General features: G+C 33.8%; 47 protein-coding genes, 1 pseudogene and 2 other annotated features (2 of these 50 only partly in view). Of the genes and pseudogenes, 29 read left to right on the top strand and 19 right to left on the bottom strand.

Translation table 11 applies throughout. From position 1 onward, the window contains the following. Positions 1–518: the 5' portion of a GNAT family N-acetyltransferase gene (locus tag QLH32_RS19320; protein ID WP_171255597.1), read on the bottom strand. Its footprint begins 70 nt before the window's first position; 518 of the gene's 588 nt are visible here — the first part of the coding sequence; it begins with the start codon at positions 516–518; its stop codon lies off the left edge, out of view. Positions 519–930: 412 nt separating this feature from the next. Between QLH32_RS19320 and QLH32_RS19315 the strand changes: the two genes are divergently transcribed. Then, positions 931–2,096 (top strand): IS3 family transposase gene (locus QLH32_RS19315; RefSeq protein ID WP_155756441.1). Its coding sequence is split into 2 segments (ribosomal slippage): positions 931–1,189 and positions 1,189–2,096, totalling 1,167 coding nucleotides; the frame shifts between segments, so codons are not numbered across the junction. On the opposite strand, the gene QLH32_RS19310 is transcribed toward QLH32_RS19315, so the two are convergent. Both QLH32_RS19310 and QLH32_RS19305 read right to left on the bottom strand, forming a co-directional pair. Next, positions 2,047–2,625 carry a PIN domain-containing protein gene (locus QLH32_RS19310; RefSeq protein ID WP_283269501.1) on the bottom strand — a complete coding sequence of 193 codons (579 nt, stop codon included), beginning with the start codon at positions 2,623–2,625 and terminating at the stop codon, positions 2,047–2,049. The two genes, QLH32_RS19315 and QLH32_RS19310, sit on opposite strands and share 50 nt — an antisense overlap. 25 nt (positions 2,626–2,650) lie before the next feature. Then, positions 2,651–3,295: a recombinase family protein gene (locus tag QLH32_RS19305; protein ID WP_136695485.1), complete on the bottom strand. Its 645-nt coding sequence runs from the start codon at positions 3,293–3,295 to the stop codon at positions 2,651–2,653. 190 nt (positions 3,296–3,485) lie between these two features. Between QLH32_RS19305 and QLH32_RS19300 the strand changes: the two genes are divergently transcribed. Further along, a complete protein-coding gene (locus QLH32_RS19300; RefSeq protein WP_283269499.1) occupies positions 3,486–6,590 on the top strand; it encodes an SIR2 family protein in 3,105 nt (1,034 codons plus the stop codon). A gap of 250 nt (positions 6,591–6,840) precedes the next feature. Here the strand turns inward: QLH32_RS19300 and QLH32_RS19295 are convergent, their stop codons facing one another. Beyond that, positions 6,841–7,800 carry a carbon-nitrogen hydrolase family protein gene (locus tag QLH32_RS19295; protein ID WP_283269498.1) on the bottom strand — a complete coding sequence of 320 codons (960 nt, stop codon included), beginning with the start codon at positions 7,798–7,800 and terminating at the stop codon, positions 6,841–6,843. 133 nt (positions 7,801–7,933) lie between these two features. Between QLH32_RS19295 and QLH32_RS19290 the strand changes: the two genes are divergently transcribed. The 3 genes from QLH32_RS19290 to QLH32_RS19280 all read left to right on the top strand — a co-directional run bounded on the left by QLH32_RS19290 (position 7,934) and on the right by QLH32_RS19280 (position 10,621). Beyond that, positions 7,934–8,434 (top strand): AraC family transcriptional regulator ligand-binding domain-containing protein, encoded by a 501-nt coding sequence (locus tag QLH32_RS19290; protein WP_283269497.1) that lies wholly within the window; start codon positions 7,934–7,936, stop codon positions 8,432–8,434. A 33-nt stretch (positions 8,435–8,467) separates the two neighbouring features. Continuing rightward, positions 8,468–9,400 carry an IS5 family transposase gene (locus QLH32_RS19285; protein ID WP_283268533.1) on the top strand — a complete coding sequence of 311 codons (933 nt, stop codon included), beginning with the start codon at positions 8,468–8,470 and terminating at the stop codon, positions 9,398–9,400. A 114-nt stretch (positions 9,401–9,514) separates the two neighbouring features. Then, a complete protein-coding gene (locus tag QLH32_RS19280; RefSeq protein WP_283269495.1) occupies positions 9,515–10,621 on the top strand; it encodes a hypothetical protein in 1,107 nt (368 codons plus the stop codon). Between the two features lie 47 nt (positions 10,622–10,668). Here the strand turns inward: QLH32_RS19280 and QLH32_RS19275 are convergent, their stop codons facing one another. From QLH32_RS19275 to QLH32_RS19255, 5 genes are all read right to left on the bottom strand, one after another. Next, positions 10,669–11,220 carry a hypothetical protein gene (locus QLH32_RS19275; protein WP_283269494.1) on the bottom strand — a complete coding sequence of 184 codons (552 nt, stop codon included), beginning with the start codon at positions 11,218–11,220 and terminating at the stop codon, positions 10,669–10,671. A gap of 354 nt (positions 11,221–11,574) precedes the next feature. Then, positions 11,575–12,735, bottom strand: coding sequence for an AcrVA2 family anti-CRISPR protein (locus QLH32_RS19270; protein ID WP_283269493.1), 1,161 nt, complete (start codon positions 12,733–12,735; stop codon positions 11,575–11,577). A gap of 225 nt (positions 12,736–12,960) precedes the next feature. After that, complete coding sequence (locus QLH32_RS19265; protein ID WP_283269491.1) at positions 12,961–13,890, bottom strand: DUF6685 family protein; 930 nt, start codon at positions 13,888–13,890, stop codon at positions 12,961–12,963. Between the two features lie 3 nt (positions 13,891–13,893). Continuing rightward, on the bottom strand, positions 13,894–16,002 hold the full coding sequence (locus tag QLH32_RS19260) for an ATP-binding protein (RefSeq protein WP_283269490.1): 2,109 nt from the start codon (positions 16,000–16,002) through the stop codon (positions 13,894–13,896). A 125-nt stretch (positions 16,003–16,127) separates the two neighbouring features. Further along, complete coding sequence (locus QLH32_RS19255) at positions 16,128–16,868, bottom strand: M48 family metallopeptidase (protein WP_225761862.1); 741 nt, start codon at positions 16,866–16,868, stop codon at positions 16,128–16,130. A gap of 348 nt (positions 16,869–17,216) precedes the next feature. Between QLH32_RS19255 and QLH32_RS19250 the strand changes: the two genes are divergently transcribed. Next, the gene (locus tag QLH32_RS19250) at positions 17,217–17,606 is read left to right on the top strand and encodes a hypothetical protein (RefSeq protein ID WP_283269489.1); all 390 of its coding nucleotides are present in this window, start codon (positions 17,217–17,219) and stop codon (positions 17,604–17,606) included. Here QLH32_RS19250 and QLH32_RS19245 read toward each other — a convergent pair. Next, positions 17,603–18,822 (bottom strand): IS3 family transposase gene (locus tag QLH32_RS19245; protein ID WP_100833221.1). Its coding sequence is split into 2 segments (ribosomal slippage): positions 17,603–18,546 and positions 18,546–18,822, totalling 1,221 coding nucleotides; the frame shifts between segments, so codons are not numbered across the junction. The genes QLH32_RS19250 and QLH32_RS19245 overlap by 4 nt on opposite strands. Beyond that, positions 18,431–18,547: a sequence feature (AL1L pseudoknot), on the bottom strand. (Overlaps the previous gene by 117 nt.) 127 nt (positions 18,823–18,949) lie before the next feature. Here QLH32_RS19245 and QLH32_RS19240 point away from each other — a divergent pair. Both QLH32_RS19240 and QLH32_RS19235 read left to right on the top strand, forming a co-directional pair. Then, a complete protein-coding gene (locus QLH32_RS19240; RefSeq protein WP_283269487.1) occupies positions 18,950–19,408 on the top strand; it encodes a hypothetical protein in 459 nt (152 codons plus the stop codon). Between the two features lie 4 nt (positions 19,409–19,412). Continuing rightward, positions 19,413–19,805 carry a hypothetical protein gene (locus tag QLH32_RS19235; protein WP_283269486.1) on the top strand — a complete coding sequence of 131 codons (393 nt, stop codon included), beginning with the start codon at positions 19,413–19,415 and terminating at the stop codon, positions 19,803–19,805. 638 nt (positions 19,806–20,443) lie between these two features. Here QLH32_RS19235 and QLH32_RS19230 read toward each other — a convergent pair. From QLH32_RS19230 to QLH32_RS19215, 4 genes are all read right to left on the bottom strand, one after another. After that, positions 20,444–20,848, bottom strand: coding sequence for a hypothetical protein (locus QLH32_RS19230; RefSeq protein ID WP_283269485.1), 405 nt, complete (start codon positions 20,846–20,848; stop codon positions 20,444–20,446). Positions 20,849–21,341: 493 nt separating this feature from the next. Beyond that, positions 21,342–21,674 (bottom strand): H-NS histone family protein, encoded by a 333-nt coding sequence (locus tag QLH32_RS19225; RefSeq protein ID WP_061403660.1) that lies wholly within the window; start codon positions 21,672–21,674, stop codon positions 21,342–21,344. A gap of 42 nt (positions 21,675–21,716) precedes the next feature. Next, positions 21,717–23,429 carry a hypothetical protein gene (locus QLH32_RS19220; RefSeq protein ID WP_240016412.1) on the bottom strand — a complete coding sequence of 571 codons (1,713 nt, stop codon included), beginning with the start codon at positions 23,427–23,429 and terminating at the stop codon, positions 21,717–21,719. A 102-nt stretch (positions 23,430–23,531) separates the two neighbouring features. Further along, a complete protein-coding gene (locus QLH32_RS19215; protein ID WP_240016394.1) occupies positions 23,532–24,170 on the bottom strand; it encodes a hypothetical protein in 639 nt (212 codons plus the stop codon). A gap of 566 nt (positions 24,171–24,736) precedes the next feature. Here QLH32_RS19215 and QLH32_RS19210 point away from each other — a divergent pair. The 16 genes from QLH32_RS19210 to QLH32_RS19135 all read left to right on the top strand — a co-directional run bounded on the left by QLH32_RS19210 (position 24,737) and on the right by QLH32_RS19135 (position 47,848). Next, a protein-coding gene (locus QLH32_RS19210; protein ID WP_109439987.1) for an IS5 family transposase occupies positions 24,737–25,559 on the top strand; the annotation gives its coding sequence in 2 pieces (ribosomal slippage) (positions 24,737–25,117 and positions 25,119–25,559; 822 coding nt in all). Between the two features lie 584 nt (positions 25,560–26,143). Then, a complete protein-coding gene (locus QLH32_RS19205) occupies positions 26,144–27,535 on the top strand; it encodes a hypothetical protein (protein WP_283269483.1) in 1,392 nt (463 codons plus the stop codon). A gap of 18 nt (positions 27,536–27,553) precedes the next feature. Beyond that, entirely contained in the window at positions 27,554–33,481 is a 5,928-nt protein-coding gene (locus tag QLH32_RS19200; protein ID WP_283269482.1) for a strawberry notch C-terminal domain-containing protein, read from the top strand. 10 nt (positions 33,482–33,491) lie between these two features. Beyond that, a complete protein-coding gene (locus tag QLH32_RS19195) occupies positions 33,492–35,144 on the top strand; it encodes a hypothetical protein (RefSeq protein ID WP_283269481.1) in 1,653 nt (550 codons plus the stop codon). A gap of 26 nt (positions 35,145–35,170) precedes the next feature. After that, entirely contained in the window at positions 35,171–35,575 is a 405-nt protein-coding gene (locus tag QLH32_RS19190) for a hypothetical protein (RefSeq protein WP_209798085.1), read from the top strand. 74 nt (positions 35,576–35,649) lie between these two features. After that, a complete protein-coding gene (locus QLH32_RS19185; protein ID WP_240016424.1) occupies positions 35,650–36,237 on the top strand; it encodes a hypothetical protein in 588 nt (195 codons plus the stop codon). 15 nt (positions 36,238–36,252) lie between these two features. Further along, positions 36,253–37,287: a hypothetical protein gene (locus QLH32_RS19180; protein WP_209798083.1), complete on the top strand. Its 1,035-nt coding sequence runs from the start codon at positions 36,253–36,255 to the stop codon at positions 37,285–37,287. 11 nt (positions 37,288–37,298) lie between these two features. Continuing rightward, positions 37,299–38,039 (top strand): hypothetical protein, encoded by a 741-nt coding sequence (locus QLH32_RS19175; RefSeq protein ID WP_061403669.1) that lies wholly within the window; start codon positions 37,299–37,301, stop codon positions 38,037–38,039. 3 nt (positions 38,040–38,042) lie between these two features. Then, complete coding sequence (locus QLH32_RS19170; protein WP_283269479.1) at positions 38,043–39,167, top strand: hypothetical protein; 1,125 nt, start codon at positions 38,043–38,045, stop codon at positions 39,165–39,167. Between the two features lie 9 nt (positions 39,168–39,176). Continuing rightward, a complete protein-coding gene (locus tag QLH32_RS19165; protein WP_209798081.1) occupies positions 39,177–40,313 on the top strand; it encodes a hypothetical protein in 1,137 nt (378 codons plus the stop codon). A 106-nt stretch (positions 40,314–40,419) separates the two neighbouring features. Next, a complete protein-coding gene (locus QLH32_RS19160) occupies positions 40,420–44,157 on the top strand; it encodes an LPD1 domain-containing protein (RefSeq protein ID WP_283269478.1) in 3,738 nt (1,245 codons plus the stop codon). Position 44,158: 1 nt separating this feature from the next. Further along, a complete protein-coding gene (locus QLH32_RS19155) occupies positions 44,159–44,566 on the top strand; it encodes a hypothetical protein (protein ID WP_227552798.1) in 408 nt (135 codons plus the stop codon). 55 nt (positions 44,567–44,621) lie between these two features. Beyond that, complete coding sequence (locus QLH32_RS19150; RefSeq protein WP_283269477.1) at positions 44,622–45,293, top strand: hypothetical protein; 672 nt, start codon at positions 44,622–44,624, stop codon at positions 45,291–45,293. Beyond that, positions 45,287–45,817, top strand: a complete 531-nt coding sequence (locus tag QLH32_RS19145; RefSeq protein WP_061403674.1) for a hypothetical protein — start codon at positions 45,287–45,289, stop codon at positions 45,815–45,817. The genes QLH32_RS19150 and QLH32_RS19145 overlap by 7 nt, the downstream gene beginning before the upstream one ends. Continuing rightward, positions 45,810–46,313 carry a hypothetical protein gene (locus tag QLH32_RS19140; RefSeq protein ID WP_061403675.1) on the top strand — a complete coding sequence of 168 codons (504 nt, stop codon included), beginning with the start codon at positions 45,810–45,812 and terminating at the stop codon, positions 46,311–46,313. The genes QLH32_RS19145 and QLH32_RS19140 overlap by 8 nt, the downstream gene beginning before the upstream one ends. Continuing rightward, positions 46,310–47,848, top strand: a complete 1,539-nt coding sequence (locus tag QLH32_RS19135; RefSeq protein ID WP_283269476.1) for a hypothetical protein — start codon at positions 46,310–46,312, stop codon at positions 47,846–47,848. The genes QLH32_RS19140 and QLH32_RS19135 overlap by 4 nt, the downstream gene beginning before the upstream one ends. Here the strand turns inward: QLH32_RS19135 and QLH32_RS19130 are convergent. Together QLH32_RS19130 and QLH32_RS19125 are read right to left on the bottom strand one after the other, a co-directional pair. Beyond that, entirely contained in the window at positions 47,845–48,321 is a 477-nt protein-coding gene (locus QLH32_RS19130) for a hypothetical protein (protein WP_283269475.1), read from the bottom strand. The two genes, QLH32_RS19135 and QLH32_RS19130, sit on opposite strands and share 4 nt — an antisense overlap. A 37-nt stretch (positions 48,322–48,358) precedes the next feature. After that, complete coding sequence (locus QLH32_RS19125) at positions 48,359–48,880, bottom strand: hypothetical protein (protein ID WP_225761870.1); 522 nt, start codon at positions 48,878–48,880, stop codon at positions 48,359–48,361. Positions 48,881–49,289: 409 nt separating this feature from the next. Between QLH32_RS19125 and QLH32_RS19120 the strand changes: the two genes are divergently transcribed. Next, positions 49,290–51,998: a DotA/TraY family protein gene (locus QLH32_RS19120; RefSeq protein WP_283269473.1), complete on the top strand. Its 2,709-nt coding sequence runs from the start codon at positions 49,290–49,292 to the stop codon at positions 51,996–51,998. Between the two features lie 51 nt (positions 51,999–52,049). Here the strand turns inward: QLH32_RS19120 and QLH32_RS19115 are convergent, their stop codons facing one another. Then, entirely contained in the window at positions 52,050–52,442 is a 393-nt protein-coding gene (locus QLH32_RS19115) for a hypothetical protein (RefSeq protein ID WP_044424407.1), read from the bottom strand. Between the two features lie 231 nt (positions 52,443–52,673). Here QLH32_RS19115 and QLH32_RS19110 point away from each other — a divergent pair, with 231 nt between their 5' ends. Genes QLH32_RS19110 through QLH32_RS19095 form a run of 4 tightly spaced genes read left to right on the top strand, consistent with a single transcriptional unit; the run spans position 52,674 to position 55,998 of the window. Continuing rightward, entirely contained in the window at positions 52,674–54,542 is a 1,869-nt protein-coding gene (locus QLH32_RS19110; RefSeq protein ID WP_283269467.1) for a M23 family metallopeptidase, read from the top strand. A 20-nt stretch (positions 54,543–54,562) separates the two neighbouring features. Beyond that, a complete protein-coding gene (locus QLH32_RS19105; RefSeq protein ID WP_044424405.1) occupies positions 54,563–54,913 on the top strand; it encodes a hypothetical protein in 351 nt (116 codons plus the stop codon). A gap of 15 nt (positions 54,914–54,928) precedes the next feature. Next, on the top strand, positions 54,929–55,327 hold the full coding sequence (locus QLH32_RS19100; RefSeq protein WP_129262118.1) for a hypothetical protein: 399 nt from the start codon (positions 54,929–54,931) through the stop codon (positions 55,325–55,327). A gap of 17 nt (positions 55,328–55,344) precedes the next feature. Continuing rightward, a complete protein-coding gene (locus QLH32_RS19095; RefSeq protein WP_283269465.1) occupies positions 55,345–55,998 on the top strand; it encodes a hypothetical protein in 654 nt (217 codons plus the stop codon). Here QLH32_RS19095 and QLH32_RS19090 read toward each other — a convergent pair. Together QLH32_RS19090 and QLH32_RS19085 are read right to left on the bottom strand one after the other, a co-directional pair. Continuing rightward, positions 55,995–57,228: pseudogene (locus QLH32_RS19090) on the bottom strand (IS3 family transposase). The gene QLH32_RS19095 and the pseudogene QLH32_RS19090 sit on opposite strands and share 4 nt — an antisense overlap. After that, positions 56,837–56,953: a sequence feature (AL1L pseudoknot), on the bottom strand. Its footprint overlaps the pseudogene before it by 117 nt. A gap of 172 nt (positions 57,229–57,400) precedes the next feature. After that, positions 57,401–57,671, bottom strand: partial view of a ParB/RepB/Spo0J family partition protein gene (locus tag QLH32_RS19085; RefSeq protein WP_250734303.1) — the end only. Its footprint extends 620 nt past the window's final position; the window shows 271 of its 891 coding nt (coding positions 621–891); its start codon lies beyond the right edge, outside the window; it ends in the stop codon at positions 57,401–57,403.

Below are 57,671 nucleotides of genomic sequence, written 5' to 3'. Positions count from 1 at the left end.
TTCAGCATTTTCATCATAATTTCAGACTTAATATAACAATGCGCCTCTATGACTGTTTTTTGATTTTTGAAATTATTTAAAATAAAGTTCAGCAATTCTTTTGCATAACCTTTATTTTGGTATTCTTTTTCTGTAGCCATAATCCATATTTCAAACCCTTGAGTAAGTGATCGTGACAAAATGAGCACTGAAATAGGTAGTCCGTTTTTTTCATATATGAATGCCCAAGAATCAGGTCTGTTACTATCTAAGCGATAATTTTCTTCAATAATTGTTCTAATGTTTTCCTGTAATCCCATTTTTGCATTTTCAACATTATACAAATCTGGATGAAAGTAACCATTTCTTGAACCCTCCAATATATTCTTAAAAATAAATTCAATATCTTCTACTTTAGCATCTCGAATCAAATCCGTCTTATTATGATTTATTTTATTCATTCTTACTGAGAAACCTATTGATATAACCAAAAGAATTGTAAAAAAAATCAAAGCACCAATTATTGCTGATAATTGCATATTCTCTTTTAATATTAGTTCTATAAAGGAATACATAATAAGCCCAAGTCCCATTCAATCATATATGATAAAAATTAATTCTTACGGATTTTATTTAATATATTTTCGTTATGTACTTTTATCATTAGTGTTTACATCCTTAAAAAAACGTTGGTGTATTAGAATCATCATCTTTATTTTGCTCTCGATCTTTCTCTTTTTTAAGAATAAATGTACTTCTATTTTTAACACCCTGTGTAAATGCTGAAATTGCTAAGTTCTGTTCAGGCTTTAATAAAGGCTCTATGATGTTTTCAAATACATTTTTTAACAGTTTAAAGTCCTGAGTATTCGGCTTAGGATCTACTGATGTGTGCTTAAAAAACAGGAGGGTTTAACTTGGTAAACTATACATACTCATTAGGAGTTTACCATGAGCAAGAAACAGAAGACTTACACCGCAGAATTTAAAGCTGAAGCCATAAAAGCCATTGAAGAGAACCAAGGTAATGTATCGGAATCCGCTAGACAACTTGGCATTTCAATGCAAACCCTTTCGAACTGGAATAACAAAGCAAAGGCTGGAACTTTAGCAGGCACAAAACAGTATTCGCCCGATCTAAACGCCTTACTCGAAGAAAATAAGAAGCTTAAACAACAGCTCAAAACAGCTGAAATGGAACGTGAATTTTTAAAAAAGGCAGCAGCGTACTTTGCCAAAGAAAGTCAGTGAGGTACGCCTATATGAAATCGCAAAGCCACTTATTTCCGATTATTTTAATGGCTCGATTACTTCGTGTATCCGTTTCTCGCTTTTATGATTGGCTAAAGCGAGGCATGAGTAAAAGATCAATTCAGCGAAATCAGCAGACAATTTTGGTCAAAATAGCCCATGAAGAAACCAAACAAAGCTATGGCTATGTTCGATTAACCAAGCATTTACAAGCGCAAGGTATCAAAATAAGTACGTATGCTGTGCGCCAAATAAAAAAATCAAATCAGTTGTATTGTAAGCGCCATAAGCGTTTCAAAAGAACCACGAACAGTGATCACAACCGTTCTATTTATGACAATTTACTCAAGCAACAGTTTTCAATGACGAAGCCTAATCTTGCGTGGTCGAGTGACATTACCTACATTTGGACGGCTGAGGGCTGGTTGTACTTGGCAGCTGTCAAAGATCTTTACACGAAACAGGTTGTTGGCTATAGCTTAAATGAGCGCATGACAGCCAAGCTTGTTTGTGATGCATTGAATATGGCTATTCGCAATCAGAAACCTGCTAAAGATCTCATTGTACATTCAGACAGAGGCAGCCAATATTGCAGTAATGAATATCGAAACTTACTTGAGAAATTTGATTTTCAGGGTTCAATGAGCAAAAAAGGCGACTGCTTTGATAATGCACCGATAGAGAGTTTCTGGGGCATACTCAAAAATGAACTAGTCCATCATCGCAACTACAAAACAAGGGAAGAAGCCAAAGCGGATATTACAAAATATATAGAGTTATTTTATAATCAGCGAAGAATTCAAAAAGGCTTGGATTTTAAGACACCAAATCAAATGGCAGAAGACTTTTATCGGTTAGCTGTCTAGAATCTCCCAAGTGAAAGTCTCCTGTTAATTCAGCACACATCATTTCCCAAATAATCTCATCGCCAATAGTATGTTTGTCAGGAGATGTAGGTGGATTACCCAATAATTTTCTATTATTTGCATCAAAAATGTTCTTTTGTGTTATTGGATAAATAGTTGTAACCCTAACAAGATCCTCAAATGCGGTGTTTACGGGATCTAGACTGATATCAGTAGCTAAAGAATATAACTGCTTAGAAATTTTTTTTGCTAATCCTTCTGCTTCTTTCTTTACTTCACTCCATTTCGAAAAGTCTGGTAATGACTGTACTATAGCAGTTGTATAAATCTTAATTGTCGTCTCTTTTTCAATACTATTTGCTAAATTGTTTAATCTAGCAGACCTATTGCGACTAAATTCATTTATAGTCTGTTCTGTTAAGATAATATCAGATGAAAATTTTTTAATTTCTTCAAATACATTGAGCCTATCCATAGATGCTTGATAAAAATCTAAAAATATATTTGTATCAATATAAATTTTTGCCATAAAAAACACCTATGAAAAAGTCAAATTATTCCAAGATGGTAGTATCTAACTGTAGACTAGCATTTACAACTCTATTTTTTGGCTTAATAACTCTATAAACAGTAGCAACACCGCAGCCAACTGCTTTGGCTATTTCTTCTTTGGTTAAGCCTTTATTATTGAGCTCTTTGATTCGTGCATGTTTAGCTATATCTACCTTTTTACCTGTAGGCTTATATCCACTTCTTTCTAAACCTTGCTTAATTCGCTCTCTACGCTTGTCATTATCTAATCGAGCCATTGTAGCTAACAAATCAATCAGCATATTATTTACAAGATTGAGAATTGAGCTAGTGGTATTATCGGCTGAATTGACAAGCATATGTGTAGTTGGCAAATCAGCAACTACTAGTTTTAAGCCTTTCTCTTTGATACGATTTTTCAAGATTTCAAAGTCATTTTGTGAAAGTCGAGATAAGCGATCTACACTTTCGACTAATAAAGTGTCATCATTCGATGAGTCATCAAGGAGTCGATTTAGAACAGGTCTATCAAGCTTTGTGCCCGATTCATTTTCTACATACTTTTTAACGTCACCTTCTATGGATAGAGCAAATTTTTTTAAATCATCTAATGCCCTTTCTGCATCTTGATCTTTCGTACTTGCTCGAACATAAATTCTAATTGTCATTTATCATTTGATCATCAAAAGGTAATATTAATGATAATTCTATCATTAAATTTAGATAAGTAGTTCTATGATAAACAAATTGTTATTTTATCTGATTCTCTTTAAGGTATAGTTAAACGATAATTTTTAAAGTTGAGTACTTAGAATAATTTCTAAAAGTGCGCTTACAATAGATTTTTATGAGGCAATGATGGATTACACCGAGAAACAAATCTTACAAGGAAAAGCAGTATTATTTTTGGGTGCAGGTGCCTCTTATAATTGTACTGACCGCGAAAAAAAAAGAATAGGCTTTACTGGTAATGAGTTATTACAAAAAATAAATGAAGAGTTTCTTGGCAATACCCCTAATCATCTTACATTAGATTTTGCTTCTACTATGGCTATACAGAAAGCTGGTAGGGAGAATTTTGATCTTTTTATCAAAGAATTAGTTTGTGACTTTGATCCAACAAATGAACATCAACTTTTATCTGAGTTTAAATGGAAGGCTATTTTTACAACTAATTATGATGAAGCAATCGAAAAAGCTTATAGAGAAAATAAGTCAGCATTGCAAAAAATAGAAAAAATTATTAGTGACAATGATTCACTGCAAAAAGTAGTAGTGAATCCTGATAAGTTACCAATTGTAAAAATACATGGATGTATTTCTAGACCTAATGACGCAAGAACTCCTTTAGTTATATCTTGTAGTGATTATCGAAGACACCAAGAAAATAGGTCTAGTCTTTATCAGTATTTAAAAGAATGTTTAACTAGCGATTTAGTCATTTTTTATGGTTATGGTTTAGGTGACAATAATATTGTAGGTATTTTAGATGATTTAGAAAAAGAAGGTGTTAATCGTACTCGTCACATATGGTTAGATCCATTTATGGATGAAATGTATAAAGATTATTGGGAATCTAAAAATCTCTTATGTAAAGTTAATAATTTATATGATTTTTTAAGTGAAATAAAAAGCAAACAAGATTCGAATATATTGTCATTAAATAATGTTTTAAAGAATGATTCCGTTATTTCTAAACTGATTCCATCTAATGATAGACCATCTAATGAATTAGAAACATATCTGTTAAAACAACTTCTATATGTTGAAATGACTGATGAAATAAAAGGAGAATCTGATAATTATAATAATGAGATTTTCTATAGAGGAAATGCTCATGGATTTAGCTGGATTGCTAAAAATTTAGACTTTCAAAGAGCTATTGAAAGAACCTTAGAAGTTGAATTATTTGAAAATTTTGAAATATCGAATCAATTATTTAATTTTTTAATAATTAATGGTTATGCAGGTAGTGGTAAAAGTGTTCTACTAAAGAGACTAGCATGGAATGGGGTTTCTAAGTTTAATGGCAACTGTTTCTATCTTAGTGAGGGGGCTACCTTAAATACAAAATTAATATTTGAACTAATTAAATTAATTAAAGAGCCAATAATATTATTTGTTGATAATATTTTAGAGCATCAGACAGAAATATTGGAGATTAAGAATTTTTCAATTAAAGATTGCTCTAAGATTCTAATTGTTGGAGCTGCTAGAACTAATGAATGGAATAACAGTGAAAATATTTTAGATAAGCTAAATCCAAACTTTTTCAGCTTAAGAGATTTAAATGATTTTGAAGTTAAAAATTTAGTAAACAAATTAAAAGAATTTAAAGCAGAAGGAAGTTTAAAAGAATTAAGTGATATAGATAAGTATAAATTCATTAAAGAAAAAAGTAATAATCAACTTTTGGTGACATTGTTGGAAGCTACTCATTATGGTCAAGAATTTTCAGAGATTATTAAAGATGAATATGAAGGAATTTATGATAGAGCAGCAAAGGATCTTTATTTAAGTATTTGCTGTTTTCATCGACACGGTCTTGAGCTAAGAGCGGGAATGATCAAGAGGCTTAGTGGTATCAATTTTGAACAATTTAAAGAAAAGTTTCTGCAACCTTTAGAACTATTAGTTACGAGCTATTATAGTTATAGGGTAAATGATATTGTATATACAACTAGACATTCCTATATAGCACAACATGTTTTCAAGCAAGCCTTTCTTTCAGAAATGGATAAAGCTCAACAATTAATAAAAATAATAAGATACTTAAATATTGGCTTTGATACAGATTCAAAAGCTTTAGATTTTATTCTAAAAGGAAGAATACTAGCTGAAGAGTTTAATGATAAAGACTTAGCTCATTCTATCTTCAATATCGCTCAAGATATTGGTGTTAACAACGCATTTATATTACACCAAAGAGCTATTTTTGAGATCAATCACCAAAATCCAAACTATGAACTAGCTTTAGATTATTTGAAACGTATCAATGGTAGTGATGGCTATTATGATATGCGTACAGTAGAGCATACGAAAGCAAATGCCTATAGAAAGATTGCACTTAATTCATCATCTAAACAAGATAAAATAAAGTATAGAAATTTAAGTTTGAAATTGTTAAATGACAATATTAGAATATCCAACAGAACATCGATGCCTTATCATACGAAAGGATTAGTTTTACTTGATGAAATTAAAGACTGTGATAATGAAAATGATCTCGTAGATATTATTAAAGATTTTGAAAATAATTTATCTGCTGGATTTAAGAAATTTCCTTATGATGAAAGTCTTACTGTCCTTGAACATGATTTTTCAGATGAAATAGACAACTCACCTAGAGCAATTGAAAAGATCAAAGAGGCTTTAAGAAAAAATAGTGATAATATTTATATTGTTCAAAGGTATGCAAAATTCTATATAAAAAAGAATGATTTTGTAGAAGCTAGAACATGTATGCTAAATTTTCTGAGAAATGATGTTAATAATCGTGCTATTAATTATTTGATGGCTTATTCCTATATTAAAGAAAATGAAAATTTATATTTTCAAAATGCTATAAAATATTTAAAAAAATGTTACTCACCTAGAGATTCTAACTATGAGCCTAAATTTTTACATGCTTGTCTTGAATATATATATCAAAGCGAAGAAAAAGCTTTAAAAATATTTATGGATCTAAATCAATCAAATGTAAGCCCAAAGATTAAGAATAAACCTACACATATGATTCGAGATTCTGAAGGGAATGAAAGATTTTTTGATGCTGTAATTGTAACTATTAACGATCAGTTTGGGTTCGTAAAAACATCCAAATATACTGAAAATATTTATGTACACAAATCTACCATATCTGATGAAGAAGATTGGGAGGCATTAAGACCTGGTGATCCTCTAAAAATTTCTATTTGGTTTAGCTTTAGAGGTCCTAGAGCTAAGACAGCTATCATATTGTGATTTCAAAAATGTTCTTATAGAGCACATTATTTTGAGAAACACCACATAAATTTTATTAATTCTATAAATTAACGGTAGTTAAAAAATTGTAGTGCGCAGGATAGCTTACTACAATAAGAAACTAAACCATGCTGGATGTGTGGTGATATATAATCAAAAAATAGTTTAATTAATTCAAATTCTTACTATTTTTGATTATATATTCACTAAGTACTTATAAAGTACTGGATTACAGGATTACCATCCTAATTCAAAGTAAATTTCTTACATTTTTTTTATACCAGAAACTACCTATAGCTCCGTATAAATACCAAGAGGCAGCCCCTAATACAGTACGTTTGCGAAGCCAAAATCTTTCTGGTATCGATCTTGTAGACTTGACATTACCTAAAGATATAGTTGCTATAACAAATCCTTCACCTTCATCTTTAGTTCGGTGAGCTAAAATTTCTCCATCTGCATCTAAAATTGCTGTGTGCCCCTCTAGAACACCGTGATATTTCATAAATGAGGTGATTGGAAGTTTGCAGCTAAATCTATTGCAATGAGATGCATGAATTATTGGAGCACCAATTAAACGAGCAGTCTCCTGAACAGACTTTATCAAGTTATTACTATTAATCTCCTCTGCCTTACCAACCAACCAATTAGGCCAATTCAAGGGCATGCTCCACCAGTGAGAGCCGCCCATTACGATATCAACTTGGTTTTTCATTCTTCTTGATGTATTAGTTCGCATAAACTCCCAACAAACTGCAGACCCTATTCGAACTCCACCTACATCTCCGATAATACCTAAATCATTTTTATCAGCACTTTCATAAAAGGAGCTCTCCCACATAGTTGGAATATCCTTATCATGCTTACCTATCAATCGCCCATTGCTAAAGCATAAATAACGATTTCGCACACCACCTTCAGGAACGCGACAAAGAAATGAGCCACCAATGACAACTGAATGTTTCTTTGAAAATCCTTGCATGAACTGAGCAGATTGTCCGTTCTCGAACTCTATTGCGTCAACTAAGCTAGGATCCCAAGAGATTCCTGAGTTAAAAAACTCTGGTAGTCCAATCCATGTAGCTCCTGCCTCTACGGCCGCTTCTGCAAGAAATAAGCAAGACTCAAGGTTTTTTTTGATATTGCCAATCTCTGTATCCAGTTGTATTGCGGCTGCAGTGACAACTACTCCTGGAGGAAAATCATTCATTTCTTACCTCATATATGAAAGGAGCACATGGGCTCTTGCAGCTCTAATAGTACAGGACATGAGGAATTAAAAAATTTCACTATCGGACATCGGTATGGTATTTTCGGACAATTGCAATTTATGGTAAGCAACTATGCAACACGTATCGACCATTTATGCTCGCTTCATCTGTAGAGAGCTAAATTTAGACACCGAAGTTATAGATAAACTGTTATGCGGCTCATCACTTAATACCAAAGATTTATTTGAACTAAGCATAATGCCTTATTTAGACTTTTATAATTTCTTAACTAGAATTAAAAGCTTTAATATAGACCCCACTTTAAGCTTACAAATTGGTAAAAAGTTAGGACCAATGTCTTTTGGCGAGCTAGGAAACTCAATTCTATCTGCACCAAACTTATTAGAGTCATTAATATTAGGGGCAAAATTCTTTAAAATTGACACATCCTATTTTGAGATCACAATAAAATCAAGCACAAATAGTATTTTCTTAATATTCACTGAACTAGAAGATTTAAATGAAACACGTCAGTTTCAAACTGAAGTCCTTGTCTTAGCAGCTCAAAATTTTATAGAGACTTTGGTTGGAAAGAAATTTATAGATGGAAAGGGCTTTGTTGCACAAACCTAGCATCAAAAGCTTATTCAGCAATATAATTTCAAAATGAATAAGCCTGCCTCTAAAATCTACCGTACAACCAATTGGTCATCCTATAACCGAGCCTTAATTAACCGAGGTAATATTTCCATTTGGTTTGATCCAAAGACTCAGTGGTATGCACAATCACAAGGCAAGCAAGGTCGAAATCAAACCTACTCTGATACAGCGATTCAATGCTGCTTAATGATCAAATCGCTATTCCGACTCTCTTTACGCATGGTCACAGGTTTTGTTCAAAGCTTGATTAAACTCTCTGGATTAGATTGGACAGCTCCGGATTATTCCACCCTTTGTCGTAGACAAAAGCATATTGATATTGCGATTAGCTATCAAAAAAGTAGTAATGGGCTACATCTACTCGTAGATTCTACTGGCTTGAAGTTTATTGGTGAAGGTGAATGGAAATGCAAGAAACATGGGGCTGAATATCGTCGCCAATGGCGTAAGCTTCACATTGCTATAGATGCTAAAACCCTGCAAATACGTGCAGTACAACTCACCACAAATAATGTCAGTGATTCTCAAGTACTCGAAGATTTACTTGCTAAAATTCCCTTGGATGAACCAATTGATTCTGTTTATACAGATGGTGCTTATGACACCAAGCACTGCCGACAAGTCATTTTAGATCGAGATGCACATGCGATCATTCCACCTAGAAAGAATGCAAAGCCTTGGAAGGATCAGCAAGCGAGGTCTATAGAGCGGAACAAATTATTAAAGACAGTCAAACGGCTAGGCAGATCGCTTTGGAAAAAGTGGTCTGGTTATCACCGTCGAAGTTTGGTTGAAACCAAGATGCATTGCATCAAATTATTAGGCGATAAATTAACAGCGCGGAGTTTTCCAAGTCAGGTGAATGAGATCCATGCACGCATGGCAGTCTTGAATAAATTCACAGAATTAGGTCGCCCTCATACCCAAGTTGTCTCTTAAATTTGAGTAGCTTAAGGGAACTCAGCCTTTCAAACCTTTATGCAACAAAGCCGATAGAATCTAAGAATAGATTTTTTAAATTCCATAATGATATAACCATGTCAGGGCTTTACTATGGCAATTACAGCATACTCAAAAAGTTTCAAAAGAGAGCTAGATGTAGAGCAATTGAAACGTCTTTTTAACGACCATCTTAAAGATAAAAATTTTGCGGAATTTGTAAAAATTGATATTGAATGTCCTTGCTGTGGTGTTGTTGGAGCTAGAGTGGTCAATGAAAGCATATCCCCTATCTCTAATATAGCTGTAAAACAGGCTCATTTTGCATTTAAAAACAATAATGGTGTTGATGCACACTTATTATTTTGTGACTACTATTCTGGTCAGGATAGTCTTATTCACGTTGAAAAGGATTCAGTTATAAATTTATCAAGATCTGGTAATGAGGTTACAGAAGCAATCCGAAAATTAGTTTGTTCAGCTATATATAATAACTATTTTAATCAATCAGATATTCGCAATATGAGGAAGTGGTTTTATGAAATGCGTTCTAACCAAGATATTTTGGTAGAGTATAGTAAGCATCAATTAAATGTTTTAAGAAAATCTATTACTCGCTCAAAAAGGAATGATGAAAAATATATTGTCGATAAAGAGCTTTTGAAGAATGATTGGTTTGATTTAGATGAGGAGGTTTATGAATCTTTAGCTACTAATTTTATGTATCCTTATGATATTAGAGATATTAATGGATTAAATTATATATTATCAAAAAAATCTATTATTAGAAAAGCCATTTCTCTATCAAAAAAAAATCATGGTATGTATGAGTTTGATAGATCTAGGCTTGATGAAAAATATAAACTTGCTACACGACTATCATTGCATATTATTGATCACAGTGAGTTTTTTTATCAAAAACTAGGACGTAGCGTTGCTAAAGCGAGAGCAAATAATCCTTTAATGGCATATTCTGCAACCCTATTATTTGTAAATGATTGGGATTTCAAAAAAAGCTGTCGAATGCACTTAGATATTACTTTATCGACTTATGTGGGTGAAAATCTTGGGAACACTATCGGACTTAATCCTTTTATTCATTATGATGCTTGGATTGCTTTGAGCTATTCTTCAAAATGGAGTAAAAGACATATAGGATTTGATTTTGAGACTGAATTTGAAAAAGAGAAAGAACGGTTAAAGATTCTCTATGGTATTTAATCCATAGAAAACTCAACAGATTTATTATTTATAGGTTTTCGATATTATTAAGCAGAATCGTTTGTCACAGCAATTGTCTCTGTAGCTGCTATCTCTTGGACAGTATTCTGTTGTCCATTAGCCTGTAAATTACTAACATTAATTGGCTGAACTAAACTTGGCTTTACTTGGAAACGACTAGAGTAACTTCCAACACGATCTCCATCAACGCCACGTTGTCTTGTATAGCACGTTACGATAGATAAATAGGAGTTTTTACCATTTTTAACGTATTCAAGTATAAGAACACCTGATGGGTGCATACTCATAAATAGTGATTTTCTTTTATGAGTTTGATAATGAAACGCCCCACCTTGTGCTAGTTTTTTGTATATGAAATCAAAAACATCACAAGGTGGTCTTAATCTAGCAAATTCATGGCCATGTCGCTCTAGAATGTGCTTGTATCCAAATGCTTTATTACCATCTTGGAGTCTAATAGGAAGTTCAAAAGGAATTCCATCAATTGTATTTGCAGGTATGATTGCAAGGTCAATATTTCCATTTATTTCCCAGAATTGATCCTGATCTACAGTGACTAAAGTAGGTGATAATTGCATAAGTTACAGTTTTTAAAGGTTTATAAAGTACAGAATTGACTTTTTCAGCGTAGATGATACTATATTAATTGAGTTCTTGCTGAAAGACGTTACATTGGCTAAGACAACCTTGAAGCCACATGATATTAGTCAGCACGCAGTTGTCAAATTAAGCGTTGAGCGAGGTGTGATACCTAATCTTAGATTTCGTATCACTAAGTTCTTGGAAATTTGAGTAAAGTTTTCGAATTTTATTCATTTAAGTTTTTAAGAACTTCGGGCGTCGTTCGGACTCAAAATTTTATAAGGTCGCTTTTGCGACCTTTATTTTTTAGAACAAACTCTTGTTTTAGTTATTAATTATTTTATCAGTATTTATGCTTTAGGAATGCCCCCAACCATAGTGATTGGAAGCAACTTAAAGTCATAACGTTCATTTTTCCCTTTTTTTCCGTACCAGTACAAGTGCCAGTGAGAACGTCTTAAATGAGGTGTTCTTTTTCCTGTACCTTTGGCTTGGTTTTTGGCTGCCTCTAATTCCTGATAAATTCTAGTGAATTCTTTTGCCGTTTCCGTACCAATCATATAAGTCTTATACTTGGATGCTTCAAAAAGACGTTTCTCTTTCTTTACTTGAGTGAATTGTACAGGTTTACTGCCCTCTGGAATTGGTGGTGAAATTTCAGGCTTTTGTTGGCTAAACCAGAGCACAAGATTGATTAATTTTTTTTGGATCTCAATTCTTAAGTTTAAATCATCCTGCATGGTTTCTGGATCATAGTCTTGCTGAAACTCATCAACAAAATCCCCAAGACTGGATTCAATATCCAGATCTTCATTTAATGTGATTACGATAGTGCGAGGCATACCAGTATCTAAATACATGGTAGAAACTAAAACTCTCTGTCCACAAAGCTCAGTAACGCAGAAAAGCACTCCCATAACCCGATTGTCTTCAAACATAAGCTTGGCATTGTCAGTCTGGATATAAATACATAGATCAGGAAGATTGATAATATAATTCGGTATGACTCCATCAAAACCAGTTTTCAAAATTTCATTAATCACAATATCTTCAAAACGATAGATATTTTTGGTCAGCATCCAGTTTCCAAGTGTTACCAATTCCCCTGTGGTTACTGGCAGTTCATCGAGCAGTTCTTTAGGGATATGATCACCTACTTTGAGATTACTTGCCCATGCAGGTTTAGAGCCTTTAACACCTTTAATATTCTGTAAAGCTTGCTCATATACAGATCCATTTGCAGCTTTGCTTTTATCAATTCCCTTACCAAAAGGCTGATTGTTATTATAATTGTTGAGCATTTTTTCAATAACACTTGTCTGCCGTGCTATTTCGTTCTCTTTTGCGATTCTGGCCTGCTTAAGCTCATGGTTGCAATCAAGTGCAGCGTAGATCCAATCGTCCCATGTCAGCAATAACTGAATATCATCTGAATGATCTTTTCTCATTTTTTGATTGTATATTGCCCTTTGCTCAATCTTTTTCATCACACCCGTTAATTCAGTTTTCATGTGGTTGAGCCGTGTAGAAACAATCTTTAGAGGTAGAGCGTAGGAGTTAGGTAAGTTTGCCATTATTTAAAACCTTTCGTGGAAACTGAGCCATTGCTTAAGTGGCATAAAGTTACATTGGCCATTCAGCTGAAGAATATTGTGTTTTACAATCAAAAATCAAATATATTATTGAAATAAAAGACTTTGATACTATCTTGAATTCATCCTTAAAGTGGCATTATCTTACAGGATCAAGTCATACAGGATTCCCCTTAACTCATCTTGAGAATTAAGGTGTTTGTTCAAAAAGTATCGAAATACTTTTGACTGATAGTTATTCTTAATGATAAAAAAAACTATATCTGGCTTTCCATTGTTCTTGAATGAGGGTGAATATGTATAACTATAATATTCAATATCATTAATATATCCCTTGCTTAGCAAGGAGTTAAAATCATTAACAAGAAAATCAAAACAGATATAAACCGAGAAATCTGAAAACAAGTTTTCCAAAGCTTCTCTATTTAAAGTGTAAGTAATTAAATTTGTTTTATAAGGAGCACTTACATTAAAAAACTGACAAAGTTTAATTACATAAGCTAATCGATGTGAACCCCCTCCATTTTCAGCAGCAATACCTTTATGCCAAGAAAATTTGGTGAAATTGCAATGGTTTCTTTTAAAATCTTCACTATGAATAATCTTATCAATCTTATCAATCTTATCAATCTTATCAATTTTAAAATCTAGTATTTCTTTTACTACCTCTGGACTTAAACAGCGGTTTCCTTTTGTTAAAGTATATTCCCACCAGTCATAAACATTATCAAATAAATTATAGAACACTGCATCACGGGAAGCTTTAATAAATTTAACATCTGCTAGATTTAATGTGTAATCACTGTCATGTCTATCGATTAAACTATTTAGTATGGAAAATAGCTTAGAACGATTAGATTCCATATTTCGATTATGAGTGACAAGTTTATTATTTTGATATTCCTTAGAATCTAAATCTCTTAACAAATGTAGGTTAAGCAGCTCGAAATAATCAATAAACTTCTCATTTTTAAGAATATGTGACAGCTTTAAAAAGCTAGTTCTATTACGCTGTAAGTTGTTTCTTGAATAAAACTTATGGTACTGGTAAGCATCATAGATAAAATTAAGCATTGATTAATTCCCCTCTGACAGACCATACTCATTTGGAAGCTCCATACTCAATTTTAGGAACGCATTAGTATCTTTGAATCCTAATCGATGAGCAATCAAACTATATATAAAATTATTCCATACAGCTGGTCTAGGGTTACGATGTCGGGTACTACTTGGATCTGTTACCCATCCTCTAAACGTATTATATTTGACACCAAAAAGTGTCTTATTATCCGCTGCATAGAAGTTAAGATTCATATCTTTTATAAGTGCATCAAGCATTAATGTATTCTTATGCGTAGGCGAATTGATGAGGCTAGTTAGTCTTTGGACAATTAAATCGTCCTTTTTGGCTTCTTCTTGTTTTGGAAGTTCTAGGCAGATCTGTTCCTTATTCGTACTGGCCATAGAAGCGGAAATATAGTTTTCTAATACAGAATTCAGATCCTTTTCAATTATGAAATCGTGAAACTCTTGATAAAATTCAATATCATGGGCTTTTTCTGATGAGTCCTTGTGACAATATTCGTGTATCAGGATCAATAAAAGTCTTAAATATTGTTTTTCGTTAAAATATTTTTGAGTATTGGTACTGAAAACAATGTAACCACTGTTGTTAGTCCAAGCTTCTGCATCTGGAGCTTCACCAAGATGAATTACACGCTTTTCTTGATTGAAAACACGGCCATGTAGTTCAAACAGGCGATCATTGATATGGTTCAGGAAATTTAAGTACTGTTTACCATCAGAGGTTAGCTCGTTATCAGCAAAGATCTTTCGATCTTCAACCAGTGACTCAATAGCCGTGCTGTAATGTATGTCTTCAGGTACATCATAGAATTTATTGCTAAAGCGATTGAGTATGGTTTTAATAATGAACAAGAACTGTTCTAAAGGTGACAAATAAGTTGCCTGTGCATTAAAATCTTGTTGCCATGCAGTTCTATAGGAATAATAGAAGTTATTCAAAAATGATCTTAATGTACTATTCTCATCTACAATTAAAGCATCGAATTTGCTCTCAATTTTTTCAACTTTTGTATAATCATAGTCTTCATTAAAAAGCATAATGGCTTTAGTACTTACTAAGTCAACAGCAGACAAAGTTCGGTTCTTGTAATCTTCAAATAGTGGAGATCGGAAAGCTTCAAGAATAATTTTTGCGTCATAAACAGTTTTATTTTTGATGATATTTTCAATAATATGAATAGCAGCACTCTCATCTATAATTTTCTTCTTTTTTTCATTTTTTTGAACCTCTCTATACAAAAACTTATTTAAATATTTTTCTTCATGTAAGTTTGTGATGTTTGAAATAATTTGTTTGTATATTGGACAGCGATCTACTATAACTTCATTTCTGGAAGCTGTAAGCATAAACGGCTTTTTGCTGATAATGATACCTTTTAATAGGCTTTCTTCATACCATGTATAAGGAACTCGAACGCCAAGATTATATATTTTAAAACTATCGGCAGATCTTTTTAAAATATAATATGCAAGGTCATCTTCAAAAAGTATATCGCCTTTATTTAAGGTAGAACGTATTTTTCTTTTGGGTGTATTTAAAAGTTCACCATTAAAATAGACAGGCAAATCGATGTATTCAATAATATCCTTTAGATTTTCTTTAAAAGATTGAATTGAGAAGTTATCTCTACCATACTTTTCATAAATAATGCCTTTAATCTCACAACCTTTAACTTTAGAAGTTTTGACTTCATCAAAATCAAAACCCAAAGTATCGCTTTTTTGGTTCAAAGCTTCTTCAATATCTACTTTTAAGGCGAATTGATTGCTGAACCATTCCGTTGAAGCATAGTTAAAAATTTGACCTCTGCCGAGACGAAATTTCCCAAAAATTGCATCACCCTCATCATGAGGAGCACCGAACCAAGCAAAGTAATGTTCAATTGTTTCTTGGGTAAAACCTTTACCGTTGTCTTTAATTGTGAAATGATATTTTTCATCAATTTCATTGACGTGAATATCTACTCTTGTTGCACCTGCATCAAGAGAGTTCATAACGAGTTCTGCAATCGCTTTATCAATTCCACTCGCTTGATCTTTGATCGCACTATGAATAAAACTAGGGTGCAGCTTAAAATTGATTAGTGTCATAGCAGCCATTCTATTATGTTCTTTGTACATAATAGAACTATTTGAGATATTTTCAAAGTTTTAAATTTGTCTTTATTGTTTTTATTTAAAGTAAGGCAACCCACATGATTTGTGAGTTGCTGAATCTTGTACTTCTATTTGTATTTATGTTCAAGATAAAAAGGCATGAATTTTGGTGCAGCCAATGCAAGTGCTTTCATACGTTCAGCAGGTATAGGGTGTGTACTTAAAAGCCCTGAAAGTTTGTTATTAGATCCTTTTTGCAACTCCCCCATTTTAGCCCACAAACTAATCGCTGCGTTTGGGTTATAACCTGCTTTGGCTGCTATTTGCAAACCCAAAAGATCTGCCTCACTTTCCTGATGACGACTAAAAGGTAGTGATAGGCCTAATTTCGACACGTAATAGGTTATGGTTTGCGCATCACCGCCAATTTGACCTAGTGCCAGATTCGTCACCAGATCCGTTGAAGCACGTTCACGTCCATGTTCAAGTAAGGCGTGTGCAATTTCATGACCAATAATTGCAGCAAGTTCATCATCGGTAAGTTTAAGCGTAGTAATCATGCCCTCAAAAACCGCCATTTTGCCCTGCCCTGTGCAGAACGCATTCACCGTTGAGGTGTTAATGACGTGCATTTCCCACGTCCAGTCTTTAGTAGCAGGTTTAATAGTTTCAACTTGTGCAGTAATGCGCTGTGCAATAGTGAGGACTCTTTTGGTCATATCTGGTTTTCTATCCAGTACACCCTTACTTTTATAACCATTCATCAAATTTTGATAATTCTGGTTCGCCTGTGTGAAGTACTCACTGGAGGGAATCAGCATAAACTGCTTACGCTGTATGCCAGATAACTGAAAATTTGTTGTTGTCATGCAGCCTGATAAAAACATGCAAGATAAAGTGAGAACAAGTTTGTTCTTAAGGTATACCATTCGATCTTCCCTCTCTCTGTGGCGCAGCCATCAGTAATATTAGATTTATCATATTGGAATAAATGACACAGCATAAAGAGATTCATTCTCAAATGAAACACTCAGTCTGTAAAAAGTGCCATCTACTCAAAAAAATATTTCTAAACTTATTATATGTTCTTTGTACATTTTATGGTTAATTAGTTTGTATGTTCTTTGAAACATCTTTAACAATAAAATATTATATGTTCATTGTACATATAATATTTAATATGTACAATGAACATAAGATGCAATGAGAACTGCTCTATGAAATTGAACGATCAGCTAGAACTTGATATTGCTACTGAAGAAATTCAAAAACGCCGAATTTATTTAGGGTATACGGTAGATATTTCTCATATTTATAAGTTTCGTATTGCAGTCAATTGGCATGGTGTTTTGATCAAAACCAAGAAAGACCATCCAGACTACACTTCAATTCTTGAATGTGACAATGAGGAGGTTGCAGATCTGGTATTGAATGCTGTTAAAAGGGCAGTTAAGCGCAGAGCTTATATCGTTCCTGAATTTGATCCACTTGGTTCTTACGAGGTTCAAAAAATTAGGATTAGTTTGTGGATCAGTGCGGTCGAAAGATTGCTTGGTTACGAAAATGAACCGTACCGGGTTTGTCGGAGACTTTTTTATTTAAGTTAGGCCACCTGACCTAACGGGTTAATCTTATCATAGTACATTGCTTCAAACTCAAAAGGTGATACATAACCCAGTGCACTGTGTACACGCTCTTTATTGAACCAATCTACCCAGTTTAGTGTCGCAAGTTGTACATCCGCTAAACCTTGCCAATCCGCTTTTAAATATTCAATCACCTCTGTTTTGTATAAGCCATTCACCGTTTCAGCCAAAGCATTATCGTATGAATCACCGGTCGTACCGACTGATGCTCGTAAATTTGCTGCTTCTAAACGATTGGTATAACGAATGGAAAGATATTGCACGCCTCTGTCACTATGATGAATCACGTTCTTTGGCATGCCTCGATCATGCAATGCTTGCTCCAGTGCATCGAGCACCATATCTGTATTCATACGTGTTGATACTTTCCATCCAACAATTGCTCGCGAGAACACATCAATAATAAAGGCGGTATAGACCCAGCCTGAATGAGTTTGAATATACGTGAAGTCAGCGACCCACAGCTGGTCAGGATGATCTGCATTAAAATTGCGTTTTACTAAGTCATCTGCTCGTTTTTGATCATCTCGGCTACGGGTGGTTTGTTTATTCTTACCACGCCAAACACCTTGTATACCTAGCTTCTGCATCAATCGAGCAACTGTACAACGTGCGATAACATAACCTTCACGTTTCAATTGTTGCCAGACCTTACGCACACCATATCGACCTAAACTTTCTTTCCAAATACGTTTGATTTGCTCTGCATGATGTAAATCATGCAGAGCACGTTTCGCTCGATGTTCTGGGTTATCAACGAGATCTAAAGCCCGATAATAGGTCGAAGCTGCAATCGGTAAAATTCTACAAATCGCTTCAACACCATATCGATCTTTATTGTTCTGGATAAAATCCACCATTATTTGTGTGGGCGGTCGAGCTCCGCCTGGGCGAAAAAAGCGGCTGCTTTACGTAGAATTTCGTTAGCACGTTGCAGTTCTTTATTTTCACGTTCGAGTTGTTTAATACGTTCTTGATCTGAAAGTTGCTGTACTTTAATTGGGTTTTGTTTATCTAAATATTTTTGATACCAAACACGTAGAGTTTCAGGAGTACAACCTATCTTGGGAGCAATAGCGGTGATTGCAGCCCAAGTAGAAGGATAATCTTTTTCAGATTCAATCAATAATTGAACCGCTCTATCTCTGATTTCAGGGGTGTATTTTACTTTTTTCATCGGGACATTCTCTCAAGAAAAGTGGTCTCCGACAAACCCGGTACGGTTCAAAAAATCTCAAGAGTTCAGAATTATAGACAGCAATTTTAAATTGCATTAAAAACTTCTACCAAAAGGAAAATGCACAATGAATATCATTGAACGTATGGGTGGCCATATTGAAGCTAACAGTCTTCTTAAAAACCCCTTAGCTAATAGAGCCACCGACTTTGACTTAAAACTAGGTCATTTCCTATGTCGCTTGGAACGTATCCAAACCAAAGCTTGGAGACATATAATTAATGCTGATGAAGAAGTCACAATCGATGATCCAGATCCAAAGGATCTCATCAACATTGGTGAGCTGTGTAAAGCATTGGTATCGCTTAATTCAAAGCCTATTAATGCCCCATGTATAATTTGGAATGAATTTGACAAGGCATTCATAAGCAGCATAGCAGCCAAAGGAAAAGCATTCTATTATACGATCAATATCGATGATGCAATGCGAACCACTGTAGATGAGGCTTTAGATATTATTCTGCACATGAATTGTAGAAGTGAAGTAAAATTGGCAATGCAAATACACCATCTACAAAGCGAGTAAATTTATGGCCATAACACGACCTGACTGGATAACTGACCAGATGTGGAATGCAATGTGTAATGCCAAAATGTCTCTCCCCTCATCCATCGATCAAGCGGATCTTAGCAAGCCTTTTGTCTACGACCGCAGTTATGGTGTTTTTTTCGCACCTAGTGGATCTCATCAGGTTGCCATGTCCTTATTATTGGCATGGAAAAACCAAGAGAAAAATGGTGTACGTGTGGCTGAGAAATTAGGCCTTTCCTATAGTGATGGGACGGCTGATTATTATCTGGAACATATTCAGGGTACAGCCTTTCTGTCTTCAGTCGGTAAACGGATCTGTGCAGGGAAAAAAAGTAATTTGAATGAACTTGAAAAGGAATACTTCGGGATCATCAACTATTTGTTTGATTAATCATTTCCAGATCACGCCAGAAAAATTGATGACTCCAGTTCCAAAATCAACAGCTCTACCTATATATATTAATACGGTACTTGGCATAGAAAAGAGATGCACAAAATGTCTATCTTATTTTCCTTTTGATAATGAATTTTTCTATAAGAATGGGTTTAGGGATGGCAAACAGCAATGGTCTTCTTTATGCAAGCCTTGCTATGTAGTTGAGTATCGTGCAACTCGCAGTAGAAATAAATAAGCAAATTTTAAAGAGTACAGGAGACCTTAAAATGCTTAATAATTTAAATAAAACGTTTTATCTACCCATAATGGTTGTGCCTGTTTTAATTGTCCACGTCATCACGGCCAGTAAACTCAATTCAGACATTTTATTATTAAACATTTCCTTTATGGTCTGTCTTTTTTGCATTCTAGCATTTAGTGTTTTCTCAAAATTTTTCTATGAAAATATCATGGAGGATGTTATTTCTGAAATTTCACCACAACAACGAATTATGAACACGGGTATCATACTTTATTTTGTATTAACCATTCTATTGTGCATAATATTTTTTGGTATCAATCATACTGCTTTATAAGTTTCGACAAACAGAGTAATGATTAATTAAACATATAAATGAATAACAATATTGAATTCAAATTTTCATATCACAGATTTTATCCTGATCTTGGCCAACGATATGATCCATATCTTCACGATAAGCCTTTTGAAACATGAAATATTGATACCCTTTTAGACTATGGCCAGTACATAGTCTATCTAATGCGACACTCGTATTGAACAGGAACGGATTTTCAGTATTCAGTTTCAGGTTATACACTGATTTAATATAATTATTCTGAATAATGCTTGGCACAGGCACTAAAAAATAAAAGGCTGCTATAGCGATCAATACAGGCGCATTAGCCGTGAAAAAGAAACGTTTACGCCTACCTACTGGAACAAAGCCAATCACCATATAAGTCGCTAGGCCTGCTGCCATATACGCCAATAGTAAGATAATGAACCAATCCATATACAGCATCGAAATGTAGTCCACGCCTATACCCTTTTAAACATATTCATATATAAATCACTGAAGCTTTATCTGGAGCACGTCCACACTTTCAACAGCCCTACAACACCCTAATTATACTATATCGAGTTAAGCCTGCTACAAAATATTAATGTAAGCTAATAATTTATATGATAAAATTTTCTAACAGTGAAAGATACCATATATCGACAAATCAAAATAGCCTAAGCAAGTTTTGCAGGTTTCAATAAAGACTCAACTCATTAAATACCTCCAGTACTTCCCTACCCTAAATTCCATTGTCGGGATTTCTACCGCCAATGGATAATACCATTAACGGACTAATTCCATAATCGGAAATAAGCGGACAGAAATTTGGCCAAAGATAAAAAGGGAAAAATACAGACAACAGAAAAAGGAAATCAGAGAATTAATATCATGAAAAATGACGAATAGATTTGCTTAGGCTATTTTGTCTCGCTTGAATGAAGTTGAGGATCAATCAAGCGAGTGAATTTTAAATCAGAAAATCAGAAAGGTTTTTTCCATTAGCGAGTTCATTTACTAACCATTTCGGATGTTTACCTCGTCCTGTCCACGTCTCATCTGGATTTGTTTTATTACGATATTTTGGTTCGACAACTTTCTTAGGTTCTTTCTTAGAATTTTCTTGACCAAACTGGATCAACTCATCCAGTGACAATCCAACACCTTTAGCAATTTCTAAAAGTTGCTCATAAGCATTAATTTTTGTTTGAACTGCTTTTGAAGCTTTTAATTTTTCTGCCTCTTTGATCAGCTCACCTAATTCTACTTCGGAATAATTTTCTAAATCGAATTTACTGGTCATTAAAGTTACCCTTATTTTGATGTGTAAGTAATATAGTTGAAATTAGCAATTTGAATCAATGTAATTGATTATGTCCTCAATAATTTTTCTCATGGAATCTGGTTGACGGAAGTTATTATCACTATACGATTTTATATCCTGTGAAATGACAGTTGAATAGACGAATAATGCAATAGAAGCAGACAGGACATAATTAAAATTTACTTTATCAAATTTATCAAAATTTACTTTTACATCTTCATTGCTAAATACCAAATTAAAAACTTGCTCAGTATGTTCAGCTGTAAATAATAGTTTATTATTAAACTTAGTAAATGCTTCGGAATATTTTAAAACAAGATTATCATATCCATCTTGTTCAACCGCTTCCAAAAGGAATTTTTTTCCTCCATTCATTGCTAATAGACTTAAGATATACTGAATCTTTTTAGCAATATTCTCTAAAGGATTAATGGCTCTTTGTAACGGCAAAGGATTTTTTCCAAGTGCAGTACTTACTCCAGATCTGGCAGCGTTCGCAATTTGTTCATCCCCTACAATTGTAGTCTGTTGCGTCTTTCCAGATAAACCCCACTGGTCATTAAATCCCTTTCGGCATACGCCTATGTAATTCGTTAATTTATTTTTTTTCTTTAAAGATTTGATATAGTCCTTAACTGCTTCGATAACAATCCTTAAATCTGAATCAGTATTATTCAAAACTTCACAGTTTGGCAAAATTTGCTTAATTAAGATTCTTTTTTCCTGAATTGGTATATCTTCATTTAGAATGATATGCCATTGTTTAGACTCAACCTCATTGGTGAGAGTTTTATACTTTTTTTCTAGTATTATCTTATCAATTTTTTTATAGCGTCCACGAATAAAGTCATATTCAATTGTATATGACATTAATTCATTTTCATTAAAATTACTGATAGCAGGCTTGATAGAATCACGAATTAAATATCTATCTTCTGGACGTTTCGCTTGCTTAGGATCTAGATAGCCTAGATATGCTTTAAAAGTCTCAAAATCAAGTTCGGTCTTATCACCCAATGATTCCAGTAGACAATAAAGTAAACTTTCATTCTTTCCTGCTTTTTTTCCAGATGCAGTTAAAGACAAAATATTTGTCCAAGAAAAGAGATGCGTGAGCTTCTGAACCGAAATCGTATCCTGAATAATTGAAGTAAAAAAAGATGGTAATGAATAAACCACTTCAATTTTAGATAGATTATTTCTAAGTGTACGGACTACTTCTTCATCGGTCTCAATCTCTGATTCATCCTCAATGTCTGAAAAGAATAAATTTGTAGAATGAGTCTGATCATTAGAAATCAAGGAAAAGTCATTAATAAAATTAAAGTGTGATGTAATAGAACGATAACCCTGCTTATTCAATAGATCGATCTTGATATTATTACCTTTCAGTCGCTCAAGGTAAGCAGATAAAGTTTTTAGACTTATCGTTGTAGATCCTGTTTTGAACAAAATTACATCTACAGGTATTCTAAAATTTATATTTGTCTCGGCACTCAATTGCAATTTTTGCTGCTTGATAATTTCACTAGCATGACTTAGCAAACATAACCAAATCTTGTGCTCTGCTACCGTGCAATGATGGGTAACATGAATAAGAGATACTGGTAAAGAAAATTCACTGGCCGTTTTAAACCCAAAAACATCAGGGTGATCAGCTGCTTCTGATACCTGTAGATCAGTTGTCATATCAGGAGCACAGCTCTCTGATCCTGATTCTAATAATGTTTCCATTACCATTCCGAAAAAATCATTTTTATCTTTATAACACAATTATATTGTGAGAAAAATAGACTTTTACTCACAATATAAAAAAAGACTTCATATTGAAGTCTTTTAGATGGCTTTTCCGAATGGTAAGCTCATAATATTGCTATACAAACTGCCCTTTTGATAATACTTCTCAAAGTACTGCGTGTAATTAAAACTATAAAAAACTTCAGTACCGACAGCGAAACTCACATACTCGCTGACTAGATTCGTTGAAAACAGCTTCAAAAATTTAAGCTCACGCTTGCTCGTCTTAGAGTGAATGACTTTACGATATTGTTCAACAGAAAATGAGGATGTAGCTAATTTCTGCATCTTCAACTCAAAATCAGATATTGTGATACCCAATCTGGTTGAAATCTCAGAAGCATTGACAGTATGTACAAGTCTAGAATCGAAAGAGTCCAAGACAGTGCTTCTTGCTTCCAAAGAGTACAAGTAATCGTTGATCATATTGAAAAATTCTTGGTCAGAAAGATCTATACGAAAATCGATGATGAAATGATCACGCCCACTTTCCAAGATAACCTTTTCTTGAAACTTAGGGTTTTGCTCACTCCAGTTCTTCGAGTCCTTTAAATTAAAAGGCAACTCTTTTTCAGGAAAATCTAATAGCGAAAGCTGAGTAGGTTTTTTTTCCACTTGATTCCAGTCTTTTTCCTCAACCACCCAATGGTGAGGGAAAATTGCCGTCATGGTTGTCATGTCTAAAGCTCACCTAATTAAGTTGGAGGAAACTCAATAATAATTTCATTACTAAGTCGTTATTAATAATAGAATATAATCTACTCCAACAAATATAACATAATTTTCGATATTCTTCTAATCATTTTTTAAATAAAAAAACTTTAAATCCAACAACTTACAACTGATATATATACTATTTCATTTATACACAAGTTTTATTTAAAACCTCACATAACTCTATTTAAAACCTCACAATATATAATAATTTATGATAATACAATTACTTAGCGTTAAGTCATTTTTCTATTTAAAACCTCACAATATGGATCTAAGATCTCACCAGTTCTATTTAAAACCTCACATAAAAATGCAAAAAGCAAATAAGATATTGTATTTTAAAAGAATATTTAAAACCCCACAAGATTTATCCAACATCTCACAACTTCTATTTAAAACCTCACAATACTATTTAACATCATGTTTCTAAAAGAAAAATTTCAGAACCTATTAAGTATTATTATTAGTTAATTATTTATATAAAATAGATCTCTTGCGAAAGTAAAAACCACCTCAATCTAAGTTTCATGAGATATCAGAACTTAAATCGTTTTTCAGATTCTGAATTTAAACGCTTGGTTGGCGTACCTCGACCAGTTTTTACCGAAATGGTAGATGTTTTAGAAAAAGCAGAATCACTCAAAAAGAAATCAGGTCGTCCTCATACTTTAGCTATAGAGGATCAGTTGTTATTAACGCTCAATTACTTACGTAACTACAGTACTCAACTGGAATTGGCGGCACACTACCATATCGCTGAAAGTAATGTGAATCGAACCATTAAAAAGGTTGAAGATGCATTGATGAAATCAAGATGTTTTACTCTGCCAAAACGAAGCATTACCACAGCAGACGAACACTTTAACTGGGTCATTATCGATGCGACAGAATGTTCAATAGAACGCCCGAAAAAAAAATCAGAGTAAGTTCTACAGTGGTAAAAAGAAGAAACATACGCTAAAAGCACAAGTGATCTATCATCCGAAGAGCAAACAAATCATAGGGCTAGATATATCGAATGGCAGTCAGCATGACATTAAACTGGCAAGAAAAACGGTTAAGAAATTCAAACATTGTGAATATGTTATGACCGATTTAGGGTACTACGGATTAGAGCAAGATGGCTTTAAATTATTGATGCCAATAAAGAAAAAGAAGAATATACCCTTATTTGATGTTGAGAAAAAGTACAATAAAATGATTGGAAAAATACGAGTTGTGATCGAACACATCAATAGTCAATTGAAGACATTTAGAATATTAAGTGAACGCTATCGAAATAGACGGAAAAGATTCGGTTTACGCATTAACTTAATCGCTGCACTGGTAAACCGGATAAATTTTCAATAATGACTTTCGCAAGAGATCTAATATACATAGAGCATCAAAGTCTGTGGAAAAGTATTGAAAGAGATCACCATTAAGAGTTATCCACAGCACTTATTCAAAACCTCACACACTTCTATTTAAAACCTCACAATATAAATTTAATTTATATTTTACAAATACTTATAAATTTTGAATAGTTCTATTTAAAACCTCACAATATAAATATTAAACCTCACAACTTCTATTTAAAACCTCACATAAAAAATAAAAAATTCCATAAGGCATTGTATTACATAAAATTATTTAAAACCTCACAGTTCTTATCTAAAACCTCACAAAGATTATTTAATACCTCACATCATAAGATTAAGGTTCTGAATTTTATAATTTTTTTTTTGCTCCTATAAATTTAAATTTATTCTTTAAATTTATCTAAATATAAGTAAGTGAGCAGTCAAAGGATCTGTCTTTAGAAAACTAAATTTTTAAAAATTCGGTATATCTTTTTTTTAAAATCTTTTCATTTTCCTTTTTTTTGTTATAGAATCTTATTTGCAAGAAACATTGCTATCACTACTTATACCCATACAACAGGGGAACAAATGATGAATAATAAACAAACAGATGATCTTGATCTAAGTCATCTACAGGCCATGAGTCGAAGCATTAATAATCCTGTGAATAACAAGGCTGTACCAAATAGAATTTTTTTACATTTAGACGGTATAGGTTATGCACCAGATGGAAATGAGTATGCTTTTGGTACTAACATTGCCACTAATGAAAAAATAAAAGTTCGATTGAATACTGTTGATGAACGTGTACAGGATATGATTCAGACTGGTCGCTTGAAATCTGAAAGCCAAGCTCGTCAAATAGTTCAAAACCAATACGAACTATCTTCCAATCCAAGAAAAACATTGTCTGACAGAAGTAAAAATAATTCCGTTGCTTTAAGTTTTGACCAAAGTTTTGAAATTCCCTCTACTGATAACTATCGATCTTTTAGAGCACATTGGTTTGAATCAATTTCAACAAAACCATCTTCAGAGTTAATTATAGCTCCTGCGCATGTTCAATTTGTTTCTACTCCAAATACATCATTTGGCAGAGTAGAAATTATAGAAAATCATTTCACCATTGATCGAAATTCTGATACTGACAAAATTAAACAAATGTTTATGAGTGCTCTTAATCATGAAGATGAATATAGTGCTGAACGATCAGGAAATTTGAATTATATCCTACGATCAAAAAACGATGGACAAGCTATATACAATGGTATTTTAAGTACCTATTTGCAACAAATACAAGCAGGTACTAGAAACATTAAAGTGCCTGCAAATATAAATACTACTCTTACTAATTTGATGTCTAACCCACTTATAACTGCAAATAACACACCTCAAAACAATGTATTGTTCAATCATGATTTAAACAGGATTTTAGTCAATAAGCTTTTAAATCAAAATTTTATACATAAGCTAGAGACATCAGATCCTCAACTTCAAAATTATTTACGATCTATCTCAACCAAAATTGAAAAGGGAGAAATATATTTAGATGCTTACACAAGTAGGAATATTTTCTTAGGAAAAGAAACGGTCAACAGCTATAGAAATAAAGCAAGTAGATCTCAGAGTCCACTTAAAATTTACAATATTTCAGAAATGGACGCAGCCACAAATCAACCAATACAGCATAAAGGCTATTTAGACACTATGATCGGCATTGAACGACATAGTGATACGTTGTCACCTTATGTAACTTTCACAGCAACTACAGATCCGATGGCTTTAGCAAATAAGCTTGAAAAATTGGATCTAGATGATGGAAAGCTTTCTAAAAAACTTATCTTAAATGAAGATTTCACCAAACATGCTTTACCACAGTATGTAAAAACTGGCCAAGATCATTCACGTCATCTCATAGAAGAATCCAAACGGAATCAACAATCTAGTAATTCACAATCTATTGATTTTGGATTTAATCGTTAATTTTGGTGGAATCTCGCTATGAATCAAACTGTAAATAATTTCACTTGGGTAAACCTAAATAACGAGGGTTTTTATACTCGTCCTGCGAAAAGACATCATAATGGCAAAGAATTTTTCGGCATTGAAGTAGTAGATCTTTTCAATAAACTGGATAAGTCAGCTGTTCAGAAATCCAATATTGAAATCCATAAAATTAACAAGACTAATGTTTTAAATATCTATTTTTTAAATACAAATATTAATTCTTTTGTAAATTTGCTAGGGCTTAATAATCAACAACTTATGTTTTATAAAACTACAGTTGGTCAATTAAATGATTCCTATGTCCGAGCAGTGAACGATGTAAGCACATATCGCTACCATGAAGCTATTCGTAATGCGACTAAAATCGGACTCAACGCCGATGGTCTTCATGTTTTCGCTACGCCTTACGCTCGATTTTTCACAAGTGATCCAAAGAAATTTTCGGACTTAAATAATTCCAGTTTTGAAGGTCAAATTCCAAATAATGAACTATGGAAAGTTTTTAAAGCAGGTCAAGAACACATCTTAAAACGTGGGAATATCTCTAAGTGTGCTTTAGGTTATGCAAAATATATTTTACAAAGTAACACTACCGTACACGAACATGACATTGATCAAGCTTTGAAGTTTATTTTAAACAATAATCAAGATCAAAATTATGATCTTGAGATTAACCCTACGCAAAAGCAATTTTTTTATGAACAATTGGAAACAGCTTTTAACGTTATGGCTTCAAAGTTTGAGGCAACGGCTGAAAAAGATTTTTTTGAGATTGTGAATTTACATAACAATCAACCAATAAAAAAAATTATCGGTGCAAGTGAACTCCAGTTACAGCAGTTTTCTACCCCAATCACTATTTCGGCTATATGCCAGAAATTGCTACTAGATGATATAAAGGGATCTAATCAAAAGAGTATTTTAGAACCCACCATTGGTAATGGATCTCTCATTACTCAATTTATTGACTCCCCTTTTCTGAATGTTGTTGCTACTGAAATTGATTCCAATCGAGTTAAGAATCTTCAAACATTTTTTAATGCGAACTCAATTGAATCAAATATAAAAGTTTTTGAGGGTGATTTCACCAAAATTCCATTATTGAATTTGAACAATCATCGCAAGTTTGATTATGTTATAGCCAACCCACCTTTTGGAAGTATTGATCGAGAACAAATTGCACTGATCTCAGCTGACGGTCAGCCTATTCAATTTCCTACACAAAGGTTAGATCATAAAATACTTTTAGAATCTTTAAATTTACGATCTGATAATGGACGCAGTGTTTATATCATTGGATCTGATAGTATCTATGATAAAGGTTTAGTTAAAGGGGGCAGCAAAACTCTCTTAAATTATCTTTATGACAACTACCACGTCGAATGTGCCCTAGAACTAGATGGTTCTTTGTATAAAAGACAAGGTACTAAAGTCAATGTAAGACTTCTAGTTATTGGCGAACAACTCCCACAATCTAGAAAGTATGATGTTCCTGATCATCTAGAGATCATTAAAACTGAAACGGATCTATGGAAAGTTTCAGAAGAAATCTTATTTAATAGACATGCTTCTAATCAGATCAATCAGTCAAATCAAATTGGTTCAATTGATAAGGAGACTTCCCTCTCAATACCCGATCTAAATTCTGTTGAAAGTACATCTGAGTTAGGTTTCTTCGATGAGGTCAGTACTCAAACTGAAGAAGATAATCCTTTTGAGCTTTATGCTGAAACGGCTGCGAAAGATGAAAACATCGATGTTGATCCTACTGAAGTTAAACAACATAGTTTAGATCTGAACTTGCCAGAATTAGAATCATCACATCCCCTCTCAGACTCTACTTTTAAAGATGGCAACGAGATTGAAACTGAACAAGAACAAGAAACTTTTGAAGCTAAATCATTGCAGGTAATGTATGTTCCTGTTTCACAAGTTTCAATTTCTAATTCTATGATTCCAAGTGATCAAGCTTTGTTAATCAAAGAGTCACAGGATGAACAGATCAAAACAATTTTATTGAAAGCTGAAAATAATAGAGAATTAGCTCTAGCTATTGAGAATGCAAGTGGCAATCCGTTTGATGGTTTTATTTTACATACACTTCAATATAACGATGTTGCTTCTCTTGCTAAAGCTTACAGCTCTGAACAGATTGATGCACTTACAAGTGCAATTCTTACATTTGAACATGGTAGATCATACATACTTGGTGATCAAACTGGAATTGGAAAAGGCAGAACTTTAGCAGGAATATTAAGATACTCTCTATTGAACAATGAACGTCCTGTATTCTTCACTAGAAATGCACAATTATTTAGTGATCTCTGGAGAGATATTGTTGATACCGATACTGCTCGGCTGATTAAAAATCCATTTATATTTAATGTAGATGGTGCAATAAGTTACAACAATGAAATTCTTTATAATCCGATTAAAACCAGTGAATTGGTTAGCCTATCTGAAATTGATAAATCATACGATGTAATTTTTACTACATATACTCAATTCTCTGGACGAAATCATACTAAAGAAAAACTTTTAATCCGCAGCTGCGACCGTTCAACTCGATTATTGTTAGATGAATCTCATGTCGCTGCAAGCGGTGAGTCTAACATCAGCTACTTTTTAAATGTGTTAAAGGCGAACACTGGCGAAACTTATTATTCATCAGCAACGAGTTTGAAAAAGGCAAAAAATTATAATTTTTACTCAGATATTTTTCCTACACAATTTCAAGGTCAGTTAAAAAGTATTCTTGAAAACCAACCATCAAATGAGATCCTTGAAGCTATTTCTATGGCACTCGCTAAGGATGGTGTTTTTATGAGGAGAGAACATGACTTTTCTAAACTTGAGTTTAGAACGTATGACTCACCAAGTCATTACCAGACTGCAACACGAGAATTGTCTGACCAATTAGCTTCTGTTTTATCAAGAATGGCATACCTTTCTGGTGATGTTGATGAGAAAGTAGCAAAGATCAATGCTGAAATTAAAGCGAATATTGAACGTTCTAAAGAGTCAGGGTGGCAGGAGAATCGATTACAGGTCAACTCCATGAACTTTGCATCTAGAATGCACAACATTAGTAGACAAATTATATTAGCAGTAACTACACCATTAGTTATTGATCAAGCTTTAGAAGCCTTAAAAGAAAACCGAAAACCTGTAATTGGTCTAGAAAATACGGGTGAATCTTTACTAAAAATGCTTTTAGTTAAAGATGAAAAAGCCATTTCTATTATTGATGATATTAATGAGCTAAAGGGAAAACCAGAATTTATCCAAATTTTAAACCAATTGTCTTCAGGAGAAATCTCGCAAGCTGAATACAATAAAAACCCTTTAATACTTAACCTCAATAATCTTGAAGAAAAGCTCTCAGAGTATAATCACACCGAGAAGATTCTAGCTAAGCCACCCAATATCGCAGATCTTTTAGAAAGTATGTTGGATCGTTTAGATACAATCCAAATTAGAGATCGATATGGCTCAGTTAGATCTGAAACGATCATTGATGAAAAATATTTAGAATTTAAAGAAATAATTAGAGATGAAATAAAAAAACTTCCTGATATTCCTTTATGTCCTTTAGATCAAATGACTATTGCTTTAGAGGAAAAAGGTTATAAGGTTGGTGAAATTTCTGGCCGTGAATTTTGTTTACGCAAAATTAATAATATCGATGGTGTTGTTTACAAAGTAGAAAAAAGAACTGAAAACACACCAGTTGAAAAGACTAAGGCCTGTAGTGAATTTCAATCTGGAAAATTAGATGTAATGATTTTGTCTAGATCTGGATCAACAGGATTATCGCTTCATGCAATTCCTGTGAATGGTGGAAATCTTGCAAACTCTGATCATTTACGTCAACGTGAATTTTTGACTGCTCAAGCTCCTCAAGCTATTGATGAGTTTTTACAATTAATTGGCCGAGTAGATAGAAAAGGGCAAGTAAGTCATCCAATCATTTCTCAATTTGATACAGGACTACCTATTCAGCGTAAGTTTCTTATGATGCACAATGCCAAACTTTCAGAATTGAGTGCAAACATAACGAGTAATCGTGAGAATGTTAATAAGCAAGTAACAGATGTAGATCTTCTAAATAAATATGGTGATGACGTTGCTTATGAATATCTCAAAAACAATCGTGCATTAGCAAACATGCTAATCATAGATGTGCCTGAAAGGGAAGATAAAGCAAATACAGATGGCCTCATTAAGAAAATATTCAACAGACTTAATTTCGTAACAATCAGTATGCAGGAAAAGATTATAGATGATCTTACATTTGCATATAGTGAAAAAATCCAAAAACTCAATGAGCTTGGTATCAATCCATTCGTTGTTAAAGTTTGCGATTGGAAAGCCAAAACACTTGATAGCCAAGAAATAAAAACTGGCTTAGGCATATCAAATGTTAAAAATAAAAGTGCTTTCTTTGAACCTGCTTTTTATCAACGTGTTGAGTATGAGTCAGCTATCACTCCCCTAACTTCTAATGATGTCAATATTTTGGTAGATAAAGGTACTAAATTAATGACAACTCAACTTGCAAAACATTTAGATAACTATGATCCAAAAATGTTTGATGGTATCGAAATTGAGCCGAAAGATTTGCCTTTGTCCAGACTTCTTAAACTCTATCATGAGGTGCAAAAAGTAATTCTGACAAAAGAACTATACGAGTCAGTTAAACATTCTGCTACTCAAGGTTTTTTAAAGAATGATCTGGATAATGATGTTTTTGCAGACATAACAAATAGATTAAAACAAAACATCGATTTAGATGGTTTGAAATCGATAATTTCACTTAATTCAAAGGTTTTTTCACATGTTGCTTATCAGCTAGAAAAAGCGATGATTGTTGTAGATTTCGTCAACAAATTATCACATTTAGCAGATGAACATAATTCCATTAGTCTAAACTTTGCCATTAAAACAGCTCCATCACTTTTTGATTTGAAAGAAAGGGATAGTTTTGAGAATGCACTTATCAGAGTTACTTTTCCTAAACTAACATCGGTTTGTCTTGCTTCTCAAAACTATGAAGTTAAATACACTTACCCAAGTTTGGACGCAATCAAAAGTGACAAGTTGAAGTATTTAATCGAAGATGCGATTACCACTGAATCACATCATCGGAATGTAGGTACTGCGCTATTTTTACGCTCTGATACTCAAAAACTTTCATTAATGAAAGTTTTTGAGAGGTTAGAGATGCTTAATAATGAAAGTTCACTATTCCATAGATTTGATGAGTTTGAACCAATTAAAAAAGTGAAAGAGGCTACATTGCTTACAGGTAATATTATTAGTGCGCTAACAGTGGCATCTGTGTCAAAAGTTCATTCTCAATCAATTAACTATACAGATGTAAATGGTAATAGACAGAGAGCCTTACTGATGTCTTCAGATATAGACTTCAGAACATTAACTGACAAGATTCAAGGGCTATCGACTATTCAAGAAGCAATAACATATTTAAAAGCGATTGAAGAATCCCGTGAGAATAAGATTAGCTGCAAACTGCCTGAGTTCCTGATTACAAAATCAAATTCAGCAGGTAATCCTGTCCTGCAAATTTCTATAAAGCCATTTAACAGCGTGTTAGATAATTATTGCTTATTGGTTCAAGGAAATCGTTCTCAAATAAAACAATTTTCTGAAAATGAGAATCTGTTTAGACAGAAAAATGCAAATATCGAAAAAGGTATGAATCTTGTGCTAGTGGGTGATCTATCACAAGGATCTCGATCTACGCAGCAGGCCAATTTTTCGTTCAAAGAGTTAAGAGCATTATTAACACATTTGTCTTCAGAGTTTTCGACAGTGAAGATTAACAATATCGATGAAACTGTTTTAAATAAAATTCGTGAGGTAGAACCAAACGAGCTAATAAATTCATTAAAAAATTGAGGTGTAGCACATGAATCCTGAAAATAAAACTAATGAACATTTAAACCAAGATAACTTAGACTTGGTATCAACTTGGTCAAATTTAAAAAATTATAGTGCCCAAAATACATCTAAGTTTGGTAAAAATTTATCAGAATTTATATTGTCTTTAGATAATCAATTAACTGATAACAGGGTTTCACTTGTCAATCTTGATATTGTGGATGAAATTGAGACTAACCAAACACTACATATACAACTCAGAAATACAGCAGGTAAGCTGCTTTATATTGGTGCTGATAATGATTCAATTTCTCTATCTGAGTTAGATAAAGACAATATAGTGATAAATACTCTAGAAGCTAAATTTGATGATAACTGGACAGAAAAAATGAATGAATATGTTAATCAGGGTATGAATGAGTATCCTCAAGAACAGAACCTTGTTGATCATCAGTTCAATCAAGGCCAAAACTTTGATGATCAGCAGTTCAATCAAAATTTACAAGAACCTGATTATTTGTATGAAGACGTTGCATTCGTAGAGTATGAAGAAAGTACACAACATCTACCTAACTCTGACATTATTGATTTGGATAGAACTGAATATCAAGTTTTAGATGATGAATTACAATTTAGCGATTCAAAGGACTTAGTAGTAATTGATAGTGAAAATGATCAAGAAAACGAGATCATAGACGATGTTAGTAAAGAGCTTGTAAAAGTAAATGGTCAGGAGTTCTTTAAAAGAAAATTAAACACCAATCAAGAAGAATTATTATTAAAAGCAATGCAGTTGTTGCAGGAAAAAAACTCTAATTATATTTATGATAGTTTCACACCACCTACAAGTTTAGTGCCTGCATCTAATGTTAATTCTGATCTGGTTGCAAGTGGAGGAAAAGGAAATTCAGGGGGAACTGTTAAAAATTATTCCTTATTTCCAAACTTAAGTAATTTATTCAAAGATCGCTCTCAAAATGCCGTGCAAGAGTTGAATACACAAATTGATGGCAATAAAGATCCTAGTGCAGTGATAGCAAATCGGTTTGATTCATTTAAATCAACAATAGCAAATGATGAGATGGATTTAAAATCCGTAGTGGCTAACCAATTGATATGTGAAAAATATAATGATGTTTTAGATGCACATCAAAATTATAGCCAAAGCATCGATGACTTTTGGAAATTTGATAAAATGGACGACTTTCGTGGGCAAATGGTTGAATATGGGAAAGCAAATAATAAAGATTTAAATACAATTGTGGATGAGTTAAATAAAGGTGAAAATGAACCATTACGAAAGATGTTTCAAGACCAGATCGATCTGATTGAGAGTACTCCAAAAGGAAAACAGATCATTTCAAATATGTATGATTCGCATCAGAACTTCGTCAACAAGACGAATTCCGCTGTTGATGTTTTAAAGAATGGTGAAGTTGACCTATCATTAAAAGAAAAATTTTCCAAAGATTTGACTCAAATTGTAGAAAATCAAGAATCCATATCTAACCAAGTACCAAACTTCATTGACAAAGATGGTAAAAAGTTCAATCTAGGTGAAGAAATGAAACGTTATGCTGAACAAATCAAATCAGCACTTAAAGCTGTGGTTGAATTTGTTAAAAGTAAAGTGGGAATTACGAATAACCAAGACGACAATTCACACTCCCCTACCCCTTAATATTATGTAATTTTAGGAGATTCTTGATGAACTCAGCTAGTGAAACAATTACTAAATTTAGAGACAAGACAGCGTTTCTAGGTTTTGAAAACCTCAACTGGTTAAAAGATTTGTTTTCTGAACAGGTTTTACCAGTTTTGGACGACTTTAATGATGTATACGAAGATCCTATCAAGATGGTTGGAGTCGCCAAAAACTACTATGCGGAAGTAGATATAATAACGGTTTCTGATTCTGAATGGTTACTTGTGTTTTCCTACGGAGAAGAAAAACTAAAAGGATTAGAAGACCAATACAAATTGCAAATTCGAGCTTATGAACTCAAAGAGCAGTTTTGCCTAACATTGGAGTCGGCAGAATTAAGATTAAGAAAATACCCATTAACAACAATAGCAAATAGTCTTCAGCGAGTTTTTGGCATTTCTCAATGAATTGAATAAATTTTTAAAAACCACTACTATATAGCAAATATATACAAATACTCTTGATGAGATTTGGGATAACAATGGACAACTTGAATATAGATAATGTTCAATTAGATTTGGACACGCTCTTACGCTTTGTGTGCGCCTATGCACTTAATGATACTCATGTATCACAAACTATTATTGCCTCCAGTTTTGAAAGCTTACCTGATCAAATTAAATCGTTTGGTTTGTTGGTTGAATTCACGCCTGAAAAATCTGACTTACTTGGCATTAATTTTACTTCGATTAGTACTGAGGTAAGTGATAAGTGTATAAAAAATCTAAGTAAATTTATTGACCTATTCCGCAAAGAAAATGTTAATAAAATCGAATATCCCATTATCTATGACTTTTTCTCAGCAAGTCCTTTTTCTTATGTCATCTACTTCATCAGAAATGTCATATCGAGTAGTAAAGCAAATAACGAATTCTTAAAAGTGAATCAGCATTTAACTGATCTAATAGTCTGGATTATTGAAAATAAAGCAGATCAGTTATTTCTTGCAAGGCTTCTATTCTTTATACGGCATTGGCAAACAATCTCAGTGTATGACTCGATTAATGTCAGTGAAATTAAAGGCATCTTGGCATACGCAAAATCCAATAATATTTTTCCATCTTTTTGAAATTAGGTGATTACTATGAAAAAAGCCTCTACTTTTAAACGTAAAGAACTTGTTACCAAGATTTCTTCTAGTAATCACGGATTACAATTAAGAAGTCTGGTTATAGGTGTATGTTTTGGTTTAGCAACTGCTACATCAATCTCATCAATTGCATCGAATACTGGTCTAAACTCGCTTGGATCTACTCAAAGTAATGTCGAGTCAATTAATCAGCAGTCCTCAACAGTGGGAAATAGTTATACAAATACCGTTACTTCAAATATCCCAACTATTACCTCCTCCCCTTTCGTTGCTGACGATAACTCCGCAGCTGCACAGTCTGCAATCAATACAGCAGCGGTTGGATGTGGTGATGCTAATACGCAAGGTAGTATTGCTTGGACACAACAAGAAGTAATTAAGAATCGTCAAATTCTTAATACTGCTCCAGTAGACATTGATGCTCTATTTAATGGTAGCTCAGGAGGTTCTTCAGGATCTAGCTGTTTCTCTGATATTACGAAAATGATAGACCTTTCAATTGCTATTCCAGATTTCAGTGGTATGAAAGCAGCTGCGATTGCAGCACTAAGAGCTTACGCTACACGTAAAGTTTGTACGATGGTAAATGAAGCAACGAAAAAAGCTCTTGAGCCTTTAAACAACGCAATTGACATCATTAATAAAAACGGAACTATTGATCTAAATGGTGCGGTTCAAGGGGCTGTAACTGGAGGTTTAGGTAAGATTGATCCAGAATTAGCGGACATCTATAAAACTCAAGCTCCGACTGGTCAATCAGTAAATGTTTTCCCAACAGAAACAACGCAATTTAATACTGATTTAAAGAATGTTCAAAATTCAGTGAATAATTCTATTGGCGGTATGACCAACCCAACTGGAACGAATACAACTGGTGGATCAAATGGTAATACATGGAGTAATGCTACTAACCCTACCGCTACTGCAAGTACAGGTAACTTAGCTGCTAGTACTCAAGGAAATCAGACACAGAATAATACTAGCTCAGGTAGTAAATCTTCTATCTTTGATTCCATATTCGGAAATTAAGGAGGCAATAAATGATTATAAATCGTAATCTACTTTTATTGTCCTTGCTTTCCATTTCTTCGCACAGCTTCGCTGTGCAGGCTGAGAATAGTTATAACCTGCTTACTCAGCAGGTTAAAGGTGCTTACAGTGTTTTAACACAGCAAAAAGCAATTGGATCACAACAACAAGCAGAATCAGCAAAGAATGCGCATCAAGCCCTTGCTACGGCAATTGGTGCAATTAATATGTCTGATCGCCTGTTAAAATTTATGGTTGATGATGCAGGTCGTCTAGGAAGTTCACAGACAACATCTTGTGTGGTTTTTGCCAATCAGCAAGCTGAGAAAATTAAGTTAGTTCAATCATCAATCTATGCAAGAGACATGGTTTCCAACTTTATGAAAGTGATGATGAGTAATTCATCTGAAGCTGAAGCGAACAGAATTGAAAGACATAAAAATTATTGCAGTATTGCAGAAGCTAACATGGGGATTTGTTCAATATTACCTAATGGTTTGCAAAGCGGTGATTCTAATTATTCACTGGTATTCAACCATAATAAATTGCAATCAGATACACATAAGGCTGCAACAGACTATATTGCGAATATTGTTGATAACCGCTATTCCGCACAAGATATTTGTTCAAATGCACAATGTATCAGTAAACAAATCGACTATATAACACGTACTTCGGGTAATAGTTTGTCGGCTTTTGTCTTAAGTAATCAAGTCTCTCAAAGACTTCCTTACAATGTTGGAGGTCAATAAAAAATGAAATCAATCAAATTACTAATTACAACTTCCCTTTTAGCCATTCCATTTTATGAAGCAAATGCAAATGCAAATCTTCAATATGAAGTCGTATCGCCTCAATTTCAGTCTCAAGTGCAAACATTAAGTGCGACCATGACAACCAATTTCGCTACTACACAAGCGAACTTGCTTTATGCCATTCAGGAAAATACTAGACAGATTTCTTCAGCAATTAGTGTAGCAGTTACTCAATCAAGTGCAGGTGCAACACAAGTAATTGATGCAAGAAAAATTGCAGCACAAGGCTTGGCAACAGCGATCCAAGCAATAGGTCAACAAGATAAGATTATTGATACTGTTCTAAGTTATGGATCAACGGGTCAAGGCTATAATACTTGTAAAGTTCTTGTTGGTAATGCAACACTAAGTAATGGTAAAAACGAATCGCAAAAGCTCGCTGCAAAAATGGTTAATAATACCAGTACGGGTACAGGGCGATTAGTACACGATATAAATCAAGTTAATAAAGAGACTATTCAACGTCATCGTGAACTTTTTTGTACAGCAGAAGAAGCTGCAAAAGGTTTATGTACTGTAAGTAAGCTTGCAGGTGGCGACACCAATGCAGCTTTACTATTCCAACCTGCCAAAACGAATAGTTTAGAAGCTGAGGCACGTAGAAGTTTACGTGGAAATATTTTAGGTGCTCCAGATGTAGCATTGAATAGCGTCAACGGGATGACACCTAGAGGTCAACAATACTTATTTGCTTTGAACCGCAAAACAGCTTTACAAGCCTTTCCTGCCTATTCTTTAGCATCAATTGATGCTGCTAATCTTCAAACGATAAAAAATGAAAATGGTGAGCTGCGATCACCTAACCAGATGATCGATGATGTCATAGGTCGATACTATGGCACGGAAGAAGCAAAGAAATGGCAGGCTACAATGATGAATCAAAGTACACGAGGATTATTGGTTGAGATGGCACGCCAGAAAGGTGCAAATATTTGGCTCTTAAATGAGGATTATGAACGTGGTCTTCGACTTGAGGGTAATCTTGCATCACTGCTTTTAATCAGCGCAGATGAAGCGAATAGTAAAACTAAGAAAAGCTATCAGTCTATTGCAGGCCGATCTTAGGAGAATAATATGAATCGTAAAACTGGATTCTTGGCACTTTGCTTATTTAGTACATCTGTAGCTGCATATTACTGTCCACCTTATATGACACCTACATTTTTAACTCAAATGAGTACAGGCTTTGCACAGCTCAAAGCAACATTCACTACAGGTTTAAATACATTAGATACATCTGTAAGTTCTGCATTGCAACTCGAACGAAGTATGATACTTGGGGCAATTGGAGTTCAAACTCAACAAGAAGCTGTAAATGCTTCTAATATTGCACATGCAGATATGGAAATTGCACGTACAACAGCGAGTGCAATTGGGGCAATGAAACAATCAGACAGAATTAAAGATACAGCTCTCAATTATGGAGCAGCTGGTCAAGGTTACAACCCATGTCTAGTATTGAATGAACGTAGAACTATCACTGAGACACAGGAAAAGGATAAAGAAATAAGAGCTGATATGGTTTTCCAGAACGTTACAGCAGGAACAGGAAAGTTTGCAAATCCCATAAAAGCACAAGATGAAGCTTTGAAGCTTCACCACGATTATTTCTGCACATCCGAACAAGCAGCAGCAGGTCTCTGTTTGAGTGTAGGTGAAATGCAAGGAGCAAATTTACAAGCCTCTACGCTATTTGAGTATTCATCATCTACAGATAAATACGCTATGGCTAAAACCAGTTTTATTAATAATATGGTTGGTCTTCCAGATGCACCATTAAGTGCTACAGCAGCTAAAACTCCTAGAGGTCAGGAATATTTACGTCAAAAATTTGAAAAAGATGCTGTAATTTCACCTGCGCTTAACTCTCTTATGGCTATTCAGTCAGAATTTACGGCTACACCAAATGGAACTGAGTCTGGTCAACCCGTAAAACCTTTAAGACAACAATATCGTGAGCAAGTAGATCGTTATCTTGGTCATGGTGAGGAATATAAGAACTGGAATCGAAGTTTAGTGGGACAGACTGAACGTGGAGTTTTAGTTGAAATTCTTAAAGAGGGAGCTTTGGAGCTTGCAATAATGGGTAATAAACATGCGCAAAATGAACGTATCGAATCTATGCTTGCTTCTTTAGTATCACAAGAAAATAAGAAAGTTAATTCTTTGACCAATAAAAATCTAGCAGGTTCAGCAACAGCTCCAAAGTAAACTTTAGAAATCTTTCATTTATGAAAGATATTTGAGGGTGGTTGAACCAGATTGAGATTTTGAAAAACTTTCATAAATGAAAGTTTTTCATATTGAGGATTGTAAAATGAAATGGTTAAACTTGGAAAATTACGGTCTAAATGTTGGTTTTAGACACCCGACAAAAAATCGTGACAAACTTGCTATTGTCTCAATAAATGATATTAAAAGATTGAATCATTTTTTTGATCTAGACCAATTTCAATTACACATGGAATCCATAGGTTTTAATCGTGTTAATTCTGAGAATTCTTATCCTAAATTTGTAAAAGCAGACAATAAAATTCAACCATCATTATTTAGAAAATTTCTAAATATAGATAACTCTAATATTGTTGAAATGCCTGAAAGTAATGCGATAGCTAGATTGAAAATTGATAAGGATCAGTGGCTAAGCTTTTCAAAAAGTCAAAATACACAAAAAGAATTCTGGTTTGTTGATTCAAAGGTTTATGCAGAGAAGTTCAAACTTGAAAGCTTTGCAGACATTGAAAAACAATTTAATGAGTTTAATAAAAATAAGGATGAACGATTCATAGATTTATCTTTTGAAAACCCGTTGCCAATAGATACATTAAAAAAATATGGATACGATAGTAAGATTTTTGGAGTTATCACATCTGATAGATCAATGCTAATGAACTTAGGATTTCCTGAATCTGCATTTAAAAAAGCAGATTTATCTTTTGTTCTGCCTGTAAGTGTTATGGAGAATAAGACGCTATTAGCTATATCAAATATAAAAGAAACACCTGAAATATTAGAGTATTCAGCGGATTCATGGCAGGAAGCAATAAAGGTACAAAATGCTTTGCCTGAAATTGCGAAGATAACGCAGAATTTGAAAAATTTTATTGAAAGCCCTGATGAGGAATTCATAGATTCACTTCTGTTGGAAATTAAGAAATTTCACGAAAAAGACTATGTGGATGTGTTATCTCATCAATTTAAAGCTGAACTAGCGGATGTAGGGATAAACAATAGCAACCAGAAGTTAGAAACTCTTTTAGCATACATTCATAAAATTGATATTTATAACGAGTTAGACTCGAACAAATTAGAATTAATAAAAAAACAGCAGCAAAATTTTGAAAATATTGAACACAGTAAGACAACGGATGTTGTCATAGAAACAATAGAGAAAGGGAAGAACAGGACTGCCGATAGAATTGAAGATTATGGCGAAAATGTTTTTGGTGCACGAAAGCACTTTTACGAAAATAGAGATTCAACATTACTTGAGATAGAAAAAGATAGAAATCATTCTTTTGAAATATTAGTTGATAAATATAAAAAAAGCTCTTTGTGGAACTTCAAAAAAGAGACATTGCCTCAGTTGGAGGATAAATCGAATGAATTATTCTTTTTTGCACAATCAATTTACAATATGATCCCAAATAAATTGAGTATGGCTAAAATTGATAAAAATAAACCAGAAATTTTCATTCAAAGATTAAAAGACTATTCAAAGTTTGTTGGACATTTTAAGGAAATTATTCAAGCAGGTATTGATTTACATGATCGCTACCCATTATCAGCTATGACTAACATGCTTGTAAACTATAAGAATGTTATAGATAAAGTAGCTTCAAATCCACAACAGTTTTACTTTGATGATCTAGATCCTGAGTCGCCAGAATTTAATGATTCATCTCGGTCTAACATCCGAGAGTTCATTAAAGGAGTAAATAGAAAATCCTCAAACTTATCAAAAACAATGTCTTTTCTTGAAGACGTAAAAGTCGGTTCAATAAAAGTTATGGTGAATACCATAAATGAGGATACTTCTGAAATAGATGAGATCTACTTTAGAAGATATGTTGAAACTGGAGGAGAGATTAATCATACAAATCAACTTTCAAAATATGAAATACCTCCTCATGCTAAATTGGAAAATGCTTTTTATACATTCGAGAAAGTTACAGGCCAAGATGGGTTTTTTCAAATTATAAGGAATGGGAGTGGTTTCAAAGATCAAATCCAGAAAGTTATAGAAAAGCTTAATTTAAGTCTAGAAATTCAAAAAAATATAACACCTGAAAAAGAGATTTCATATTTTAGAGCAAGTTATGATCCAAATTATAAGGATCTAGAATTAAATGACTTAGAAAATAAATCGGATAATGTCATTTCAGAAAGCAGTATAAAAATCACTGAAAGATTTGATTTAGAGTATAAAAAGCAAATCAAGCAAGATCAACCAGAACGTCTAGATCTTAGGTATCCTCAGATTCTCCAGAATTTGACACACGAAACATCAACTGACTATAGAAATAGTGAGGATGTTACAGTCGATGACTTTGGTAGGAATTTCGCATTTCGAGCTGTGCAATTTGGTAATTGGGTTACACAAAATGAAAGACAGGAACTACTAAACATTACTTATGATGGCTTAAGTGAGCTAAAAAATGTATTGAACTTGACTGACTCTGATATTTCATTTAATGGTGAATTGGCAATAGCATTCGGTGCAAGAGGTAGAGCAGGCAGAGGTGCAGCAGCAGCGCATTATGAGCCTTATAGTCAAATATTTAATTTAACAAAAGTACGTGGTGCAGGTTCAGTATCACATGAATGGTTTCACTCATTAGATCACTATGCTGCGAGGGTTTTAGAGGAACAAACGAAAAAGTTAGTTTACAAAAGTGGTAGTTTTAATGCTGTAGAGAAAAATTATTATTTGAGTGAACTCATGGCAGATGTTGATTATGAAAGTTCAAAATATATTATTGATTCAAACCCAATACTTAAGTCCTTTTATAATTTGCAAAAAAAATTGAATGGCAAAATGGAAGCTGATGAAATATTCACTAAAGAGGGTATAAATCTAATTAAAGTACGTTCTGAGGAAGTGATTGAAAACTCATTACAGAGATTAATAATAAAAAAAGACCAATTAATTAATGCTGTTAGAGAAATTGGCAAAGATGATGCTGCTCAATTTCTGAATAAAACGATGAGTGAGATTGTTGATAGTCTTTATAGACTTAAAACAATAGAATTGGATCAACATTATAAAAATCCCTTATTTATACCTGATCTTCGTTTGCATCAGTCTAATACTGCTAGTATGTATCGTGCTATTGGAGCTGCATTGAGAAAAGACAATATCTCTTTTGGAAGATATACGTTATCAAATCCGATAACTGAGGAAAGTAATCGGTTATTGAGAGCTAAAAATGAAGTTGGACAGGAGAGTATAGCCTCTACTAGAGAATTATACAGTCATCTCAGATTACACAGAAATGTAAAAGGACTTGAAAATGAAATACATGCTGTTGCTTTTCAAATAATTCAAAGCCAGATTTTACCCTTAGCAATTAGTGAACTTATACGGCATTCAGATCCTCAATATAATAAAATGAAAGAAAGATCACTGCGTATCTTGATTGATAGAGCAGAGGCATTTTTCAAAATTAACTCATCAAAAAATAATAATGATCTTTCATTAGATGCGATGTTTAATAAGAATAATTTCGCAAGTAAAGCTCGGTTACTCGATGTTACAGCTAATGCTTACTGGTCAAGAACCTGTGAGAAGTTTGCACGATGTGGAGAAGCATTGGTTACGGATCTCTTTAAAGAAAAGGGTGTAAGTGTGGGTTATATCGTTCAATGTATGGAAGATCCCAAAACGAATGGTGAAAGATCTGGTATTACACCCTCTGGCCAAGATAGGGTAGAGATATTGCAAAGTTACAAAGAGACCATGCAAAGTTTGCGTGAGTATGTTTTTAAACCAAAACATTCTGCTAAAAACACTCTTGAGGTGAACGCAGAGTTAGAAAATTCTGTGAGAGTATGATATGGAACTAAATAATACAAATTTTCAATTGAAGACAGTTTTACTCAGCTATTGTCGAATGCAAAGTGAAAAATTGAAATATAAATATATGGATGGTTATGTAGATCCAGAGAGCTGTGCAACTTATCTATATCCTGTAGTTTGTTTTCTTACAGAATCGGAGTTTATGTATTACTACAGCCGTAACAAAGATCATGATTCAGAGATACTTTTTGAATATGAAGAAAATAAAGATTTGTCATTATTTAAGCCGATTAAAGTAACACCGACTACTGCACTAAAATCCATATCATTTAGTATGATAGCCCCATTTTTCTATTTTTGGCTAAAGATGTTAGTTGAGCGATATTTTGACAAACTTGAACTCATTTATATACATTTTCCCAAAGAACAAATTTTTAAAAATTGACACTTTAAAATTTTTAAAATACTCTTAATGTATCTCCGTAGCAATGAGTCTGGCCATGAATACAACAATACGAAATACTTATGACATTGGCTCTGAACTTTTTGGTTTAAAGGTTCGTCAGGTAGCAAATTTGCCCAAAGAAAAAACTCAAGATTTCATAACGGAATTGTTGGACTCATATCCAAAATCTGATGGGCAGGGGTATGTTTCTAAAGAGAAATCAAAAAGAGGTTATTCGATAGAAGAAGTAGACAATAAAGTCATCATCACTTCATTTATCCATGTAGATCGAGATGACTGGTATGAAATCGTTTGTGGGTTTGATTTCATCGAAAATCAAGTTTACATGTCTTTGATGACGGAGAGTAATTCAGAGATATTTAAGATTGGTGATGGAACTGAATCTTTTTCAACAAAAACAGTGTCTATAAATGAGTTTATGAAAGTGGGGGAGCAGGGTGAGCCGTCTAAATTTGAAACGCTCATAGGTTCACTAACTATTGCACTTTTCCCTGAGTCGCTGTTTGAAGCGTACTCATTGAAAGACGTTCTCCATTTCGGCATTCTTTTTTCAAAGTCTTATTATGAAGCAGATCAAAGTATAAATCTGACTATTAGGAATGTTCTAAGAGATCACCTTTCGGCTAATAATCCTCAAGACCACATTCTTGATCTGGAAACAAAAGCACATTTAATTAATGCTCCGTTTATGGCACTTAGATGGTAAACAAACAGTCAATAAAAATTATTGACCTGATTGCAAAAAATTATAGTCAAGGTCTGTCTCCAGATGAGTATTCTTTATTTAAGGCTGTAAATAAAAGTTCAGGTAGGCCAGTACATTTAGACTACTATGGTTTTTTTGAAAACCGTAAGATTTGTCTACTAAGTGAAGTTGATGAAGAAATTGAGATCACTGGAAAATCAAAGATAAAATTGTATTTTCGCAAAGAAACACTTCAAGTAGACTACTTGGATGCAATCACTGAAGAAGTGAAGTTGATGCCAATTTCAAAGATACTTTTATTGGAAAATACTCTTTTTTCTAAATTATTGAGTCCAGTTGGAGACTTCAAGTTTAGTATAGAGTTTGAAGTAAAAGGGCAATTTATTGAATATGGATTTATTCATATCCTAAAAGTTATACAATTACTTATAGAGAAAAATTTACCATTCTCTAAGTTATGTGACTTTTTGGATTCAGGAAAATTTAAACTGCAATTATTAGCAAATGGAGCTGACAATGTTTGAAGCCATTCAAAGTGATTCTGCAATTGAATCTTTGATAAAAGCTGAGGATTTCGTGCTTGTACGTGGAATAAATTCTACAGAGCTAATTGGTCAAGTTTCATTCGATAAAACTTGTATCTATCTTTCAATGGTAGATACCGAATTGAGCCGTATACTCATTAACTCAAAACTGTTGATTTCACGCATAGGTTCACTGAAAGAAATTATCGAAAAATTTCCAATCACTTTTTTTCATACAAAAAAGTTTATTGAATGCTCCACTGATGAAAAGGTAATAAAATATTCTTCAGATAGCTTATTTATAATTAAAGCTATGTACCATTCAATTGTACAAAATAATTCTTTGGAACAAGGCGAAAATAAAAATGCTATTGAGAAAAACTTAAAAGAAGCTGTAACGAAAGCAATTGAAGAAGAAGTTTTTATTTCAGATATGCACTTCTCATTGTCAGAATATATTTTTAAAAGACCTACTACTGACATGGAATATAAATGATAAAATATTATTGCTTTGAAGATTTACTGCTGACTGAAAATGATAATGAATTTGTAGGTTACTTAAATCTTTATTGCAATAAAGACAATGAGATTAAGCATTTAGATTTAAATAGTGGTTTAGATAGTAAATATATCCTTAATAAGTTTCAGCATATTTTACAGAATGGTTATGCTTCAATATTTTTTAAATATTCATTCTTTAATCAAGACTATACTAGGATTTGGGGAATTCACCACGTAATATTATGTCTTTATCTACATGAACAATGTTCTAAATACGGCACATATTTATGCAAAATTGATAATAAAAATCCTGAAATCGTTTTACCATTTTGGTATAAAAACAACTCTCAATTTCAGTTGGGTGACTTTGGTTTTGTATTGGAAAATTGCCTGATAGATCCAGAGACTACAGATCCTTTTTTTACATCTTGTGATGAAATTGTTTCAAATCTAAAGGACATTTGGAAGAACTATTCCAGTGAAGAATTTGATCATCCTTTTTTTAGGAACTTATTTTTCATTCTTATCCTATCTTCTAGTGGTAACTATTCAAATTGTTTTAAAACCGATCTTTTAAATACAAAATTCCATATTTCAAACATACTTGAATCTGCAATAGCAAATTTCTCTAATTTTTTAATTTGTTTTGATAATTTGATCTGTGAACTAGGTTTTACTAATACTAAACAGATTAATAAGGTTGAAGTTAATCTGGTTGACGATGTTGGAGAATTAACTGAAGCTGAATTCTCTGAACTAGCGTTTGAAATAACAAACTGGATTGAGTCAAATGGTAGAGTCAATACAGTCAAATTATCAGGAGAGGGCATATCTCTAAAACAGGATCAGGAACAAACTATTCATGAACCAGTAAACACTGAGATTCAACTTGATACCACTATTCTCATCAATCAGAATCTATGTGATTTTAGTTTTGATGATTTTAAAAAATTGTTTAGAGAAACCTGTATTCACTATGCAGAACAATTTTTTAAAATTGAGAAAACTTTACCCTTGCAAGGATTTTACATTAACTTTTTGGAATATATCGATGCCAACTTATTAAAGCAAAAAAGTAAAATCGAGGCTGTGCAGCTTAATTATTTAAAGTATGAACTCTTATTTTCTATGGCTTATATTTTTTCAAAAAATTATGTATATAAATTTTTGAGTGATAATTATCTGACACTTATCAATAATTCGGTTGCCTACTCAAAAGAATTAATTTCTTTAATTAATACAAAAATAAAATCTGTAATTATATTTTTGAAAAATAAGTATGAAAGTGCATATTCGGTAAGTCCAGAAGCATTCCAAAACTTTTCAACATTCCAAATAGTTTATTATTATTTGAGATTTTATTCAGAGTTTATTGTTGAAGTAAATATTGGTTTCTTTATTGATTTTGATAAATTGATGATTGAACAAAAATATAAAAACGAGCTTGAAAGAATTTCAAAACTTGATTTAAGTTTTTTTTATTATTTGACGGAGAACTCTCCCCGTCAAATATATTTGATTAAAAATTAGAAGAATGATCCAAAACCTTGTTCTTGATTGTTGGAATTTTCTTTTGTTACTTCATTCGAGCGTTGCTGCGAAAGTTGTTCTTTGGCCTTAATTTGCTCAATAATCTCTTTTTGCATTGGGTTGATTACGGGAGTTGCGGATTTTGTTATTTCATTTGAGTCATTTTCAAATTGGTAATTTGGCATAGACATTGTTCTTACCAATTCATCTGCTTTTCTATAGTAGCTACTGGTGAAGAAGTTATTCGCTACTTCACTTAAAACAACTGAGTTTAACTTTGGATTGTCTAAAATGAGCGATTGGATATTATTGATTCCTAATCGGTTAAAGATGTTTCCTAAAGATTTTCGGTGGTCATTAACTTCTGGAATTTCAAGTTTAGCCGTCTTGTGCAAATTATTTAAAAGCGGACTTGGTGAGAGTAGTCCAGTAAAGGGAATAACTTTACTGCATTTAATATCTGTTGTATCCATTGTAACCTCCATGCCGATCTACGGTCATATCTTAAGTTTATCGTTGCGGATTAAAGCTGTTTTCAATAGTAGATTTTAATACAACTTTTTGGGTAGTTGTGCTATCTCTTTCAATTTCTCTATGTTTAGAAACAATTTGCTTCTCAACTGAGAATTTTTGGCTTTCTGGTACGAATGCCAGTACGTTCTCTTTTGTTGATCTCACGAAATCAATTTTTGCTGAGCGTTCGCAGTTAAGATTCTTGATACATTGTAAAGTTTTAGTCAGAGATTCATCATTAACTTTTTCAAGTGAAGGATCTTTCATAAAGGCGAGGGCAGTCTCAAAAACGAGATTGTTTGCTTCATTCAGAGCTGTACGTTCTCGTTTCAGGTTGACCAAAACTTTATCATTGATGATTTGATGCTTTAAGGCAACAGAGCTATTGTCAACATCCTTGAGACCATGCTGTATCCTGTGTTCTAAAACTTTATTCAGCTTGTTATCATTTCCTGCCTGCATTGCATAACTTAGGATCTGATTAGCGTGCATTGTATTTAAAGGTGCAGATTGTTGCATATCAACAATCGATGCAAGTAAGTTTGTATATGATTTGGTACTACAATACATACCCGTAACCTCTAAAGATATTGATTCTTCCTAACTCATTAGTTGTAAACATAAATTTTTAAATTAATAGACGCTAAAACTTAACATTAAGTTTTACATTAAACACTACTATACAACTCGTATCAATTGATTGTAATACTTTATTTTTCAAAGTGCTTTAAAAAATGATTAGAATCTCAACAAAAAAATCTTTGCTCGAAAATTTTTAAAAATTGTGTATTACTAAAATTTAAATTAATATTGCCTATAGTAAAGAAAGTCCGTTTTTATGCGTATTCTTTACTCCAATTAACAAGATAGTAGAGCTACTTGTAAGCCTAGACAATTTGATTTGCTAGGATAAAAAAGGATAACATTAATGAGTATATACTGCCCGTTTTCATCTGATAGTACCTGTCAGAATGATGCTGCTGTTGCGTTACTAGGCAAAATTTTTGGCCACGATTTCATTCAAGCGTTTGTAACAGGAAACTCACCTGCTGCAACTGCACCGCCTAGTGGCGAACTTGCCCCTGTGTTGTTTGGTGCGCTAGGGCACATGGGACTTGTAGCTGCTGCTTTCCTTTTTCTATGTCTAATCTTTTCTTCTGTGATGCACACTGCTCAAGATGGTGAAGTGTTTGGACAGGGAAGTAAAAAAGGGTGGGTTGTAATTCGCTTTATTACTGCGGTGGTTTTCTTACTACCTACTGTTTCTCTCTATAGTGTTATTAACATTCTGTTATTGATGATTGTTCTGGCGTCAAATGGAATGACTAATAAAGCGAATCGAGAATTCCTACAGACTGCTATTCAAAATCCATCACCAAGTTTCGCTTCCATTGATAACTATGATCCTTATGGATATAGAGCCTTTGCGTTACAAAAAATACGTCAGTACCAATGTACAAGGGTTTTGAATGCTAATTTCAGTCCAGATGCTTCAATAGGCGAAAAAGTCTATCCTGATGGTTCAAGAAGTTATATCAAAACGGTTGGTGGTGAAAATATATTTCATGGTGAACTTGTTGATAATAATAAATATTTAGATCAAGGATACTTTGGAGCAATTTGTGGTAGCTCTGACTATATTGTTACTAATGCTTCAGCGTTAGGGACTAATATTAAGTACTTAACTCAAAATCCTGATTTGGATGATTATAAAACCTATAAAACAAGAATGATTCTGAATATTCAGAATTTAAAATTTCAGGGTATTAGTCGATTAAATACAGCTATCACAGCTTATGTAAATAATTTTCCTGATTTGGCAGAAAGTCCTGAGTCTTATGCAACAATCTTTAAACAACGATTTGATCCACTTGTCCTTGATAAAATAATCACAGATGAGATAGCAAGAACGGATTCCGAAATCACGAATTATTTAACTTCGCAGCAAAACTCATATATCCAAAAAACACTTGATTACTATGCTCAAAAAGGTTGGACTCAGGTTGCATTAGCCAAAAGGCAAATGGGTGAGTTCCAGAAAGATATTTATGATGCTAAAGCTAAAGTCATATATCGTGGTACTAATCCTGACTTACAACGGATGAATCGTGAGGGAGTATCCAGTGAGAAAGAGAAAGTTATGTATAACGTTCTCGTTCGTCAAATGGATATGGCCATTAATGATTATATGAAAACCCCTACAGTAGTAACTAACTTGTCTACGTCTGATATGGAAAATTTAATTCCAGAGGATCTTACAAGTGAAGATGTTTCATATAAACGTATTGCAGCTGATGTAGAAGACGCTAATACAACTTTAGTTATGAAAACGATGCGAGTCTTTATCGATACGTTTGTTGGTTCTAGTGCAACCAATAATGTTGATGCTATTACTCGAATGCAAACAACAGGTAATGTTTTGCATATCGTACTAACTCAATTGGATGGTGCTATTTCTGGCCTGCGAATTGGATTAACTGTAGGTGGTGCAACAGGTGCAGTATTCTCAGACAACATTGGTACAGCTGCTCAGATAGCAATTGGCTTGGTTGATTACTTATCTGAGAAGTTAGGGAAAATCATGGTAATGGGTAAGTTGGTAGCAATTTACATGGCTATTATTATCCCAACATTACCGTATGTATTCTTCTTGATGGCTGTTATTGGTTGGGTGCTCCACATTCTTCAGGCAATGACTGGTTTGATCTTATGGTCGATTATGCACATGATTCCTGATAGAACCTTTGTTGGTTCGCAGATGCAAGGATACTTGACCGTTATTGCTTTGTTCTTCAGGCCTATGTTGTCTTTAATGGGATTCTATTTAGCATTTATGCTGTCAGATCCTATTATTACTTTTACTACAAACGTATTCTTCACAATCATGGGTGCAACTCAATTCACATCAAATGGATTCATTGCTGCACTATCACAATTTTTCTTCTTGATGGCTTGGGTGATCTTGTATTGCACGATCCTTTTACCAATCATCTTTTTGATATTTTCATTGCCGACTACACTGGCTGATAGTGTTATTTCATGGTTGGGTACGAATTTATCTCGTTCTCTTGGTGAGACCAATCTTGCACATAATGCTGGTAGTGCAGCACCTAAAGCAGCAGGATATTATGGTGGTAGTGGTGGATCTGGTGGACAGGGTGCTTCACCTAATCCAAATGGTGGCGGTGGTGGACAAGGGCAAAGACCGCAGGGTGGTGATGGCACTGTTTTAGTTAATCGTGGATCTGGATCTACAGCAAAGCCATCAGGATCAGTTTCTAGTTTGCCTAATGCTAATCCTAGTTCTGTAGGAGCAGCTCCTCAACAGAACAATGTTGGGAGAGCAGTAGGGCAAGGTATTGCGAGAGGGGGTATTGCAGGTGGGTTAGCTGCTTATGGTGCTTATAACGCAAGACAGGGGCTTTCTCAGCAAGCTACATTAGGCACTGCACAGTTATCTTCATTCAATAATGCGAATAGAATGGCTATACCAAATTTCTCCAGTATGACGTTCTCGCCTGTATCGGGTCAAAATCAGTTATCTAAAACAGGCAATGCGCCATACTTACCACAATCAAGAAATTTCCAATCATTGAATACGGATAATAGAGGCTTATCACAAGATTCACGGCATTAATTGAAATAAAAAAAAGAGTTTCTTAAGAAACTCTTTTTTTTTTTAACAATGTTATTTGGATGAACTAAGTTTTGCTTTTAAATCATCAATTAAATCATCAAGACGATTAATTGTTGCATTGCCTTTAGAAATATTCAAATAAGCATCATTGAGTTGATTATTCTTTAAATTCAATTCACGTTGAGTGAGTAATAACTGTAATTTAACTCGCTCTAACTCATTTGCGATTTGATTAACATAGTTTTGATCATATAAAACTTCATTTGGTAGAGCTTGACCTAAACTATGGTTATTGTTCCCATTTACAAAATTTCGTATTTTTTGAGCAGCAATAGGTGTTTGAGTATCCATGTATTGCTGATACTCACGTTCTTTTCTATCGAGGACTGATGGATGAAACATTCCACCATCCAAACCGCCCTCAGAGTAAGGAAGATTATTCATGACCATCTCCTTTTTTAATATTTATATACATAAGGTAAGTATAAATAAATCAATATGGTAGTCAATTTTAGAATTGTAAAGGTTTTTTAAAAATTAGATATATCTAAAAAATAAAAACATTATGCTATAAAACTTGCATAATTCAGCAGTTTAGAAGAAAATTGAACACAGAATTAGATATTCAAAATTAGATATTCAGATGGTTTACCACTGAATGATAAAGAGGCATAAATGACAATTTTTAATTCAAAGAAGCAACTTTGCGTTGTTCTCTGTGCTCTGATGTATGGTGATGTCCATGCTTCAATGCAATTTGAATATAATCAGCCAAGTGGTCAGACAGGAAAGCCAACAAATATTGCCATAGGGGAAATGCCCTTATCTGGTAATTTAATTGTTACTACCCGTTTTGGAATGGGGCGTACTAATTCGGATGGATCAGCACGTACACATGCAGGTCTGGATATTGTCAATACTAATGGCGACCATAAACTTTATGCTATTGCTGATGGTACAGTTATAGCAAATGACTGGTTAAATGGTGGCGGTAATTTCATACGAATAAGAAGAAAAGACAATAACGATGTTTATCAATATTTGCACTTGGCAAATCGATCACCAATTAATGTCGGAACAGAAGTAAAAAAAGGGCAATTTATTGGTACGATGGGGAACACGGGTGTATCTCGTGGTACTCATTTACATTTTGACTATGCTGTCCCTCAAAAAGAAAGTACCAGAGCACGTAACGCATGGTTAGGCAATTCCAGTAAGGGAGCTGATGCTAATCCTTTTCAAAACATTCAATCGGTCGGCGCAAACAGAAATGGTTTAAGTGGCTACTATGTTACAGATCCTACGCCTTATCTTAAAGATGATATACCGATTAATGCGAGTGCATATAAGAACTATCTAGGATCAACAATTCGGCAACAATTTAACATTCTTTATGGAGCAAGTTTACCAGTAGGATCTGGTGCATCGCAGCCGAAATTTTCAGGCCTAAAATTTCCTTTACCGCAGGGTTATGGAGCTACTGATGAGCAACTTGCGAAATTAAATATATCGGTTATTGAGGCAAGACAAAAAGCTCTTGAGGATGGAACGATCACTGAGGCGCAGGCCTATGATCCAAACGTCACTTACAGAGAGCTTGAAGACATCTTCAGGGACACTGGCCAGATAGGTGAACAAGAGCCAATTAAAATTGATATTGGTGATGATCAGACGGTTAAAGGGCATATAGAAGATTTAGCGTATAGGCGGTTCTCATCTTCAGGATGGGCACAAGATATTATAAAAGCCTCAAATCGATCATTATGGGTTGAACTTCTTAATATGGAAGTTGCCCGTAATCATATAAAAACTGAATTGATGCGTCAAAATGAACGCATCGAAGCATTACTTGCTGCCTATACCATTGCAAAGGCCAAATATATAGCAGGAAAAGTAGAGGAATTAAGACAGGCAATTGAAAGCGGTCGAAGCATAGCTTTAATTAGTAACTTAGAACTTGAAGATCTTCCTCCTACCGCTTCTGATTATCAACTTGCAACGTCTGTTGTAACTAAACGCAGTGGATCTAAAGCATTAACTCAAGAACAGAAAGATGCAATTATTAGAGTAGCGAAGAATATAGGTGCAAATCCTAATGACTTGGCAGCGGTAATTAGTTTTGAAACAGCAGGTTCATTTAGTACAAATGCACGAAACCCTAAAGGATCTGCAACAGGACTTATTCAATTCATGCAATATACTGACGGCACAGGTAATAAGAATACGCCTAGAAGCCAATGGGACTATTGGGGAATGACTAGAGACCAGTTCGGTGCATTATCATTCTCAGATCAGATGAAATATGTTGAGAAGTACTTTAAGGATCGTGGTTTACGTGAGTCAAAACCAACAAGTTTAGGCCAATTGTATAGTCTAGTCATGGGTGTACCAAGTGGAGGCTATACAATTGCTAGATACCCTGATGTGTTTAGAGATAACCCTGCATGGGATGTGAATGGTGATGGGGTCATCACTGGTGCTGAAGCAGTATCAGGATCTCAATTTAAATCACATATTCGTACCTATTTCCCTGAATATCCATAATTACGAGTAAGGAGAATTTTATGAAAAAAATTGGTTTGATCCTATGTAGTGCTCTCTCTGTAAGCATTTATGCTACCAGTGCTGTTGCGAATACAGGTCTTGATAATCAGTATTATCAAGCTGTTCAGAAATTACAGGACAATCCGTTATCTCTGAATGTTAAAGAGACAGATCAAAAATATATTGGTATTTATACATCAGTTAAAAATACGATGGTTTCTTTGAATGCTCAAAAGAATAGTTCTGTATTTAATCAGTTTAAAAATCAAATTGAGTCTGAATGCAATAAGCTCAAAACGGGATCAGCTGAAAATGTCAGTTCTTCATATTGCAAAGCCAGTCTTAATGCTGCTATTTACGCAAAACTTTAATGTGAGGATGAAAAAATGAAAATACAAACAGTTCTATTTTCTGCGTTGTTATCTGTTTCAACTTTAACATTAGCTAATAATAAGTTTGAGACTGAGTTCAGTAATATTCAGGAAATTAAATATAACTGTGCTGATTCTTCCTATGGTGATGCAATCCAATGTTATGCAGGTATTGAGAAAAAACTAAATGGCTTAGCCGATACAATAAAAGCCTCTAACCCTGCAAAAAGTAAAGATGCAGCATGGAATAATTCGATGAGTGCTGTGAACTCTGTCTACCAAATCTGCAATAAGATAAATGCAATAAATTCTCCAATGGGGGGAGCTGATGCACTTACAGCAGGTGCAGCTTGTAAAGTGGATCTAATCGCTTTGAAACCATATAAGGCAGCAAAACTACTTGAACAGAAATAGTTAAAAAGGATAAGAAAATGTTTAAGATTGGCAACGTACCAGAAGTTGAGAAATTAGATCTCTCCAGTATGCAGAATGATTTTATAAAATCTTTCGTAGATGGATTAGTTGCTGATCGTTTAATCCAAAAGGATTTAGTGATACTAGATCCTTTTGAAGATGATGAGCAATTTCTTTCTTTTCAAATTTACTATCCACAAATTCCTGAAAAAAGAGTAATTATTCAAATTGAAAGACCAAAATCTGTGATTAAAGTCTTTGTTGAAAGTGAGACTTTTTATTCAGGATCGGGTTATGAGTTCCTTATCCATCCTACATCTGCACTACTTACAGCAAAGCACGATGATATTGTAGAGATAGTGCATGGTAAGATCTTTTTCTTGGCATACAATTTGTTGAGACTAGCTGATGGTTATGAGTTTTTTGTTCAAAAGGATAATGAAGTACTCGAAACAAAGCATCCGATGATTGCAATTTATGAAACATTTGTAAGTCCTATAGATCAGAACAGAACAATACTTTTCAATGAACCACATATAGAAACTGAATGTACCGATGTGTTGATTCAAATACGTCCTGATGAGAAGCTTGTATCGATCACTGGAGAGGGAATGTCTTTGGGTAGTATTGAACCGTACCGGGTTTGTCGGAGACTTTTTTATTTAAGTTAGGCCACCTGACCTAACGGGTTAATCTTATCATAGTACATTGCTTCAAACTCAAAAGGCGACACATAACCCAGTGCACTGTGTACACGCTTTTTATTGAACCAATCTACCCAGTTTAGTGTCGCAAGCTGTACATCCGCTAAACCTTGCCAATCTGCTTTTAAATATTCAATCACCTCTGTTTTGTATAAGCCATTCACTGTTTCAGCCAAAGCATTATCGTATGAATCACCAGTCGTACCGACTGATGCTCTTAAATTTGCTGCTTCTAAACGATTGGTATAACGAATCGAAAGATATTGCACACCCCTGTCGGAATGATGAATCACATTCTTTGGCATGCCTCGATCATGCAATGCTTGCTCCAATGCATCGAGCACCATATCTGTATTCATCCGTGTAGATACTTTCCATCCAACAATGGCTCGTGAGAACACATCAATAACAAATGCGGTATATACCCAGCCTGAATGAGTTTGAATATAGGTAAAGTCACCCACCTGAGAAGCATTGCTTCGCAAGGGTTTGGATGATCAGCATTAAAATTACGTTTCACTAAATCATCTGCCCTTTTTTGGTCATCTCGGTTACGGGTGCTTTGTTTATTCTTACCACGCCAAACACCTTGTATACCTAGCTTTTGCATCAATCGAGCAACTGTACAACGTGCAATAACATAACCCTCACGTTTTAATTTTTGCCAGACTTTACGTACACCATATCGACCTGAACTTTCCTTCCAAATTCGTTTAATTTGTTCAGCATGATGCTCATCATGTAGATCTCGTTTCGCTCGATGTTCTGGATTGTCAGCGAGATCTAAAGTTCGGTAATAGGTTGAAGCTGCGATCGGTAAAATCCTACAAATCGCATCAACACCATATCGATCTTTATTGTTATGGATAAAATCCACCATTATTTGTATGGGCGGTCGAGCTCCGCCTCGGCGAAAAAAGCGGCTGCTTTACGTAGAATTTCATTGGCACGCTTTAATTCTTTAATTTCACGTTCCATTTGCTTCATTTTTTCTTGATCAGATATCTGTTGTACTTTAATTGGGTTTTGTTGATCTAAGTATTTTTGATACCAAACACTTAGAGTTTCAGGAGTACAGCCAATTTTAGGAGCAATTGCGGAAACTGCTGCCCAGTTCGATGGATAATCTTTTTCAGATTCAATCAATAATTGAACCGCTCTTTCTCTGATTTCAGGAGTATATTTTAATTTTGTCATCGGGATAGTCTCTCAGAATATTGACTCTCCGACAAACCCGGTACGGTTCAGTATTAAATTGTTAGAGACATTTGTAAGCTTGAGTTACCTATACTCTGATATGGCTGTTGAATATTCTTGTTAATACATTACCTAAAAAAAACCTCCTTTTTACGGAGGTTTTTTTGATATGTTATTTATATTGTTTTTGGATAATTTTAAGATCGTTGATTAACTCTGCCAGATCGTTAAGAACTTCCACTCTTTCTTCCTCATCTTTAATTTTACCTTGAGACAATAATGAAATACGATCAAGACTGTCTTTTCCTTTCACAGTAATATCAATGATGACTTTCTCATTGTAGTCAGGAGCTTTGGTTGTTTCTTTATTCTCTTTTTCCTCATCAATGACAAATTGATTTTTAAGTTTTTTCACTTCTGGCATACCGAGAGATTTACCTGAA

It is taken from the genome of Acinetobacter corruptisaponis (assembly GCF_030053775.1).
Taxonomy (GTDB): domain Bacteria; phylum Pseudomonadota; class Gammaproteobacteria; order Pseudomonadales; family Moraxellaceae; genus Acinetobacter; species Acinetobacter corruptisaponis.
This window is presented reverse-complemented; position numbering and strand designations above follow the sequence as displayed.

Bases quoted from the DNA above. Each gene is read 5' to 3' on its own strand.
- QLH32_RS19310 (WP_283269501.1), bottom strand. From the start codon at position 2,625: ATGGCAAAAATTTATATTGATACAAATATATTTTTAGATTTTTATCAA.
- QLH32_RS19305 (WP_136695485.1), bottom strand. From the start codon at position 3,295: ATGACAATTAGAATTTATGTTCGAGCAAGTACGAAAGATCAAGATGCA.
- QLH32_RS19300 (WP_283269499.1), top strand. From the start codon at position 3,486: ATGGATTACACCGAGAAACAAATCTTACAAGGAAAAGCAGTATTATTT.
- QLH32_RS19295 (WP_283269498.1), bottom strand. From the start codon at position 7,800: ATGAATGATTTTCCTCCAGGAGTAGTTGTCACTGCAGCCGCAATACAA.
- QLH32_RS19290 (WP_283269497.1), top strand. From the start codon at position 7,934: ATGCAACACGTATCGACCATTTATGCTCGCTTCATCTGTAGAGAGCTA.
- QLH32_RS19285 (WP_283268533.1), top strand. From the start codon at position 8,468: ATGAATAAGCCTGCCTCTAAAATCTACCGTACAACCAATTGGTCATCC.
- QLH32_RS19280 (WP_283269495.1), top strand. From the start codon at position 9,515: ATGGCAATTACAGCATACTCAAAAAGTTTCAAAAGAGAGCTAGATGTA.
- QLH32_RS19275 (WP_283269494.1), bottom strand. From the start codon at position 11,220: ATGCAATTATCACCTACTTTAGTCACTGTAGATCAGGATCAATTCTGG.
- QLH32_RS19270 (WP_283269493.1), bottom strand. From the start codon at position 12,735: ATGAAAACTGAATTAACGGGTGTGATGAAAAAGATTGAGCAAAGGGCA.
- QLH32_RS19265 (WP_283269491.1), bottom strand. From the start codon at position 13,890: ATGCTTAATTTTATCTATGATGCTTACCAGTACCATAAGTTTTATTCA.
- QLH32_RS19260 (WP_283269490.1), bottom strand. From the start codon at position 16,002: ATGGCTGCTATGACACTAATCAATTTTAAGCTGCACCCTAGTTTTATT.
- QLH32_RS19255 (WP_225761862.1), bottom strand. From the start codon at position 16,868: ATGACAACAACAAATTTTCAGTTATCTGGCATACAGCGTAAGCAGTTT.
- QLH32_RS19250 (WP_283269489.1), top strand. From the start codon at position 17,217: ATGAAATTGAACGATCAGCTAGAACTTGATATTGCTACTGAAGAAATT.
- QLH32_RS19240 (WP_283269487.1), top strand. From the start codon at position 18,950: ATGAATATCATTGAACGTATGGGTGGCCATATTGAAGCTAACAGTCTT.
- QLH32_RS19235 (WP_283269486.1), top strand. From the start codon at position 19,413: ATGGCCATAACACGACCTGACTGGATAACTGACCAGATGTGGAATGCA.
- QLH32_RS19225 (WP_061403660.1), bottom strand. From the start codon at position 21,674: ATGACCAGTAAATTCGATTTAGAAAATTATTCCGAAGTAGAATTAGGT.
- QLH32_RS19220 (WP_240016412.1), bottom strand. From the start codon at position 23,429: ATGGAAACATTATTAGAATCAGGATCAGAGAGCTGTGCTCCTGATATG.
- QLH32_RS19215 (WP_240016394.1), bottom strand. From the start codon at position 24,170: ATGACAACCATGACGGCAATTTTCCCTCACCATTGGGTGGTTGAGGAA.
- QLH32_RS19205 (WP_283269483.1), top strand. From the start codon at position 26,144: ATGAATAATAAACAAACAGATGATCTTGATCTAAGTCATCTACAGGCC.
- QLH32_RS19200 (WP_283269482.1), top strand. From the start codon at position 27,554: ATGAATCAAACTGTAAATAATTTCACTTGGGTAAACCTAAATAACGAG.
- QLH32_RS19195 (WP_283269481.1), top strand. From the start codon at position 33,492: ATGAATCCTGAAAATAAAACTAATGAACATTTAAACCAAGATAACTTA.
- QLH32_RS19190 (WP_209798085.1), top strand. From the start codon at position 35,171: ATGAACTCAGCTAGTGAAACAATTACTAAATTTAGAGACAAGACAGCG.
- QLH32_RS19185 (WP_240016424.1), top strand. From the start codon at position 35,650: ATGGACAACTTGAATATAGATAATGTTCAATTAGATTTGGACACGCTC.
- QLH32_RS19180 (WP_209798083.1), top strand. From the start codon at position 36,253: ATGAAAAAAGCCTCTACTTTTAAACGTAAAGAACTTGTTACCAAGATT.
- QLH32_RS19175 (WP_061403669.1), top strand. From the start codon at position 37,299: ATGATTATAAATCGTAATCTACTTTTATTGTCCTTGCTTTCCATTTCT.
- QLH32_RS19170 (WP_283269479.1), top strand. From the start codon at position 38,043: ATGAAATCAATCAAATTACTAATTACAACTTCCCTTTTAGCCATTCCA.
- QLH32_RS19165 (WP_209798081.1), top strand. From the start codon at position 39,177: ATGAATCGTAAAACTGGATTCTTGGCACTTTGCTTATTTAGTACATCT.
- QLH32_RS19160 (WP_283269478.1), top strand. From the start codon at position 40,420: ATGAAATGGTTAAACTTGGAAAATTACGGTCTAAATGTTGGTTTTAGA.
- QLH32_RS19155 (WP_227552798.1), top strand. From the start codon at position 44,159: ATGGAACTAAATAATACAAATTTTCAATTGAAGACAGTTTTACTCAGC.
- QLH32_RS19150 (WP_283269477.1), top strand. From the start codon at position 44,622: ATGAATACAACAATACGAAATACTTATGACATTGGCTCTGAACTTTTT.
- QLH32_RS19145 (WP_061403674.1), top strand. From the start codon at position 45,287: ATGGTAAACAAACAGTCAATAAAAATTATTGACCTGATTGCAAAAAAT.
- QLH32_RS19140 (WP_061403675.1), top strand. From the start codon at position 45,810: ATGTTTGAAGCCATTCAAAGTGATTCTGCAATTGAATCTTTGATAAAA.
- QLH32_RS19135 (WP_283269476.1), top strand. From the start codon at position 46,310: ATGATAAAATATTATTGCTTTGAAGATTTACTGCTGACTGAAAATGAT.
- QLH32_RS19130 (WP_283269475.1), bottom strand. From the start codon at position 48,321: ATGGATACAACAGATATTAAATGCAGTAAAGTTATTCCCTTTACTGGA.
- QLH32_RS19125 (WP_225761870.1), bottom strand. From the start codon at position 48,880: ATGCAACAATCTGCACCTTTAAATACAATGCACGCTAATCAGATCCTA.
- QLH32_RS19120 (WP_283269473.1), top strand. From the start codon at position 49,290: ATGAGTATATACTGCCCGTTTTCATCTGATAGTACCTGTCAGAATGAT.
- QLH32_RS19115 (WP_044424407.1), bottom strand. From the start codon at position 52,442: ATGAATAATCTTCCTTACTCTGAGGGCGGTTTGGATGGTGGAATGTTT.
- QLH32_RS19110 (WP_283269467.1), top strand. From the start codon at position 52,674: ATGACAATTTTTAATTCAAAGAAGCAACTTTGCGTTGTTCTCTGTGCT.
- QLH32_RS19105 (WP_044424405.1), top strand. From the start codon at position 54,563: ATGAAAAAAATTGGTTTGATCCTATGTAGTGCTCTCTCTGTAAGCATT.
- QLH32_RS19100 (WP_129262118.1), top strand. From the start codon at position 54,929: ATGAAAATACAAACAGTTCTATTTTCTGCGTTGTTATCTGTTTCAACT.
- QLH32_RS19095 (WP_283269465.1), top strand. From the start codon at position 55,345: ATGTTTAAGATTGGCAACGTACCAGAAGTTGAGAAATTAGATCTCTCC.